Source organism: Paenibacillus jamilae (assembly GCF_050482105.1).
GTDB classification, from domain to species: domain Bacteria; phylum Bacillota; class Bacilli; order Paenibacillales; family Paenibacillaceae; genus Paenibacillus; species Paenibacillus jamilae_B.
In genome coordinates this window covers 1-57,295 of record NZ_JBCNHI010000015.1, presented here as the reverse complement: position 1 = coordinate 57,295, position 57,295 = coordinate 1, and the positions used below count along the sequence as shown (strand labels likewise).

At 43.5% G+C, this 57,295-nt stretch carries 56 protein-coding genes, 9 tRNA genes and 1 pseudogene (1 of these 66 cut by a window edge); 21 read left to right on the top strand and 45 right to left on the bottom strand.

The annotated features are described in order from the left end of the window. From ABEW32_RS12525 to ABEW32_RS12505, 5 genes are all read right to left on the bottom strand, one after another. Positions 1 to 574: the beginning of an HD-GYP domain-containing protein gene (locus ABEW32_RS12525; RefSeq protein ID WP_430188486.1), read on the bottom strand. It extends 929 nt beyond the left edge of the window; 574 of the gene's 1,503 nt are visible here — the first part of the coding sequence; the start codon lies at positions 572 to 574; the stop codon falls past the left edge of the window. A gap of 121 nt (positions 575 to 695) precedes the next feature. Continuing rightward, positions 696 to 833: a hypothetical protein gene (locus tag ABEW32_RS12520; RefSeq protein WP_430188125.1), complete on the bottom strand. Its 138-nt coding sequence runs from the start codon at positions 831 to 833 to the stop codon at positions 696 to 698. A 590-nt stretch (positions 834 to 1,423) separates the two neighbouring features. Continuing rightward, complete coding sequence (locus ABEW32_RS12515; protein ID WP_430188123.1) at positions 1,424 to 1,729, bottom strand: LexA family transcriptional regulator; 306 nt, start codon at positions 1,727 to 1,729, stop codon at positions 1,424 to 1,426. A 99-nt stretch (positions 1,730 to 1,828) separates the two neighbouring features. Beyond that, positions 1,829 to 1,951, bottom strand: coding sequence for a hypothetical protein (locus ABEW32_RS12510; protein WP_430188121.1), 123 nt, complete (start codon positions 1,949 to 1,951; stop codon positions 1,829 to 1,831). 339 nt (positions 1,952 to 2,290) lie between these two features. Continuing rightward, positions 2,291 to 2,620, bottom strand: coding sequence for a hypothetical protein (locus ABEW32_RS12505; protein WP_430188119.1), 330 nt, complete (start codon positions 2,618 to 2,620; stop codon positions 2,291 to 2,293). Positions 2,621 to 2,763: 143 nt separating this feature from the next. Between ABEW32_RS12505 and ABEW32_RS12500 the strand changes: the two genes are divergently transcribed. Further along, the gene (locus ABEW32_RS12500; protein ID WP_430188117.1) at positions 2,764 to 3,132 is read left to right on the top strand and encodes a VOC family protein; all 369 of its coding nucleotides are present in this window, start codon (positions 2,764 to 2,766) and stop codon (positions 3,130 to 3,132) included. On the opposite strand, the gene ABEW32_RS12495 is transcribed toward ABEW32_RS12500, so the two are convergent. From ABEW32_RS12495 to ABEW32_RS12485, 3 genes are all read right to left on the bottom strand, one after another. Continuing rightward, positions 3,117 to 4,781: a CoA-disulfide reductase gene (locus ABEW32_RS12495; RefSeq protein WP_430188115.1), complete on the bottom strand. Its 1,665-nt coding sequence runs from the start codon at positions 4,779 to 4,781 to the stop codon at positions 3,117 to 3,119. The genes ABEW32_RS12500 and ABEW32_RS12495 overlap by 16 nt on opposite strands. 190 nt (positions 4,782 to 4,971) lie before the next feature. Continuing rightward, a complete protein-coding gene (locus ABEW32_RS12490) occupies positions 4,972 to 6,264 on the bottom strand; it encodes a homocysteine synthase (RefSeq protein ID WP_430188114.1) in 1,293 nt (430 codons plus the stop codon). A gap of 152 nt (positions 6,265 to 6,416) precedes the next feature. Beyond that, complete coding sequence (locus ABEW32_RS12485; protein WP_430188113.1) at positions 6,417 to 7,055, bottom strand: flavin reductase family protein; 639 nt, start codon at positions 7,053 to 7,055, stop codon at positions 6,417 to 6,419. A 98-nt stretch (positions 7,056 to 7,153) separates the two neighbouring features. Here ABEW32_RS12485 and ABEW32_RS12480 point away from each other — a divergent pair, with 98 nt between their 5' ends. From ABEW32_RS12480 to ABEW32_RS12470, 3 genes are all read left to right on the top strand, one after another. Further along, complete coding sequence (locus ABEW32_RS12480; protein ID WP_430188111.1) at positions 7,154 to 7,843, top strand: ArsR/SmtB family transcription factor; 690 nt, start codon at positions 7,154 to 7,156, stop codon at positions 7,841 to 7,843. Between the two features lie 153 nt (positions 7,844 to 7,996). Next, on the top strand, positions 7,997 to 8,539 hold the full coding sequence (locus tag ABEW32_RS12475; protein ID WP_430188110.1) for a GNAT family N-acetyltransferase: 543 nt from the start codon (positions 7,997 to 7,999) through the stop codon (positions 8,537 to 8,539). A 384-nt stretch (positions 8,540 to 8,923) separates the two neighbouring features. Then, complete coding sequence (locus ABEW32_RS12470; RefSeq protein WP_430188109.1) at positions 8,924 to 9,829, top strand: SPRY domain-containing protein; 906 nt, start codon at positions 8,924 to 8,926, stop codon at positions 9,827 to 9,829. A 216-nt stretch (positions 9,830 to 10,045) separates the two neighbouring features. On the opposite strand, the gene ABEW32_RS12465 is transcribed toward ABEW32_RS12470, so the two are convergent. The 3 genes from ABEW32_RS12465 to ABEW32_RS12455 form a co-directional block, all read right to left on the bottom strand. Next, a complete protein-coding gene (locus ABEW32_RS12465) occupies positions 10,046 to 11,101 on the bottom strand; it encodes an acyltransferase family protein (RefSeq protein WP_430188108.1) in 1,056 nt (351 codons plus the stop codon). Between the two features lie 352 nt (positions 11,102 to 11,453). Further along, the gene (locus ABEW32_RS12460) at positions 11,454 to 12,104 is read right to left on the bottom strand and encodes a glycosyltransferase (protein ID WP_430188106.1); all 651 of its coding nucleotides are present in this window, start codon (positions 12,102 to 12,104) and stop codon (positions 11,454 to 11,456) included. Positions 12,105 to 12,331: 227 nt separating this feature from the next. Continuing rightward, positions 12,332 to 13,279 carry an aldo/keto reductase gene (locus ABEW32_RS12455; RefSeq protein ID WP_430188104.1) on the bottom strand — a complete coding sequence of 316 codons (948 nt, stop codon included), beginning with the start codon at positions 13,277 to 13,279 and terminating at the stop codon, positions 12,332 to 12,334. A 159-nt stretch (positions 13,280 to 13,438) separates the two neighbouring features. Between ABEW32_RS12455 and ABEW32_RS12450 the strand changes: the two genes are divergently transcribed. Continuing rightward, on the top strand, positions 13,439 to 14,110 hold the full coding sequence (locus ABEW32_RS12450) for a TetR/AcrR family transcriptional regulator (protein WP_430188102.1): 672 nt from the start codon (positions 13,439 to 13,441) through the stop codon (positions 14,108 to 14,110). A 161-nt stretch (positions 14,111 to 14,271) separates the two neighbouring features. On the opposite strand, the gene ABEW32_RS12445 is transcribed toward ABEW32_RS12450, so the two are convergent. The 7 genes from ABEW32_RS12445 to ABEW32_RS12415 all read right to left on the bottom strand — a co-directional run bounded on the left by ABEW32_RS12445 (position 14,272) and on the right by ABEW32_RS12415 (position 18,590). Further along, a complete protein-coding gene (locus tag ABEW32_RS12445) occupies positions 14,272 to 14,373 on the bottom strand; it encodes a phage terminase small subunit-related protein (RefSeq protein WP_430188100.1) in 102 nt (33 codons plus the stop codon). Positions 14,374 to 14,516: 143 nt separating this feature from the next. Then, positions 14,517 to 15,020 carry a hypothetical protein gene (locus ABEW32_RS12440; RefSeq protein ID WP_430188098.1) on the bottom strand — a complete coding sequence of 168 codons (504 nt, stop codon included), beginning with the start codon at positions 15,018 to 15,020 and terminating at the stop codon, positions 14,517 to 14,519. 129 nt (positions 15,021 to 15,149) lie between these two features. Next, positions 15,150 to 15,332 carry a hypothetical protein gene (locus tag ABEW32_RS12435; protein ID WP_430188096.1) on the bottom strand — a complete coding sequence of 61 codons (183 nt, stop codon included), beginning with the start codon at positions 15,330 to 15,332 and terminating at the stop codon, positions 15,150 to 15,152. A 138-nt stretch (positions 15,333 to 15,470) separates the two neighbouring features. Continuing rightward, positions 15,471 to 15,869, bottom strand: coding sequence for a YmaF family protein (locus tag ABEW32_RS12430; RefSeq protein ID WP_430188094.1), 399 nt, complete (start codon positions 15,867 to 15,869; stop codon positions 15,471 to 15,473). Positions 15,870 to 16,037: 168 nt separating this feature from the next. Further along, complete coding sequence (locus tag ABEW32_RS12425) at positions 16,038 to 16,667, bottom strand: DUF4367 domain-containing protein (RefSeq protein WP_430188092.1); 630 nt, start codon at positions 16,665 to 16,667, stop codon at positions 16,038 to 16,040. A gap of 511 nt (positions 16,668 to 17,178) precedes the next feature. Next, the gene (locus tag ABEW32_RS12420) at positions 17,179 to 18,015 is read right to left on the bottom strand and encodes a BclA C-terminal domain-containing protein (RefSeq protein ID WP_430188090.1); all 837 of its coding nucleotides are present in this window, start codon (positions 18,013 to 18,015) and stop codon (positions 17,179 to 17,181) included. Positions 18,016 to 18,482: 467 nt separating this feature from the next. Further along, the gene (locus ABEW32_RS12415) at positions 18,483 to 18,590 is read right to left on the bottom strand and encodes a hypothetical protein (RefSeq protein ID WP_017428056.1); all 108 of its coding nucleotides are present in this window, start codon (positions 18,588 to 18,590) and stop codon (positions 18,483 to 18,485) included. A 305-nt stretch (positions 18,591 to 18,895) separates the two neighbouring features. Between ABEW32_RS12415 and ABEW32_RS12410 the strand changes: the two genes are divergently transcribed. Further along, positions 18,896 to 19,714 carry a MerR family transcriptional regulator gene (locus ABEW32_RS12410; RefSeq protein WP_430188088.1) on the top strand — a complete coding sequence of 273 codons (819 nt, stop codon included), beginning with the start codon at positions 18,896 to 18,898 and terminating at the stop codon, positions 19,712 to 19,714. 25 nt (positions 19,715 to 19,739) lie between these two features. Continuing rightward, complete coding sequence (locus tag ABEW32_RS12405) at positions 19,740 to 20,912, top strand: MFS transporter (RefSeq protein ID WP_430188087.1); 1,173 nt, start codon at positions 19,740 to 19,742, stop codon at positions 20,910 to 20,912. A 216-nt stretch (positions 20,913 to 21,128) separates the two neighbouring features. Here the strand turns inward: ABEW32_RS12405 and ABEW32_RS12400 are convergent, their stop codons facing one another. From ABEW32_RS12400 to ABEW32_RS12390, 3 genes are all read right to left on the bottom strand, one after another. Then, positions 21,129 to 22,541, bottom strand: coding sequence for a transcriptional regulator (locus tag ABEW32_RS12400; RefSeq protein ID WP_430188085.1), 1,413 nt, complete (start codon positions 22,539 to 22,541; stop codon positions 21,129 to 21,131). Between the two features lie 581 nt (positions 22,542 to 23,122). Beyond that, positions 23,123 to 24,034, bottom strand: coding sequence for an arginase family protein (locus ABEW32_RS12395; protein WP_430188083.1), 912 nt, complete (start codon positions 24,032 to 24,034; stop codon positions 23,123 to 23,125). Further along, entirely contained in the window at positions 24,028 to 25,026 is a 999-nt protein-coding gene (locus tag ABEW32_RS12390; protein WP_430188081.1) for an NAD(P)H-dependent flavin oxidoreductase, read from the bottom strand. The genes ABEW32_RS12395 and ABEW32_RS12390 overlap by 7 nt, the downstream gene beginning before the upstream one ends. Before the next feature lie 260 nt (positions 25,027 to 25,286). On the opposite strand from ABEW32_RS12390, the gene ABEW32_RS12385 reads away from it, so the two are divergent. Continuing rightward, positions 25,287 to 26,129, top strand: coding sequence for a MerR family transcriptional regulator (locus ABEW32_RS12385; protein WP_430188079.1), 843 nt, complete (start codon positions 25,287 to 25,289; stop codon positions 26,127 to 26,129). Positions 26,130 to 26,346: 217 nt separating this feature from the next. Beyond that, positions 26,347 to 26,808, top strand: coding sequence for an ester cyclase (locus tag ABEW32_RS12380; RefSeq protein WP_025363866.1), 462 nt, complete (start codon positions 26,347 to 26,349; stop codon positions 26,806 to 26,808). Positions 26,809 to 26,988: 180 nt separating this feature from the next. On the opposite strand, the gene ABEW32_RS12375 is transcribed toward ABEW32_RS12380, so the two are convergent. The 4 genes and pseudogenes from ABEW32_RS12375 to ABEW32_RS12360 all read right to left on the bottom strand — a co-directional run bounded on the left by ABEW32_RS12375 (position 26,989) and on the right by ABEW32_RS12360 (position 29,128). After that, positions 26,989 to 27,111: a hypothetical protein gene (locus tag ABEW32_RS12375; RefSeq protein WP_260846422.1), complete on the bottom strand. Its 123-nt coding sequence runs from the start codon at positions 27,109 to 27,111 to the stop codon at positions 26,989 to 26,991. Further along, positions 27,074 to 27,328: pseudogene (locus ABEW32_RS12370) on the bottom strand (transcriptional regulator); the annotation flags it as partial. The pseudogene ABEW32_RS12370 and the gene ABEW32_RS12375, both read right to left, overlap by 38 nt. 320 nt (positions 27,329 to 27,648) lie before the next feature. Beyond that, positions 27,649 to 27,780, bottom strand: a complete 132-nt coding sequence (locus ABEW32_RS12365; protein ID WP_430188485.1) for an RNA chaperone Hfq — start codon at positions 27,778 to 27,780, stop codon at positions 27,649 to 27,651. A gap of 469 nt (positions 27,781 to 28,249) precedes the next feature. After that, positions 28,250 to 29,128 (bottom strand): helix-turn-helix transcriptional regulator, encoded by an 879-nt coding sequence (locus ABEW32_RS12360; protein ID WP_430188077.1) that lies wholly within the window; start codon positions 29,126 to 29,128, stop codon positions 28,250 to 28,252. 277 nt (positions 29,129 to 29,405) lie between these two features. On the opposite strand from ABEW32_RS12360, the gene ABEW32_RS12355 reads away from it, so the two are divergent. Further along, the gene (locus tag ABEW32_RS12355) at positions 29,406 to 30,020 is read left to right on the top strand and encodes a sugar O-acetyltransferase (RefSeq protein WP_430188075.1); all 615 of its coding nucleotides are present in this window, start codon (positions 29,406 to 29,408) and stop codon (positions 30,018 to 30,020) included. Positions 30,021 to 30,292: 272 nt separating this feature from the next. Beyond that, a complete protein-coding gene (locus tag ABEW32_RS12350; RefSeq protein WP_430188073.1) occupies positions 30,293 to 30,676 on the top strand; it encodes a DUF2750 domain-containing protein in 384 nt (127 codons plus the stop codon). Positions 30,677 to 30,935: 259 nt separating this feature from the next. On the opposite strand, the gene ABEW32_RS12345 is transcribed toward ABEW32_RS12350, so the two are convergent. Beyond that, positions 30,936 to 32,351, bottom strand: coding sequence for a transcriptional regulator (locus ABEW32_RS12345; protein WP_430188071.1), 1,416 nt, complete (start codon positions 32,349 to 32,351; stop codon positions 30,936 to 30,938). 353 nt (positions 32,352 to 32,704) lie between these two features. Between ABEW32_RS12345 and ABEW32_RS12340 the strand changes: the two genes are divergently transcribed. After that, the gene (locus ABEW32_RS12340; RefSeq protein ID WP_430188069.1) at positions 32,705 to 33,265 is read left to right on the top strand and encodes a GNAT family N-acetyltransferase; all 561 of its coding nucleotides are present in this window, start codon (positions 32,705 to 32,707) and stop codon (positions 33,263 to 33,265) included. Positions 33,266 to 33,604: 339 nt separating this feature from the next. Here ABEW32_RS12340 and ABEW32_RS12335 read toward each other — a convergent pair. Both ABEW32_RS12335 and ABEW32_RS12330 read right to left on the bottom strand, forming a co-directional pair. Beyond that, positions 33,605 to 33,676: transfer RNA gene (locus tag ABEW32_RS12335), tRNA-Thr, on the bottom strand. A gap of 73 nt (positions 33,677 to 33,749) precedes the next feature. Further along, entirely contained in the window at positions 33,750 to 34,097 is a 348-nt protein-coding gene (locus tag ABEW32_RS12330; protein ID WP_430188067.1) for an MTH1187 family thiamine-binding protein, read from the bottom strand. A 522-nt stretch (positions 34,098 to 34,619) separates the two neighbouring features. Between ABEW32_RS12330 and ABEW32_RS12325 the strand changes: the two genes are divergently transcribed. From ABEW32_RS12325 to ABEW32_RS12315, 3 genes are all read left to right on the top strand, one after another. Beyond that, the gene (locus ABEW32_RS12325) at positions 34,620 to 36,953 is read left to right on the top strand and encodes a ribonucleoside-diphosphate reductase subunit alpha (protein ID WP_430188065.1); all 2,334 of its coding nucleotides are present in this window, start codon (positions 34,620 to 34,622) and stop codon (positions 36,951 to 36,953) included. 20 nt (positions 36,954 to 36,973) lie between these two features. Next, positions 36,974 to 38,005 carry a ribonucleotide-diphosphate reductase subunit beta gene (locus ABEW32_RS12320; protein WP_025676245.1) on the top strand — a complete coding sequence of 344 codons (1,032 nt, stop codon included), beginning with the start codon at positions 36,974 to 36,976 and terminating at the stop codon, positions 38,003 to 38,005. Positions 38,006 to 38,177: 172 nt separating this feature from the next. Beyond that, the gene (locus ABEW32_RS12315; protein WP_430188063.1) at positions 38,178 to 39,932 is read left to right on the top strand and encodes a methyl-accepting chemotaxis protein; all 1,755 of its coding nucleotides are present in this window, start codon (positions 38,178 to 38,180) and stop codon (positions 39,930 to 39,932) included. A gap of 227 nt (positions 39,933 to 40,159) precedes the next feature. On the opposite strand, the gene ABEW32_RS12310 is transcribed toward ABEW32_RS12315, so the two are convergent. Beyond that, positions 40,160 to 40,996, bottom strand: a complete 837-nt coding sequence (locus tag ABEW32_RS12310) for an HAD hydrolase-like protein (protein ID WP_430188061.1) — start codon at positions 40,994 to 40,996, stop codon at positions 40,160 to 40,162. Positions 40,997 to 41,165: 169 nt separating this feature from the next. On the opposite strand from ABEW32_RS12310, the gene ABEW32_RS12305 reads away from it, so the two are divergent. Next, the gene (locus ABEW32_RS12305) at positions 41,166 to 41,660 is read left to right on the top strand and encodes a hypothetical protein (protein ID WP_430188059.1); all 495 of its coding nucleotides are present in this window, start codon (positions 41,166 to 41,168) and stop codon (positions 41,658 to 41,660) included. Here the strand turns inward: ABEW32_RS12305 and ABEW32_RS12300 are convergent. The 3 genes from ABEW32_RS12300 to ABEW32_RS12290 form a co-directional block, all read right to left on the bottom strand. Beyond that, a complete protein-coding gene (locus ABEW32_RS12300) occupies positions 41,644 to 43,290 on the bottom strand; it encodes an NAD(P)H-hydrate dehydratase (RefSeq protein WP_430188057.1) in 1,647 nt (548 codons plus the stop codon). The two genes, ABEW32_RS12305 and ABEW32_RS12300, sit on opposite strands and share 17 nt — an antisense overlap. 34 nt (positions 43,291 to 43,324) lie before the next feature. Continuing rightward, a complete protein-coding gene (locus tag ABEW32_RS12295) occupies positions 43,325 to 43,957 on the bottom strand; it encodes an NAD(P)-dependent oxidoreductase (RefSeq protein WP_430188055.1) in 633 nt (210 codons plus the stop codon). A gap of 95 nt (positions 43,958 to 44,052) precedes the next feature. Next, positions 44,053 to 44,526, bottom strand: coding sequence for a GNAT family N-acetyltransferase (locus ABEW32_RS12290; protein ID WP_430188053.1), 474 nt, complete (start codon positions 44,524 to 44,526; stop codon positions 44,053 to 44,055). A gap of 142 nt (positions 44,527 to 44,668) precedes the next feature. Here ABEW32_RS12290 and ABEW32_RS12285 point away from each other — a divergent pair, with 142 nt between their 5' ends. Further along, positions 44,669 to 45,634 (top strand): flagellar export protein FliJ, encoded by a 966-nt coding sequence (locus tag ABEW32_RS12285; RefSeq protein WP_430188051.1) that lies wholly within the window; start codon positions 44,669 to 44,671, stop codon positions 45,632 to 45,634. A 272-nt stretch (positions 45,635 to 45,906) separates the two neighbouring features. Further along, positions 45,907 to 46,863 carry an ArsR/SmtB family transcription factor gene (locus tag ABEW32_RS12280; RefSeq protein ID WP_430188049.1) on the top strand — a complete coding sequence of 319 codons (957 nt, stop codon included), beginning with the start codon at positions 45,907 to 45,909 and terminating at the stop codon, positions 46,861 to 46,863. A gap of 120 nt (positions 46,864 to 46,983) precedes the next feature. Here the strand turns inward: ABEW32_RS12280 and ABEW32_RS12275 are convergent, their stop codons facing one another. From ABEW32_RS12275 to ABEW32_RS12260, 4 genes are all read right to left on the bottom strand, one after another. Next, positions 46,984 to 48,036, bottom strand: a complete 1,053-nt coding sequence (locus ABEW32_RS12275; protein WP_430188047.1) for a lactonase family protein — start codon at positions 48,034 to 48,036, stop codon at positions 46,984 to 46,986. A gap of 222 nt (positions 48,037 to 48,258) precedes the next feature. Then, on the bottom strand, positions 48,259 to 49,461 hold the full coding sequence (locus tag ABEW32_RS12270; protein ID WP_430188045.1) for an MFS transporter: 1,203 nt from the start codon (positions 49,459 to 49,461) through the stop codon (positions 48,259 to 48,261). 203 nt (positions 49,462 to 49,664) lie between these two features. Then, entirely contained in the window at positions 49,665 to 50,195 is a 531-nt protein-coding gene (locus tag ABEW32_RS12265; protein WP_430188043.1) for a GyrI-like domain-containing protein, read from the bottom strand. 17 nt (positions 50,196 to 50,212) lie between these two features. Continuing rightward, positions 50,213 to 50,974 (bottom strand): AAA family ATPase, encoded by a 762-nt coding sequence (locus ABEW32_RS12260; protein WP_430188041.1) that lies wholly within the window; start codon positions 50,972 to 50,974, stop codon positions 50,213 to 50,215. Between the two features lie 211 nt (positions 50,975 to 51,185). Between ABEW32_RS12260 and mprF the strand changes: the two genes are divergently transcribed. Next, complete coding sequence (gene mprF, locus ABEW32_RS12255; RefSeq protein ID WP_430188039.1) at positions 51,186 to 53,828, top strand: bifunctional lysylphosphatidylglycerol flippase/synthetase MprF; 2,643 nt, start codon at positions 51,186 to 51,188, stop codon at positions 53,826 to 53,828. Positions 53,829 to 53,947: 119 nt separating this feature from the next. Here mprF and ABEW32_RS12250 read toward each other — a convergent pair whose 3' ends face one another. Further along, positions 53,948 to 54,574, bottom strand: coding sequence for a nitroreductase family protein (locus ABEW32_RS12250; RefSeq protein WP_430188037.1), 627 nt, complete (start codon positions 54,572 to 54,574; stop codon positions 53,948 to 53,950). A 229-nt stretch (positions 54,575 to 54,803) separates the two neighbouring features. Here ABEW32_RS12250 and ABEW32_RS12245 point away from each other — a divergent pair, with 229 nt between their 5' ends. Together ABEW32_RS12245 and ABEW32_RS12240 are read left to right on the top strand one after the other, a co-directional pair. Next, a complete protein-coding gene (locus tag ABEW32_RS12245) occupies positions 54,804 to 55,280 on the top strand; it encodes a disulfide oxidoreductase (RefSeq protein WP_430188035.1) in 477 nt (158 codons plus the stop codon). A 163-nt stretch (positions 55,281 to 55,443) separates the two neighbouring features. Further along, a complete protein-coding gene (locus ABEW32_RS12240; RefSeq protein WP_430188034.1) occupies positions 55,444 to 55,941 on the top strand; it encodes a CcdC family protein in 498 nt (165 codons plus the stop codon). Positions 55,942 to 56,508: 567 nt separating this feature from the next. Here ABEW32_RS12240 and ABEW32_RS12235 read toward each other — a convergent pair. From ABEW32_RS12235 to ABEW32_RS12200, 8 genes are all read right to left on the bottom strand, one after another. Further along, positions 56,509 to 56,579, bottom strand: a tRNA-Gly gene (locus ABEW32_RS12235). 9 nt (positions 56,580 to 56,588) lie between these two features. Next, positions 56,589 to 56,662: transfer RNA gene (locus tag ABEW32_RS12230), tRNA-Pro, on the bottom strand. A 7-nt stretch (positions 56,663 to 56,669) separates the two neighbouring features. Continuing rightward, a tRNA-Leu gene (locus ABEW32_RS12225) sits at positions 56,670 to 56,749 on the bottom strand. 12 nt (positions 56,750 to 56,761) lie between these two features. Then, a tRNA-Arg gene (locus ABEW32_RS12220) sits at positions 56,762 to 56,838 on the bottom strand. A gap of 5 nt (positions 56,839 to 56,843) precedes the next feature. Then, positions 56,844 to 56,918: transfer RNA gene (locus ABEW32_RS12215), tRNA-Gly, on the bottom strand. Positions 56,919 to 56,928: 10 nt separating this feature from the next. Further along, a tRNA-Leu gene (locus tag ABEW32_RS12210) sits at positions 56,929 to 57,009 on the bottom strand. An 11-nt stretch (positions 57,010 to 57,020) separates the two neighbouring features. Then, positions 57,021 to 57,096: transfer RNA gene (locus ABEW32_RS12205), tRNA-Lys, on the bottom strand. 4 nt (positions 57,097 to 57,100) lie between these two features. Next, positions 57,101 to 57,175: transfer RNA gene (locus ABEW32_RS12200), tRNA-Gln, on the bottom strand. Positions 57,176 to 57,295 lie beyond the last annotated feature (120 nt).

Genomic DNA, 57,295 nt, shown 5'->3' with positions numbered 1-57,295 from the left:
GCCGCAGTGATAGCAGAACTCGTCCTCGTAGGGACAGGCTTAATCCATACTGCTGGTAGGTCCGATCACGGATTTCTTCCAGCAGCGGTTTGATTGCTCTCATGGTCAGGAAAAATTCAATCAGTGCATGCATGGAAGCGACCAGACAAGCTCCTATACAGGCGATTCCTACATAATATAAGGGAAAGGGAAGTTGTCCAGTATGTATCATCCATAATGCAATGACGGCTGCAGGGATAGAGAAGCCTAACAAATGCGGTCCAACAATACGCAAAACTGACAAATTGGGCAGATGGTGAACCCGTATATACACCGCTTCTACATCCTTGAGCGTCTCCTGGTTGCCTTGAAAAAAACGATGAACGGGTCTCAAATGTATTCGAAACACTACAGTTTCACAAACAATCATAATGACGCTGGAAAATGCAACAATTTTGACAAGACCCAGAAGCTCATAGTGAGCTACATTTAACGTGGAAAATACAAAAATCGTACATACCAGTAGTACAGCAATAAATGAACCTATAATATAGTTCAGGATAACATGCTGAATAAAGCGCTTATAGATTGGCAAAATGCTACCCCTCTTTTCATCCGTACGCTCATAAAATATCTTTGTATTCAATATCGGAGTCCAGCCGTCAAAAGTTAACCTTCTTGCTTGAGCAATTTGCATAAGTCCCAGGAGAATAACACTAGCGAGCAGGCCATATCGGGTGCAGCTCTCGCAGGGACCTGGGTCTGACAAAGTCCGCAGCAGGACTCACTCTCTGAGGCCCTGCTTTTTGCATCCGATCAGCCTTGCGAATCGTCACGCTGATCGGATTGTCCATAGCATTTTCCAGTCTGCAATCAAAAAAACCAAAAATGCCTTGTGTTTTAGAATCATTCTTGCTATACTATGTTAGTATGTTTTAACCCCATAGGATTCCACGCAAGAAGCTATACTCCTAATCACCGCATGGAGCTTCTCCAAATTTTATGTATAACCCTAATGTAGAATTTTGAGCTTTTGCCGAAGATTTTCACATTCACACTGGCGCGGTCATCGGAGCCGCAAGGACGAAAGAGAGGTAGGGCTTTTGTCGTTTGGAAAATGAACAGAGGAATCAGACTGCCCCTTATGACATGCTGACCATATAATACAAGGTAGCAGGGGTTAAATATATATTATGCTGTCAAACGAAGAAGTTTGAGCAGGCTGTGCAGTATACGCAAACTGCACCCATCCTCCGGATGATATCCGGGGGATTTTTCATATACGGAAAACATATCTATGAACAAAAAAGTGGCCCTGCCGATACATCGACAGGGCCTATAGCTTGATCAAAAAGGGGTTAATAGGGTCATTATAGTCTTACTTTCTTAAAACTAAATGATATGCACCTTAAAAACTCATTAATTTTCCAGCCTTATATGGCTGCTAATAATTTGTCCAATATTCCGTACTACCAGACTGCGTTTGGGTAGTAGGGCGTCCAGCTTCCACTTGGGCAGGCTTGTAGGCAGAAGGACGCTCCCAACCTTCCAGTAAAACAATATGCTGGGTGCCTGTGTTATTTTCCCAGGTGATATAGCGCTCATGTTCCATATGTCGCAATGCAGCTGTAATTTCAGGATCTCGTCTACCCGTTTTTGCTGACAATTCAGCCATTGTAGGCATGTGGCGATGCTGGGCAAAATAATTATACAAAATGCGCAGTAGCTTCCGTTCCAAATCTGGCAACATCGTTATTCCCCCTACAAAGAACATATGTTCCTATTATAACACATAAAAATGCACCCTCCTACTGGAAGATGCATGCGGGCTTGTATGCCCATGCTGAATTTAGTTTTTTTCCTTCTCCTGGCGACCGACAGAGCGCAACCACCAAGAGATTCCTCCAACGCTTCCAAGTGCCAGAACCGTCAAGAAAATAATATAAAACAAATGAAATGCACGATCACTCATGGCAATCGCCTCCTTACTTTATGTATACACTTTCCAGCTAAGACTGTAAACCTCTTTTTGATCCGACCCTCACATTTTCACCAAACATTTGGCAATACATACTTGCTTGGGATACATCGGTGCACACTTGCCTAAAATGGTTAATACCAAGTAGGAGACTGACCAAGGAGGTAATCGACTATGAAGTTTCTATTGATCGTGATCATCATTGTGCTGATCGTTGTTTTGCTCATGAGAAGACGCAGATAAGCCGAGACATCCCTATATCGTTAACTAAGAATACAAAAAGGGCTTTCGGTAATCACCGAAGGCCCTTTTTCATCTGAGGTTAAGGCTGAACTACGCCTTGTTCTTTTTGCTATATTTAATAAAAGCAATCACAAGCGCTACAGCAAACAATATTCCGCTGACTACCCATGTGGTCAGAAAAGCCATACCCAAACCAACATTAGCCCCCATGGTCGGGTGCTTCATGGCAGTAAACACCGAGCCCTGCATCATAAATATGGTACAGAACAAAACAACGGGCGCCAAAATAATCGTGCTTGCGGTTCTCCGACTACCAGATACTGCAATTACGCATAGAGCGGAAATCACCAAGATCACCCAATAGATAACTGCTTCCCAAATTGCTGAAGTGCCCACCTGTTCGACCTCTTTTCTATCCATCGTATATACCTCTTCTATTGTAACAGACGTCACACAGTGAACCAAGCCATAATTTGATTGGAAAAGGGGTAAACCCTGCCGACAATGTAAATAATGTATAGTAGCAGACGCCCTACATAAAAGAAATGAAAGGAATGGATCTTATGAGAAGTGCAAGTCCTTTTGTCATTGTAAACGATGTACAGCAGTCGGTTGACTACTACCAGTCTGTTTTAGGCGGGAAAATCAAAGTACTGAACAAGCAGGAAGGCAGGCTTCTACATGCCGAGCTGCACCTGGGTACCAGCCATATCCATTTCTCCGATTCCTACGGTAAACCGCAGAAAGCGCAGCATGTCCAAATCATTCTCGACTGTGAGAGTGAAGATGAGCTTAAACAGGCTTACCATGCATTATCTGAGAAAGGTACCATTACCGTCGAATTGCAGGATACTTTCTTTGGTGCACTGCACGGCGAAGTAACGGATCATCTTAATCAAATTGGATGGGTGATGAACTATTTTAAAAGATGATCATGTTTAGCCATAACCGAATATGTTTTGTAGCCACCATCAACGTTCCTCACCCGATAGCCCGATTGAGCCAGAATTCTGGCTGCAAGATAGCCGCGCAACCCGACCTGGCAGGATACCGCAATCTCCAAGTCCCGAGGAATTTCCGACATCCGCTCTCTAATCTCGGCCAGAGGGATATGGATAGAGCCTGGAATGGCTCCTCCCTGTAGCTCCACCGCATCCCGGACATCAATAACAAGACCACCATTGCGGTGAAAATCGTCAACTTCATGCCACTGTATCGTCTGGACCAGCCCATCCATGACATTTGAAGCTACGTAACCTGCCATATTCACAGGGTCTTTAGCTGAAGAGTAAGGAGGTGCGTAAGCAAGTTCGATATCTGCCAATTCACGGACATTTAAGTGGCCACGAATCGCCGTGGCAATAACATCAATCCTTTTATCTGCGCCATCTGCACCGACAGCCTGTGCCCCGTAGATCATCCCGGTCTTCGGATGAAAGAGCAGCTTCATTGAAATAGGTGACGCGCCAGGATAATAACCGGCATGTGAACCGGGATGAATATGAATAGCCTGATAAGGTACAGCCAGCCGCTGCAATGTTTTTTCGTTGTTGCCTGTAGAAGCTGCGGTTAATGCAAACGTCTTAATTACGGATGTTCCGAGCGCACCATCATAAGAAATCGCCTGACCATTAATATGATCCGCTGCCAAACGTCCCTGCCGATTGGCTCCCCAGGCCAGTGATACCATTGTTGCAAATCCATGATTGCGGTCTTTGACCTGGATGGCATCCCCTACCGCATAAATGGACGGATCACTGGTTTGCAACTGAGCATTCACCTGAATGGCACCACGAAAACCAAGCTCCAACCCGCTTTGCTTGGCCAGCTCATTTTCAGGCACAATACCAATCGCCAGGATAATCATGTCCGTCTGAAGCATCTCCCCTGAGGTCAAACGGAGCTGTGCACCCTGCTCTTCAAAAGCTGCGACTCCTTCTTCTAAACGCACCTCTACCCCGTTCAGCTGCATATGCTGTTCCACCAGTTTGGCCATTTCAGGATCAAGCGGGTTCAGCAATTGTTGTCCCTTATCCATGATGGTTACTGCAAGTCCACGCTCTCGCAAATTTTCAGCCATCTCTAGACCAACAAATCCGGCCCCGATTATCGTGGCATGCTTGGGATGCCTTTCATCGACATATGCCTTAATAAGGTCGGTATCATGAATGTTTCTTAAAGTAAATACATTTGTAGCTTCATGTAGTCCGGGAATGTCCGGTATCATCGGTTTGGCTCCCGGCGATAATACCACAATATCGTACGGCTGCTCATCCGTCTCTCCTGTGGTCATATCGCGGTAACGGACAAGCTTATGCTCGCGGTCTATTTGAATTACTTCTTTCAGCACCTGCACATCTATATTAAAACGGTCTCTAATACCTTGAGGGGTCTGAAGAAACAGCTTCTCCCGTGCCTGGATTGTCCCCCCAATATAGTAAGGAAGACCACAGTTAGCAAAAGAAACATGCTCACCGCGTTCAAACAGAATAATCTCGTCTTCCTCACTCCATCTACGCAATCTCGCCGCAGCAGAAGCTCCACCTGCTACCCCGCCAATAATAATTATTTTTTTACCCAACTTCTTCCCCTCCTTATATACCCTATGGGGTATAATATATACCTATGGGGGTATATTGTCAACAAACAAAAAAGGCGGAGGTTGCCCCCGCCTCATCAAACCCTGAACGAAACTCGATCTGAATCAAGAATCACTTCGACTGCTACAAAATCCTATCTCACTGGGCTTAACAAGCCGCCAGCTATGGTTATTACTGTTGACTGGCCGCGATTGCCTGCTCCAGATCATACAATATATCGTCTATCGCTTCGGTCCCAACAGATAAACGCAACAGCTCCGGTTTGACTCCGGCAGCCACCTGTTCCTCTGCGCTCAGCTGCTGGTGGGTTGTGCTTGCCGGATGAATAATCAAAGACTTGGAATCACCCACATTCGCCAAATGAGAAAATAGCTTCACATTCGCAATCAGCTTGCTTCCCGCCTGACTGCCGCCTTTAATGCCAAAGGTCAGGATGGCCCCTTGTCCTTTTGGCAAATATTTTTGGGCTAACTCGTAGGATGGATGGCTCGGCAATCCAGAATAGCTGACCCACTCCACATCCTTGTGACTTTCGAGATATTGCGCTACCTTCAAGGCATTCTGACTATGTCTTTCCAGTCGCAGATGCAATGTCTCCAAGCCTTGAAGCAGCAGCCATGAATTAAATGGAGAAATCGCTGCTCCCAAGTCACGCAGCAACTGCACCCGTGCCTTGATAATATACGCGATAGGTCCCACCGCCTCGGTGTATACAACCCCATGGTAGCTTGGGTCCGGCTCAGTCAGTCCAGGGAAACGACCACTGGCTTTCCAGTCAAACTTGCCACTGTCCACGATTACCCCGCCAAGAGACGTACCGTGTCCGCCAATAAACTTGGTTGCCGAATGCACAACAATGTCCGCTCCATATTCGATAGGGCGTAATAAATAGGGGCTTGGGAACGTGTTATCTACAATCAGCGGAATCCCATATTCGTGTGCAATCGCCGCTACAGCTTCTACATCCAGCACATTTCCCTGTGGATTGCCAATCGTTTCGGCAAATATAGCCTTCGTTTTATCCGTGATGGCTTGGCGGAAATTCTCCGGATCATCCGAATCGACAAAATGCACCTTAATGCCCAATTTGGGCAGTGTGGTAGAAAATAGATTATATGTACCGCCATACAGACTGGAGGCCGATACAATTTCATCTCCAGCTCCAGCAATATTCAGAATGGAGAAGGAAATCGCTGCCGCTCCCGAAGCTGTCGCCAATGCGCCAGCCCCGCCTTCCAGTGCGGCGATCCGTTGCTCGAACACATCCGTGGTCGGATTCATCAGACGCGTATAAATGTTGCCAAATTCCTTCAGCGAGAACAAATCAGCCGCATGCTCGGCATCCCGAAATCCATATGAAGTGGTTTGGTACAACGGAACGGCGCGGGAAAAGGTAGTAGGATCAATCTCTTGTCCGGCATGGACAGCGAGAGTTTCGAATGACAGCTTGCGTTCTTCTGACATGATTATTTCCTCCCTTGTTATACGTGCTGTATGAATCGTCTCTTCCTGTATGCGTAGTCATGGATGATTTTTCAATTATTCTCGCACAAAAAGAACGATTTGGGAAGATAATTCTCATTATTCTGGTCGGATATTATTTTTTTATGGAAACATCAAATTTCGGATCGGAAGGTTTTGCCCAAATGCTCGCCCAGACCAAAATAATGGCGGAAATTATAGATGAGCGGGCTCCACTTTGCCGGATCAATATGATTCTCTCCGCGGATTATATCCTGATGAACATGCACCTGTATGGCTTGGGTTTCGACGATCGCAAAATAAGGAGAATGGTCAGGGATTCGCACCTCCTGCACCTTTGCTTCGATTTGAATAGGGCACTCCTGGATTCGGGCGGGCTTGACCCTATTTGAGTCAATCGCAGTCAGTCTGCTAATCTCATACTTATCTTTTTGATAAGTAAATCCATTTTTCTCTTTTTCCGCCGGCACGGGATTCTTGCCTGTATAAGGAGCCAAACGCTCTACATTTTCCCACATCGAAGGCCCAGGAACATTGATTACACATTCGAGATGCCGCTCCATATTTTCTAATGCTTTTCCGCCTGTTCCAATGCCCAGTACCACACAATCTCCTAGTGCCCATGAGGAGGAAATAGGGCTAATATTGGTCGTTCCACCCTCATTCAGCGTGTTGAGTAAAATGACAGGGGTTCCGTAATATAAAATGCTAGGGTTTATCGTTTTTATACTTGGGCTAGGGTTCGATTGGTTTATTGGATTCATAGGGTTCATATTCTCTTCTCCTTCTGTTCAGATCTGCCTCCTTATTGTAAAATGTAAACATTTCAACCTTCATCGAAGTATGGATTACAAAGGGGGATAACCGTGCCATGAGTACCAAATCAAATGTAGCCATGATTGCTTCTCTCGTTAGCGAGCCTTCCCGTGCAGCCATTCTCACCGCTCTATTAGACGGCAGATTCCACACGGCAAGTGAGTTGGCCCATATGGCAGGCATCAAACCGCAAACCGCCAGTTTCCATCTGGCTAAAATGACCGAGGCACAAGTCGTTACTGTAGAAAAACAAGGGCGGCACCGTTACTATGGCATTCAAGACCCCGAAGTTGCCCAGGTGATGGAGTCACTTTTATCCATAGCTCCACCTGTTCCAATCAAGTCATTCAAGCAAGCCTCCGAAAACGAGGCCATACGGCTGGCAAGAACTTGCTACGATCATGTTGCGGGTCATTTAGGTGTACAGATTATGGATTTTTTCATGCAAAAGGGGATTCTTTCCGAGAATCAGGACGGACTTCATATCACCCAACAAGGAGTGATTTTCTTCGCTGACTTTCAGATCAACCTCAAGAATACAAGACAAAAGCGTCGCTCCTTCTCACATAAATGTCTGGATTGGAGTGAGCGACGCCATCACCTGGCCGGTGCTTTAGGAAGTGCTCTTCTGGATAGATTGTTCGAATTACATTGGATCGAGCATCTGCCCACAAGCCGAGCGATACGCATTACAGACGGTGGCAAAAGAGGTTTTAAGGAGATATTTTCGATAGAGGTCGGCTAGATCATCATAGTTCTAATCCTTTTTCTTATTCCGCATTAGATGTTACTTACTGATCAATCTCCCTTCTTTAGAGAACACTATGCCCAATTTTCGCATCTTCATCCTATGATATAATTCCTTCAATATCATCGTATGAATGGAAGGATGGTTCAGATGTCGGAGCAGCGAGTATACGTCCGCTTCCCGGAAGAGGTGGACGTCGCAGAATTGACAGCAATGTGCAGACGCAATCGAGAGTTCTTTGAAAAGTTTTCGCCAAACCACCAGGAAGAGCACTATACAGAGGAGCACCAGCTCCAAACGATTATTAAGAGTAAGGCTGACATGGTGGAGGATCGCAAATATTCTTTCGTGGTGTGCCACAAGGAGGACGACCGGATTATAGGCAGCATAGGTCTATCTTTTGTGGTGAGAGGACCACTCCAGAGCTGTATGATCGGATACAGCCTAGACCAGGCTTATAACGGCAAGGGTTATATGACGGAGGCAGTGAAGCAGGTGGTTCGCTATGCTTTCGATGAACTAAAGTTTCATCGCATCGTCGGAGAAGCCTCTCCTCGGAATCCAGGGTCTATCCGTGTGCTTGAGAAGGCTGGCTTTCACAAAGAAGGCATTTCTCGAAGCAACGTAAAAATTAATGGAAAGTGGGAGGACCATCAGGTGCTGGCAATTATAAATCCAGCAGAGGATATTTAAATTTTTAGAGTCAACACCAAATTACAACAGCGGCAGTCTACAACATAACTTTTAAGTCTTGGTCCGCCGCTATTTGATTTGTTTTCTTATACGAATCTAATTCCGAAGTTGAGCCGGAGTGAATAGATCATTCAGAATTTAAATCATTCAGGTTTTTCTCTTGCTACAGGATTTACTCGAAACTCCAGCTGATCTCTCATAAAAACTTTACCTGATATCTTGACCGATTCTGGCTTAATCTCTCTACTGTTCCCCCATAATTCTCACGAAAAATTAAATTCCAAAATATTACTTACATTTGAATATATATCATTTAATGTTTGGACAATTATCCCAATATAGTTCTATAATTCTCTTGTTATTACATAATTTTAGGAGGAAGCCATGAGAAATATTTATAAAAAACTAGGAACAATAGCGTTAGCTCTTCTTATTGGAGCTTCAGTGTTCTCATTGTTCCCCACAGTTACAAAAGCTGAGACAACAAATGTGACTTGGACAAATGGCTCTTTAGTAACATCTCTTGATGGGTCAGGAACAAGAGACAGAGCAACAGTTGGGAAAACAAATGGAAAATGGTACTGGGAAATAAAAGTAACTAATGTTGCATCATTCGTAGGAATAACAGGTGAATCAGATCAACAGACTCAAACTATTTATGGAAACAATGGTTCGATTTACAACAGCGTCAAATCACCTGTAATTATAGGTTACAGTTCTGGCTTTGGAACAGGTGACGTTATCGGCATTGCATTGGATTTAGATAACGATAAAATTGTCTGGTACAAAAATGGAGTCTCCCTTGGAGCTAATTCCATAAAACCATCTGAATTAGAAGGTACCCACATTTTCCCTGTGATTGCAAGTGGAACTGGTACAAAAATAAATTTTGAAGCTAATTTCGGAGCAAGTAATTTTAAATATCCAGTTCCTGATGGATTTTTACCTTACCAAGAGTCGGGTACATCAACAACACCTGATCCAACAACAAAACCCGATCCGTCTACAACACCTGATCCGTCGGATACAGATGGTTCCTCACAACCAACTGGTGACCGTGCTATTCTGACTGTAACGATGGACAATGGATTTGATAAAGAATTCGATTTGAGCAAAAAAGAATTAAATGCCTTCATCGCTTGGTATGACGCAAAAGATGCTGGCAGAGGTGCTTCATTCTTTGCCATCGATAAGCATAATAATAACAAAGGTCCGTTCAGCAATCGCAAAGACTACGTAATCTTCAACAAAATTCTCACATTTGAAGTAAGTGAGTATTCAAGCAAATAAACATTATGAAGGACTTCATATCGGCCAATATGCCAATGAAGTCCTTTTTTCATTTACTCATATCTAAGTCACGCTTAAGTTGCTTTACTGGACAATATACTTTTTAGGCAAAAGATTTGTAAACCGCCTATTTCAATAAAAAAGCGCAGCTTCCAAAAAGCATGGAGGCTACGCGTAATATTTTAATAAACTGCTCTTGAATGAATGTCAATAAACCTACACTTGGCTTCCAACTTGGTTTGGATTAAGGTCTATATTTTTAGTGTACACCTTGTTATTAATGCGACTGATGATGCGGTTAACAATAATTGAAGTGAGTACCGTTAACAATACTAACCACAACAAGATCAAGATAGATACCTTGGGGAAGAAAACAATACTCTGAAAATAATAATAACAAAAAAAGGTGTGGGTTAACCAAATATTCATTGAATTTTTCCCTAAATAAGCGAAAGGTCTAGTTAGTTTTAATTTATTCATTAAATGAATACTAACGAGGATAAATACAGGGGCTATTATCATGTCAATTGTTGTCTTTTCAAACAGTTGACTCGTAGTACGAAAACGGAATAACAACACAAGAACAATAACATCAAATAATATATTATTGAAAATAATGGAGCTGTAAATCTTATTCATCCATGAGTACAGCTTATATTTTGCAAAGAACAACCCTATCATAAACGGTAATTGCCAATACATAATGCTGTAATAGTTTCCTTGTGAATATGAATTATAAAAAACAAGGCCAGCAATCAGAAGAGTTACCCATGCGTTACGTTGAAAGGCTTGGAAGGTGACCGGAAAAATTAATAGTAGCAGGATATAATCATATAAAAACCACCACTCACCATTATATGAGCTGGATAGCGCTATAAAATTACGCAAAAAATCCATTGTTGAACTATGCTGAAATCTATCGGAATTTCCAAAAAAGTACAGACCTACCGGAATAAAAAGCAAAAAAACAACCCAGTAGTTTATCATGATTTTGCTTAATCTTGTAAAGCTTTTCTGCATTAAATGCTGTGGATTTTGCACATTGCTCTTATATAAACCATAACCACTTAAAAATAAAAAAATACAAATTGCGATCTGACCAAAATGCCCTAAATAGAACTCTCCTCTTTCATGAAATAAACTAAATAATGAAACATAGTCATACTTTAATCTGTCAGGAAAAGCAAAAAGATGATGAACCAAAAGTAGTATGACAGCAATCCCTTTCGCAATATTTGTTTCTACAAGCTTTAGTTCCTTGTCATGGTGCACACAATATCCTCATTTCTAAGTTGTAATTGACTAGAGATATATTAGCACAAACAAGTAATATAGAATATTTATTTTTTTGGGCACCATATTACACCCCATTTTATAAAAAAAACGACCTTCTTAAAGGCTTGGGAGCAGCGTTGTCCTTGAGGTTGTGAGAATAAAGTTCTTGTACAATCACCCCCTCTTGGTAAGCAATATCCGTGACATTAGATTTTAATTGTTAGTGTTTTCCCAAATAGGCGCTAGCTGTGAGGTAATGTCTGTCTCATAACATGAAAAAAGCTTTTCATAGCCACCTTTGGGGTGAATATAAAAAGCTAATCTTCTTTGCAGCGTCTATAACGCTCGCTTAAAATTTTTCAGGAAACTGTTGGACAATACCTTCTGTCAGGATGTCCGCTAAATGGATCATATGGATCTCATTTTTATCGGTTGCAGCAATATCTGCTTTCCAATCTCCTTTGATACAATTAAGGACTATTTCCGTAATCAACTGAAGGTGCGTATACAGCATATCTTGTAGCGTTTTGAACTGCCAATTCGGATTCGCTTCACTTAAAAATTTGGCGATATCGTCGGCGTTTGTATGCCAATCCGCCTCTAGCTTTTTCACGTCCGCCTGATTGCCCGCTTTGGCAGCCGCTACAATTTTCCCTGCGATCAGAATATGCTCTCTCAGAAGATCAGCCAGCTTATTACCGGCCGCTTCCCCATAATAAGGCTTGATCACATTACCTATATCCTGTTGGTTCCGTAAAAGCCGATCTAATACATCCTTCTGGTCTGGACGATTAGATATGGCGCTGACAATATAGCTTCTCGTCCATATCGTATGGTCGATCCATACCTTCTGCATATCGACTTTCAATTGCACCATTTTGGGGCTTAGGCAAATGGACCCCTTTTCCTCACCTGCCTTCGCTTGCATAACCACTGCAGGGCTCATGCTAAGAACGAGTACCAAGGTTAACGACAACGCCAGCATCCATTTATTTTTCACATTCATCTGCTCCTCTTACATTTGGAATCAAATAGACTGTCTTATTATGGTTGGAATACATAATTTTATACCACCCTTGTAATCATGTTACAAAAACTTGATTTCGTATTTTAAAACGCAAAAAAGGCCTGCCGGTGCTTAGCCAGCAGAGCCCATGACTCCATGATTTAAGTAAAAGAAGCAATCCTGATGAACAAAATTTGACCTAAGCTAACAGATTTGAACGTTTACACTCGATTAGGATAACGCCCACCGTAAGCCTCTGGACTAACAGCGTCAATACGGGCTAAATCATCAGCAGTAAGTTGAATATCAACAGCCTCCGCATTTTCTTCTAGATATTTTCTGCGTTTTGTACCTGGGATCAGCAGTGTGCCTCTAGCTATTGTCCACGCTATTGCCAGTTGTGCTACCGTGCAATTCTTCTCTTTGGCAATTTCCCCGAGCTTGTCCACGATATCAATATTTTTTCGGAAGTTTTCACCTTGGAAACGTGGCAAAATTCTGCGCATATCATCAGCTTTGAAATCCTCATAGTTATGAATTTCTCCGGTGATGAAGCCCCTGCTTAGAGGGCTATAAGCCACAAAAGTGATTCCCAGTTCTCTTACGGTAGGAAGGATTTCTGCTTCAACATCCCGACTCCAGAGGGAGTATTCCGATTGCAATGCGGAAATGGGGTGTATCGCATGTGCTCGGCGGATGGTAGGTGCATCTGCTTCAGAAAGACCAAGATAACGTACCTTACCTGCTTTTACCAGATCAGCCATCGCACCTACCGTCTCCTCAATTGGGACTTTAGGATCGACTCGATGTTGATAATAAAGATCAATATAATCCAGATTAAGACGTCGTAGGCTTTCGTCGACTGCTTGCTTTACGTAATCAGGATGCCCCCCGATAAACTCCCAATTAGGACCAAATGTAAATTTGGTAGCGACAATTGCCTGTTCCCTCCGTCCCTTCAATGCTTTTCCTAAAAGCTCCTCATTATGTCCGTTGCCATACGCATCAGCGGTATCAAGCAACGTTACTCCAAGATCTAGGGCACGATGAACGGTCTGAATGGACTCTTCATCATTTATGGCCCCATAAATACCCGGAGACATTCCCATCATACCCAATCCAATAGAAGAAACGACAAGTTCACTGTTGCCAAGTTTTTGTGTTTTCATTTAGATATCCTCTCTTTTATGAGTTAGAGTTGCTTCGAAATTCATCTTATCACACACAAAATACATAGTAAACACTTTTTATCTATTTTGTCTATTATGTATCTTTTTTATATATTACATCTATATTCAGGGTATAATAGACACAAGGGGGTCATGATTTTGAACAACCATATGAATAAATCAGATAAAAAGAACGAGACTCGAGTCAAACTTATTATTAAGCTACTACCTTACTTGCGAAAACATGGACTTCAAACCGTTCGGATGGATGAAATTGCAAAAGTAATGGAGATTAGCAGAGCGACCTTATATAAGTATTTCTCTACAAAAGAAGAAATCATCGGATTCATTGTAGATGGCTTTATTGAATATATGAATGAACTGACTTTCTCCCCGTTGGATTCGGATCAAAGTTTTGGTACTCGATTCCAGCAAATATTCGAGCAATCGGTCTCACTTATGGAGTATTTCACGAATATATTTTTAAAGGAACTCGAAACCAGTTACCCGGATTGGTATGATCGATTAAACGAGGCCATGAAGCAGCGAGAACAGCAGGTATTGGCTTTCTTCGAAGAAGGAATCCAAAGAGGGATTTTTAATGATATCAATGGGAAGCTGCTAATCATGCAGGATGAGATTCTGAGGGGAATGTTCAATGCTAAATATCTAATGACGAATCAATTAACTGTTCAACAAATTTTATTTGATTATTATCATTTAAAGAAAATTCAGTTGTTTAAATCCGAAAAACTTTCAGTAATTGATGATACAATCATGTTACCGAGAATCGAGCATTTGACTCACAAGATTACCAAAAATCTATTTTGACATAAATACGCAGTGGGTCCAAGTGGGCTGAGAACGCAGTCGAAGGGAAAGCTTTATAAGCTATCCTTCTAGACATAGAAAGGACTTCATTCTAGGCTATATACCGTTGGAGTCCTTCTACATCTACTCTAAAATGATTAACGATAAAAGGTCTCCTGCCCTCAGAAATAGAAAGAATCGATGTCTTTTAGCTTCATCGCTCCGCCGCTCTCCAACCATATCTGTTTTGCCTTGTCCCGCTCAGGACTCCGTTCGCTTGCCATGCTATACATCACCACCCCCAACGAATGTAAATACAATTATTTTGATTTATTTGATAATATGATGTGACCTTTGGGCAAAACAAAGAAGGCCCCGAACCGGAAAAGATTGGAGCTTTCTCTGTTTGTTTGATAGCTTGGTTTAATTAAAGTTCATCTGGATTAGTGGCCGATATAGCCCATGCTGAGGCGTCTACATAAGCTCCGCCAGCACGCCACTGTATTTCATATTTTCCTGAGCGCAATCCGCTTGAAAATCCATCCGTGCTGTACCAATTAAATGTATCACCAGCACCCACATACTTAGTAAAATAATCTTTCCCACTGTCGACATGCTTCAAGGTAAAAGTAAGCGTCGCCTTGGTGTTGTTTTTCACACGGATCTTAACATGACCATATCCAGGATCTATGGAGAACTCCGTTAATGGCGACTTGCCGTCAAGGTTCACATTAAAAAGATCTTTTGTCCTAAAAAGACTCACGTCATGATTACCAGGTGTTTTTACCTCATCACGGGTCGTGTAAGTTGATGTATTTGTGGCATCATTTACAGCAGCATCTGAATCTGCAAAAATCGCATTGGGTACGGCAATAGCTCCCCCTATTAGACCCAGAGCCAAGGCCGGTACAATAAAATGCTTTTTCTTCAAAGATTATTCCTCCCTATATTTGTATATTAACCCCCCCATTCTACCAAAAGATTCCATGTTTCTAATTTCCTTTTCAATAAAATCATATTGTTGTTTAATAAATCCATTTTTATGCATTAACTAGCAATTTCATGATACGGATTTACTGCCTTCCTTTTGAAGCTTAATATCCAACTCGATCAGTTCATTCCTATTGTCGTACTCCTCAGACTTTCTTACCTTGTTCGAGACGATATTCAATAACCGCTCTTGCTGATCTTCGAGATTAACGACGGAAACGATTTGTTCGATTGGTATGACTCCAATTTCCACTTGTACAATCTCTATCTAAACGTCAACACCTTGGAACAAGAAAAGACGAGCCTGTTGAAGCTCGCCATTATTACTATTCATACCGCCATAACTAACTCCAAGTCCCATTATTTATAGGAGTTAAGTTTCTCTCATTGACTAATTTCGGTATTCTTTCTCATCTCCAGTATTTCCACTGTACCTATGGGCGTGAGGAATTCTACCGTTTACTGTTGTATACCCTTCAAAATGATGATAATGCCCACCACCTGTCAAGGGAATGGCTGGTCCTGTAGTTCCTCTAATTAAATGCGTATGCTGATCGTTAAATGATGTTTCAGCATAATAATTGTGAACATGCGGAACACCACTTGGAGCCGGTTCTGTTACCCCAGCGTAATGGTGGTAGTGCCCCACATCAATTGATGTATTCCCTTTAAAAGGATGTACGTGAACATTAACTGGTCTACCGTCCCACGAACTAATAAAAAGCTCATGCGAATGATTAGAGTCGGAATTACCGGAATGAACAACAAAACCCGTTATTGGTATTTCCATCAGCAGCCACCTCTCTTTATCAACTGCCATATACTATGAAAGAGGTAGTGAAAATGTTCAGAGGGCTATGGAGTTGGTTTCCACTCCTTCTTCAAGCCATTCAAACCTTTCAAGGCAATAAAAAAACACAAGCATTTGCGCTTGTGTTCTAATCCAGCCTTTATCAGATCACTCTTGAATCTTCTTTGCAATTTCCATCAATTCGTCAATAGTAGAGTTGAAAGAAGAAACAGTATAAAAATGATCCTTTGTAATTAGATGAACAACTTTTCTCTCTTTTCCATCCACATAAACAGCTGTGTGGTCGTTGATTTTAGTCGACTCGACCTTTTCTTCTTTATACGATTCTTTCAAACTATTAATAGTGGCCTGTTCGCCCATTTGGGATTCGGTTTGAATGACCATAATTTCAGTACAATCAGTTCCACGATATGACTGTCTAATGATCAGTCCATTCTCGCCTTTTAAGGCTGTTGTGTTTAATGGCTTCAAACTGTGTTTGTCTGCCGCTGTCGTTCTAAGCGAGGCTCCCTGCGCTAGATTAGGAATATGGATGTCTTCTGCTGGTACATCAGGTATGTTTATGAGTCCTTCAATATCACCGGAGCTTTCACCTACTGTCTCTGCTGTTGTTTCAGTCGGCTCTTGTACTGCTGAAGCATTAATCGCTTCTGCTTTCGTCTCAGCTGGAATCTGTGCTGGTGATTCTGATTCGGCAACATATGAATTATATACAAATGCACCACTACCTATTACGAGTGCGCCACCTAATGCTACAGCAACTAATTGTTTATTCAAATTAACCCTCTCCTATTAATAATGTAAGACAACATTTATGTACTTGTGGCTAATAAAGCATATTCAAAAACAGCTACTATAAATTAAATATATTTTTCCATTTACTTGTCTTTTATTACATTATAAGTTTTTTCATTGTAATATATCAACAGAACCATGGGTATTGCTACCAATATATAGAGGGCACACTGCGGATTAAACCGCGCATGGGTTCTGACTAGACTGGCCGCTCCAACGAAAAAGAACGACCTCCAAAAAGCTTGGAAGCCGTGCTGTGCTTGAGTTTCATAAAATGCTGGTGAAGGGAAGTACCTCCCGACCTGCGCATTACCAATGTGTTTCCGGTACAGTTCCCGTTAGTACCCACATACCCCCAAAGTCTGCAATAATTGTGGCAACAAGACGAGATTGATTTCTAATGCTCTCTAAATTCATCTCCTGCGAGCATGATGATCTTTTGATGTGATCCCAGCCCGGCTCGTATATCCTCTGTGCAGCTCATGTCTGGTTATTAAGTATTAGCGACTGCTGCGGTAAGAGCTCCTGTATTAATAGTGATTGTCTGTCCGCCAGAAAGGGCGTTTCCAGTAGCCTGTAATGTATACGTGTGTGTTCCAGTAAGCGGGGCTTCATCGCAGGTAGTTAAGGCAGTCGTAATAGGGCTGTTTGCTGAAACAGGAGTATCACTTGCAGTTGCAATCACGGTAGCGTCATCACGGATGATTCTAAATGTGATCGTCGGATTAGCAGAACTTGGAGTCCATGTCGCGTAAGCGGTAAGCCAAACAGTACTCGTAATAGCTGGTACCGTTACAGTCACAGATGCAAGATTCGCCGTTGGGACTTCTGCAGTTAAAGTTGGGCCCGAGAATGTAGTGCAGTCAAACGCGGTAAATATACCAGGAGCGCCTGTTGCACCAGTAGCTCCGGCGGGTCCTGTTGCGCCTATCGCACCAGTAGCTCCAGCAGGCCCTGTTGCGCCTATCGCACCAGTAGCTCCGGCAGGTCCTGTTGCACCTATCACACCAGTAGCTCCGGCAGGTCCTGTTGCACCTATCGCACCGGTAGCTCCGGCAGGTCCTGTTGCACCTATCACACCAGTAGCTCCGGCAGGCCCTGTTGCGCCGACTGAGCCTGGTGTTCCTGGTATCCCTTGCGGTCCCTGAGCTCCCAATGGTCCGGCAGGTCCCGGTATCCCTTGAAGTCCTGTTAGTCCAGGAGGACCTAGAACTCCCTGTGATCCTTGAATCCCTTGCGGCCCGGCAGGTCCCGACGGTCCTGGAGGACCCTGTATTCCTTGAGGACCTTGCGGAGCATTAACCACAACTTCAGGCTTAACCTTAATCACTTTAACCTTCTTAACAAGGTGTCGTCTGACTTTCCTGGCAACGTAACGTCTGACTTTCTTAGCAAGGGAGCGTCTAACTTTCTTGTCATGCTTGAACCTTTGCTTTCTCACATGATACGGTTCACACTTCACAACTTTCACCTCCACAAAAGATACCACATCTTATGTTTGGTGTTCGCGGAAGATTGGACACTTGCCTGGGGGATATCTAACATGGGGAACATGCCCAAACCAGTGGGTCTTGAATGGGAACCAAATTAACCAGTTTTTAAGCAGTATTGGCAATCGTATGGCTTGAATAATTTCAGTATAAGAACATTAAAAAAGCTCTGCCGACCACATAAGGGAAGGGAGCACCTCATAAGGTTAGCAGAGCTTTTTACCTAATCTAATTTCGGACAGACTATGAAAGGAATAGGGTTGTTAAGCTTGAATGATGGGGTTTTACATATAGTTCCTTTCACACTTTAAACCCAACATGATTTAAGGATGATAACCAAGAGGATATAGAGCACCAAGATTGCTGTTGTAGAAGTCCATGCACCGCAAACAGCTGGACCTGCGCATCCACTCATAGCTGTAGCCCTCCTTTATTTGTCGTCACCTTAATATATGTGTGAATACACTCTGTGACTGGGCATGCAGGTAAATAGAAAAAATACCCCCGCCCACCAGTTTCCAAATCGTTTAAGTCTATCATGTAAATCCAGCTTATAACGGTTAGCAGTTGCTTTTGTTCACTAAAGGACAGCTAGGCCGTAGCTAGTGCTACAATCGGCATGAGAGAAATTTTTCAGATAAGTAAAAGCCTCACATCCTTGACTTTCCCCTGCACGGGAAACTGTATACTCACATTATGTTATGGATTGGAGATGATATTTTGTTCAAAATCAGTGCATTTTCCAGGCTAAGCAAGGTCTCCCTAAAAACACTGCGTTATTACGACCAGATTGGCTTACTTAAGCCGAGAAAAGTAGATCACGATACGGGCTACCGGTACTATTCCGCAGATCAGTTGCTTGAGCTCAACCGAATTTTAATTTATAAGGAATTGGGCTTTACATTGTCCCAAATTACACAGCTGCTGCAGGAAAATGTTACGTTGGAAAATATTCAAGGCATGTTTAGGCTGAAAAGAAGCGAAATCCAGCAAATTATCGATACGGAACAAGCCAAACTTGTCAGGATTGAGGAGCGTATGCAGCTTATAGAAAGAGAGGGGCAATTCGAAACGGGCCATGAGATCAGAATCAAAGCAGAAGAAGCTCATACATTTCTTTTTCAAAAAGCATACGGAAGAGAAGAAGACATTCCAGAGTTATTTCTTCAATTGGATCTGTTATTAACAACAGAAATTCGCCAGCAGATCCAAGGTCCTCAGGTTGTTTTGTGGAAAGACATCGATGGAAAAGAGGATGAGTTTGAGTTTGAAGTCGGTTATTTTTTAACCTGTGAATTGCAATCATCTCCAGAGCCATTCCAGCTACGGATTCTTCCTCCTGAACCGATGATGGCCACAATAGCTTTTCACTCAAATTCAACCTTTGATGGTGCGGCCTGTGTTCATTTAGCGAAATGGATTGAGAAAAATAACTATCAGATCAAAGAAAACGAATCGGGTAGGGAACTGTATTTACCGTTATTTCCGGAACGAGATGCACAATTCATCGAAATACAAATTCCAATACTAAATAAATAACTGAAGAAAGGCAGAGTGGAGTAAATTGAAAAGTAAAGGGATTATCTATGTCTTGGCATTGGCAGTTTTTTTGATCGGAACCATTGAATATATTATTACAGGAGTCATTGAAATGATCGCTTTGGACTTGGGGGTATCCACTTCCGAAGCCGGGTTACTAGTGACCGTGTTTGCTCTAGCTGCGGCCATAGTCTCTCCGATTTTGATTACACTTACAATCAATGCAGATCGCAAGAAACTGCTAATGACTACCCTTGGTGTGTTTATTGTCAGTAACGGTCTAATGTTTGCAGATCTGGCTTATGAAACGTTACTTTGGGTACGAGTAATCCAGGGAGCTAGTGGAGGAATGGCGACCGTTGTAGCTATGGCCGTAGCGACACGACTGGTTGAGAAAGAAAAAAGGGGCAATGCCATCGGTATCATTTTGATGGGGCTTAGCAGTTCGCTAGTGCTTGGTGTTCCCATAGGTACATTTTTTAGTGAGATGTTTGGCTGGAGAGTTTTATTTATTTTAATCGGTATATTAAGCGTTCTACCATTACTTGTCATCTATAAAAAGGTTCCATCAATCAAAGAAGAAGAGAAGGTTACCCTCAGCATGCAACTTTCTATTCTGAAAAATCCAACTATCCTGATAGCCTTGGTAATTACGTTATTTTATGTCGGCGGCTATGCCACACTGTTTACTTATATTACGCCTTTCTTGCAAGAGACTTCCTCTCTTTCCATGACCGAAATTAGCGGTGTTCTGTTTTTGGCAGGTGTGTGCAGCTTTGTGGGATCAAGAGTGGGCGGACAATTGGCAGATGCAAAAGGTTCGAAATTTACCATCCTTCTCGGGCTTCTGCTACAAGGGGTGACGCTTCTTTTATTCGCATTAGCCGGTGTCCATCTCTTGGTTTTAATTTTGATTTTAATGATTTTTATGTTAGCAACGTGGAGTATCTCCCCGGCTCAGCAACTATATCTGGTTACTCTGGCGCCTCGAAATCCGGATATTGCTCTTAGCGTAAATACGTCTTTCATTCAATTTGGCTTTGCAATGGGATCTGGATTAGGCGGGCTTGTCATCCGTCGTACATCTGTCCTGTATTTGAATTGGCTAGGTTTTGCCGCTGTAAGTTTAGCTTTACTTCTTGCTATTTTACTATTTAACAAAATGAGTAGTAGGACTAAAGCTAAATATTCAGTATGATTAAGCTAACAGGAACATTAGTTCAATGAAACAGCGACAGGGAAGGACTTTATTTTCAACGAATATTTAAAAAGTGATCTCATAAATATCCCTTTATAGTAATCCCTCAACTAAAAATCCCCGCCGACCCATTAAGGTTAGCGGGGATTTTTTTAGAATCCACCAATTTGTACAAGAACCTGAATACCAGGTACGGCTATAAAAAACAAAAAGCTACTAGCAATGATTGACAGTGTTATTTTTTTTAACATTACTCAACCACACCTTTTCAATTAGATTGGAGAACTCTGTTTGGATTGTAGAAGCCGCATGGACCTGGAATCGCATAAAAAGACCTATACAATTTATAAAGTAAGTTTCGTTATTTATTATATGTGACTTTACCGTTGCATTCATCAAAAATTTAAAGCCATCAATATATTTTCCTCGATGCAAATAATAATAAGCTATCTCGAAGCCAAACCATGCAAAATAGTCCGGTATTACTTGTTGAGTGTACATATCAGCAACTGACGGTAATTTAGCAAAGATTTGAATGTCCATTTCAAAACGTGAAAGGACGTCATCTACATCTATATCATATCGATTAGCCGCTATCATAATGTTCAGCAGCTTGGATAGTTTCTCGTTTTCGTTAGCGTTTGATGTTGCTGCTATATATTCAACATAGTCTGGCAGCACGCTAACATCTCCAGACAGAAGCTTATTTACAAATATATTGCCTTCTGCCCACTGACTGAACAAGTTCATCCAGTACTGAGTATCCTCGTCGTCCTCTTTAACCCAGTCTAAATCCGCATAGGCGTATGTATATTGTAGAGCTTGCTCATAATCGCTCCGGGCTTCACAAACACTGGCACACAACAGGTCAGCATAAGCAATATATCCAAATAACGGTCCTCTTGTTTTCTTTTCTGGCGTTCCGTCTTTGTGTTTCTCGTTATGGACAAACGAATAGTGGACTTCAGCTTTAGCTCTCATTGTTCTAGCTACTTCCTCTACCTTGTCCCATTTACGTAAAGACCTGTATACGTTAGCTAAATCCTTCAGCGCGTCAAGCTGTTCTATTTCATCCAAACGTTCCACAAAGGGTTCAAATAATGTTGCTGCCTTGAGATTCTGACTTTGGTCGTCCCCAATCTGAATCGTGAATATACGATATTGGCAGACTGCCAAACGTTCAGAATGTTGATATCTCTCTGCTTCAGCTACCCCCTCATACAGCAGCAATGCAGCCGCCTGTCTTCCCTGCGACAACAATTCCTCTGCAATTTCAAAAAGTTTGGGTGAATACAACAGATTGTCCATGATAGCTCCCACTACTCGGCGGATCGCCTCCAACTTGTCCAACTCCGCACAACGAAACAAAAGCGGTTCGATTCGCCTCATATTAAGTGGATGATCGATGATGTAGTTTTCTATAAATAGATCATAAAAGTGACCTTCTGGTAATCCCATAGCCTCAGTGATTAAGTCAAGCTGGTTCACAGACATGGACTTATTCCCTGACACAATAGCACTTACGATTCCCCTATTCATGCCCGCTATATGCCCAAACTGTGTTAGACTCATGCCCTCTTGTTGTAAGTATCTGTCTAATTCCGCTCGAATCGTAGGTGTATGCTTCATGACATAGCCACCCTTCGCATAAAAATCCCAGTATTTTGTAATCATTCACTATTTTCGTCCAATAATTAACCAGTTGTCAATATCTTTTTTTGCAAATTATGTAGAAATACTGCGTTTGTCATAGGAGTATTTCTATAAACAAAAAAAGCACGACCTCCAAAAAGCTTAGAAGCCGCGCTATGCTTGATTTTCATGAAATGCTGGTGAAGGGAATTGAACCCCCGACCTACGCATTACGAGTGCGTTGAAATAGAGTTTTGATGGGTTTGTCAAGGCAATTGTAATATTCGGTGATAGACCACTTAAAGGCGATGCACATATACGTACCTTCAGTAATCTTTCTCACATCTACTCTAAATTCAAACTCATTCCTCATAAATAGCTTCCGTTTGACTCCGATGTAATCTTCACTACGCCGCCGTATAAAAATAGCCCCGGGGCAATCCGGGGCTTTAATATTCTGGTTAGTGGACTCACGCCGACCGTGTCCGAAACCACTAAAAAATTAACAGGATACAGCTTTTTCGCTAAATGTACTCATAGATTGATGTTTGAACGTAAATAAAAATGATATAAGCATTCTATAGCGTCCAGTTAACAATGGGTTTGTCTTTTTTATTTATATCCCCTATTAATGGTAAGCGTTGCAGCATATTTTGCAATGCCATTGCATCCCAAGGGAAATGTTCAGTGATACCTAACCCTACAATTTGATGAGCTTTTGCTACGTCCTGAAGTACTCGTATAATCGTTTCAATACTAGATCCTTTTGGAGTATGCCCCACCATTTTATCGTAAGTATCAGGATTAGCAACTAAAAGAGAACGGAATTCTCTCAAATCCAGTACATCTAAATCTAAATGAACAATAACTTTAGAAGGTTTTCGTAATTCGAGCCATTGAAGCACTTTGGAACTGTCCTCATTAATATCGCCTGGAGTTACAATGTCCATTTTCATATCTCGTAAAGGCTTAGAATGAAGTGCCTCAATCATATCGTTTAGCCCTACAAATAATACCTGCTCTGGTTTAAATGGTCGTGGCACTTCTGCAACGAATTCTTTATCTCCCACACTTAACAAATTAGCAAGCACATGGGCATGATGGTTGGGCCAATCCTCAGGAATAGAGACGTCGGGGTGTGAATCAACCCATAGTAAAGCAGTATCTCCATCGTATTTTTCGTTTAAGTATGCAAAAGGAGCAAGTTCTACACCACAATCTCCACCAAGAACAATAATACTATCGGGGTTATGCTTATGAATTAACCCTTTAGCTGAACGAGCTTGATTCAGTAATGTACTCTTAGCAACAATTCCCTGCTCTTTTTCAAGGATCGCATCTAGATCGACGGGTACTTCTTCAAATGGACCATCCGTTTTAGGCGCTAGCCAGTTTAACAAGTGGGCTCCAAGAACGTACGGTGGATTGTTTCCACCTTGCCATTGTGGCATCAGTAATCGAAGCGTCTTGCTCTTTTCCCTTTCTAGCATGTAACATCCATCCCTTCAACATTTTTAAAGTCAGCCATTAATTCCTTGATGATGTCTTCACATGTCTTTACTTCCGTAATGAGATCAATAGCCGTATTTACTGAAACAATTCCCTCATCCATCTTTCCTTCCAGCATTCCTGTGCGAAGACCACCATTCTCGCTTATCTTTTTGTCTACTTGGTCAGAAGGCATTCCATTTTTGTACAAACCCTCGTATTCTTGAGCTGCTTTATTAGGTATGGAGCGTTGAGTTGACGATACAGAAAGCAGGTCAGTCCCTTTTGCATAAATGATTTGTTGTTTTGTAACATCTGAAGCAGGACATTCATTCGAAACAATAAAACGAGTTCCTACATAAACTCCTTCAGCACCCAGAGCAAAAGCGGCTCTCACACCACGGATATCATTAATTCCACCTGTAGCAATTACCGGTATATTAACTGCATCTACAATCGTTGGAACAATTGAAAATGTTCCAATTGAGCGCTGAGGAATAACTCCACCCTCATCATAACCGGTAGCAATAATGATATCTGCTCCTGCTTCCTCAGCTATTTTTGCAGCTTTAGTTGTAGGATTTAATTCACGGTGGATTAAAACACCTCCCTGATCTTTAATTTCTTTAAATACCTGTCGATTTACTTTGCCAACAGTTACAAAATGTTTTACCCCTTCCTCAAAAGAAACATTGAGAGTGGTCCGAACGTAAAATCCGTTATCTTCCATTCCTTCTTCTGGTAGGATTATGTTCACAGCAAAGGGCTTATCAGTCAGTGATTTAATTTTACGTAGTTCATTGCGGATTCTTTCTTCCGTGTTAATTCGTTTAGATCCAACTATTTTTGGACCAGCATTGGGACCTAACACTCCCATTCCCCCTGCGTTTGATACAGCAGCAACCATGTTTGCATCTGTAATCCAGTTCATGGCAGCTTGTACAATGGGATATTTTATACCGAGTATTCCACATACCCTATTGTTGTTTTTCATTATAATCACCTTACCTTCTTTATTATTACTATCTAATTATGTATAAGATCATAAACCCTATAGTAAGAATAGGGTCAATTAAGAAATTAGTAAGTAATAAAAACAAGATTGTATGGAAAATCTATTTATTGACTTTCTAAACTGTTATACCTATATTACAAAAAAGAACAATCCTAAAATGAGCTTGAAAAATGGATTTTAGAATGAATTTTAGCAATTGAAATGGTTTGCTTCTAAAGCGATTAGAAAGGAAAATTTAAATGAATGAACATTTTTCAATTGGAGAAACTGCGAAGTTAAACAACATTTCTATTCAAACCTTGCGGTATTACGATAAATTGGGAATTTTTAAACCGGAGTACACTGACCCAAATAATGGATATAGATATTATCATATTAGTCAATTTTTTTATTTAGATATTATTAAATACTTAAAAGGAATACAAACTCCATTAGAAGAAATTAGGCAGATCATTTTAACTACCCCGCAAGAAATGCAGAGATTTTTGGAAGACCAAGAGAACACAATTGAAAATGAATTTAAAAAATTGGAAAATGCAAAGTGCTTATTAGAGAAAAAAAAACGTCAACTAAAAGAACAATTAGAAATATGTGAAAAAGAAAGAGGGGAGGTATATTTCCGTAGTATAAAAGAAGATCGCATTTTGAAGATGGCTACACAGTCACTTAATCCTTTTAAGGGGCGTTCAGGTCTCTATGTTCGAAAATTGGCTAACGTGTTAGAGGAAAAAGGATGTATCATTGAAAACCAGTATGGGTATATATATAGTTTAAAGCCATATGATGATTCTAATATGAATTATGAGTACATTTATACATCAGTATCTGAAGAAAGTTTAAACATAGAAGAACCAATGACCATAGATGCTATTGCCTCGGGTGATTATGTTTGTATTGCATTTGACTGGTCAGAGAATAATAAAGATTACTACCATTATTATCAAAAGCTATATAATTATATTACTTCAAATCATATTCAAACTGATGGAAAAGTATATGAAGTTTCTCTTCCTACAAACTATAGTTCGTTAAAAAAAGAAACATTTCTTACAGAATTGAGAGCAAAGAAAATAGATCAGTAAAAAAAGATCCTATAGCATATATAGGATCTTTTTTCTTTCAGAAGGAATTTTTTTCGTTTGTGGAGGTTTAAAATTGTATAATATCGCACAAAATATGGGCGAATTGAACTTTTAGATTTCAAATAAAAATAGTTGACCCTATTCCTACTATAGGGTTTATGATTTGTTTCGTAGAGCGCTACTACTAAATTTGCAAAAAATATTAGGAGGAACTATTTTGAATACATTAGAAAATAACAAAGAGATTGTTCGAAAATTTATTACGGAGGCTTTACCAACTAACGATGTAGATTACGTTCGTCAAGTAGTCTCGAAAGATGCTGTTACACACAGAGCCGGTTTTGCGGCTCTTTATGAAGCTACTGGCGATGCAATTCCGAAAAAAGGGAATTTTTTAGAGTGGATGAAGGAAGGTTGGGCTGTACTTCACGGTGCATTAAGTGACCAAAAAGTTGAAATGAAATATGTTGTTGCAGAGGGAAATAAGGTAATTGCACAGTTTCATTACTATGTAACACACAAGGGCACATTTGTTGGAATGCCTGCAACCAATAAGCGTGTGGAGTGGGATGAAGTTGGTATATTTGAATTTAATGATGATGGACAAATTACGGATATGTGGTACATGTGTGAAGAAATCAAATTGGCAATGGAAGTAGGATTTAAACTAGACAAATAAAAAGTAATTCTGTTGTGTTATATTTTTGAAAATTCCCTGCTCTTAGTTCATTAATAAAAGGAATCCTTCTCTTGTGTGACAAACGGAATGAGCTTTAATTTGAAGCCAATGTCAATCTTTTATATAACAAATAATCCCCGCCGACCATTTAAGGTTGGTGGGGATTGGTTTTGTTTGTGTTTAAGCTCCTCCAATAGTAACTTGAGGTTGGATACTATGGTGGTTAAAGGCTTGATCCGGCACAGTAACAATAAATAATAAAAAGCTAGCCGCAATGATCAGCAGTACCGTTTTTTTCAACATTAGTCATCCACACCTTTTCAATAAGATTTAAAAAACTAGCTTTGGTTTCATGAGACGCATGTTCCCGAAAATGCGAAAATAGCCCCATACAATTTATAAAGTAAGTCTCATTATTTAGTGTATGATAACTTACCATTGAATACATCAAATGTTTAAAACCATCATTGTAGGAGCCACGATGTAAATAATAATAAGCTAACTCGTAACCAAACCACGTGATATAGTGCGCCTCCACGTCTTTATCTTCATCTCCTTAATAGCTGGCTACATGATAAAATTGTTTTGGAGTTGGAAGGTGTCTAGTATTCAACCGAATTAAGGTTCTTTCACTTCTTATATAACAATGGATTATCATTATTAGTATGAATGAAATTTTTCATCGTCACCTAAGATTACAATGTATTTCTCATTTAGTGGTATGAGTGATTTTGTCAGTTTCTTAATTACGTTCTATATAACTTATTTGTTTGTCCATATGACCACTGATTAAAAAAACCGTTTCCCTTTTAATTCAAGGAAACGGTTGATGATGCACGCCTAAGCTATAGTTATTGTAGAAATTACATGCTTGTAAATTAAACTCTGCATGCCAGTTTTGAGTTTGAATAAAGCAGAGTATTTATCATGTCGTAAAACTATTTCTTGCATCTGAACTCCATTTTTAGTGATAACTGTTCAGTCTAATTCTTTTCCTGTAGATGAGTTAAGTGATTGTAAGCCATGATTGTTTTTTTGTTATTTAGATCCCCTCTCTCTAAATATGAATTTCCTTCTTCGATATAACACACGCATGTCAAGAGGATGCACTCAGTTTGATCTTGTCAAGGTAAATAAATTTTACTACAGGAAAGAAAAAACAATCCCTCTAAACTCATCGAACGTATTTGCTTTCCTAGACATTTCTATAAAGTTTTTGTTATCAAATAGGCTGATGATAGCATTATATAAAATGTGAGTGATAAGTAGTTATAAATCTTCTTTTCTAGTCCTAGATAGGTTGGACACAGAAGAATCCATTTTAATTTGTCTGTGTTGGCCTTCTGACGATCCGTAGTTTAGAATTATCCTGCCCCCATAAAGTTAGGTATCTTGCTCTAAAACAAGCAACGCCTTCATTTAAATTGCTTGCCCTCTCTTGTTAGAACCTATCTTTATAGGATCGTTTCAATTCATCTCTATATTGAGTTGGTGATATTCCAGTCCACTTTTTGAATTGTTTTGAAAAATACAAGGGATCAGAAAAGCCACAAGAGTTTCCGACCTGTTCAATGCTTATATTTGTGTTCAATAACTCCTTGGCTCTTTCCATGCGAACCTGATTAATGTACTGCTTGGGAGATAAACTGGTAAGTTGTTTGAACACCTTAGTAAAATGCGTGCGGTGATAGCCAAGCGAAGTCGCTAATTTCTCAATTGAAATTGGCAGCATATACTGCGTTTGGAACCATCTAATCGCTTGTTCTACTACGCGTTCGGAGTCGGTAAGAACTTCAGCTGAAGAATAATGTAATTTGTTTGCATTCAAGCGAGCAAATTCCGCCAAGAGTACGCGAAACCAACCATCAGTAGCTAAGGTAGTGATCGTCTCGCCCGATTTATGTTCTAATTCATGTTCTATTCTCTCAAATATGCTTGCCAGCTTTACAGAATTTGCACCTCTTACGATGGGATCAATTGGTGTAACACCGATATTTTCAAGCATTTCTGTAACGCGTCGGCCCTGAAGAGCTATCCAACGATAGGACCATGGTTCCGCATTGTCGGCTTCGTAGCTAAATAATACGCCTGGAAAAATAATAAAAATATCCCCTTGACCCAAACGATGCTTCTTCCTCTGCCATTCAAAAGTACCGTATCCATGATCTACGCTATGAATCAATATGTAATTATAAACAGCCGGACCTACTTTATGACGAGGAAGAGGTCTTGCTGCACCAGCAAATGTGACATTCAGCTCAGCGTTTAATAAGTACCGATTAATCCGTACTCTATACTCATAATGCTCCGGATTTTCCATCATAAATTCTCCTTTTGTATAGAGTAGATATGAAAAAAATTATACTACAAATCTCCATGTATGAATGTCAATGTTCCATCCTCAAAGTGTTGTTGTGATTTTATAGTAAGAGGTATAAACCTTATGATCAACATAGGGGCACATTCGTGCAACGTCTGGAAGCAAATGCAACATAATGGCATATATACGGATCGTAAAGAAGCATTGTGTGGGGCCAAGTAGGCCAAATACGATCAAGTATATAGAAAAACAATTAATTAGGTAGGAGATAAAAAATATGAACATTAAAGAAAACCTTCATAATGGTAGTTTATATTTGCCTGGAGATGAGGAACTCTTAAATGAGCAAAGCAAAACTCTTGAAGACCTCTACGATTACAACATGACTCGGCCGAGAGAATATGAAAAGAGGGATACTCTCCTTAAAAAGATGTTTGCTGAAATTGGTGAGGGATGCTATATTGAACCCCCATTTCATGCAAATTGGGGAGGAAAGCATGTACACTTTGGGAAAAAGGTTTATGCTAATTTCAATTTGACTCTGGTTGATGATACTCATATTTACGTAGGCGATTACACGATGTTTGGACCCAATGTGACTGTAGCAACATCTGGGCATCCCATCTTGCCTGAACTTCGCTTAAAAGGTTATCAATTTAACACACCCATAACGATCGGAAAAAATTGCTGGATAGGGTCTGGAGCCATTATACTTCCGGGTGTAACTATTGGCGACAATACGGTAATAGGAGCTGGAAGTATCGTGACCAAGGATATTCCTGCAAATGTTGTGGCTGTCGGTAATCCCTGTAAAGTACTTCGCGAAATTAACGAGCACGACAAAATGTTCTATTTTAAAGACAAAAAAATTGTCAGAGAAGATTTGGTATAGGACTCCGAGCTATTTCTTTCTTTAGTCTTATTAATCTCACAGGTAACGTTAGATTAATAATGTGCCTTTCTTAAACAGAGGTTGAATCTTAAAGTGGATCATACAAGAACATTCTCCTCCGGTGTTGTGCTACTAATCTATCGTTTGATCAGGAAACAATTTTGCTCACCTAATGACAATAAATTTCGCAGCTGCTCCATTTTTGTTAATTTAAAGGACAGGATAACGTGGTATGGTATATTTAAGTAAAAGGACTAACAAGGAGGGTGCGGATGAAGCCGATAAACTCGAAAGAGTTCGAGGCAGTTATTAAACTCCCTGCGAATATTCGATATGAGTACTTCATAAAAAAGGTTGCTGATTCAGAAGAAGTTTGGGGATTGTATGATGACGGTTGGGTAATGACCTCAGATAATAACGGGGACTTATTAGTTCCATTCTGGCCAAAAAGGGAATTTGCAGAATACTGCGCATATGAAGAATGGTCAAGTTGTACAGCAGAAATCATCCCTTTAAACACATTTATAAGCAAGCTCTTACCCAAAATAAAGGAAGACCAGTATAAGCCCTCGATATTCTGGAATAGAGAGAATGCAGCGGTTCTAGAAATTAATGCTTTATTAAAAGATTTGGAACAGGAACTTGAACAGTATTGAAAATTGTTAAACTAATGGGAAGCATTAGTTCAATGAAACAGCGACAGGGAAGGACTTTATTTTAAATGAACATTTAAAAATTGAACTCCTACCATCTTCACTCATAAGTATCCATTTATAAGCAATTCCTCAACTAAAAATCCCCTCTAACCAATTAAGGTTAGCGGGGATTTACTTTGCTTACGTTTAAGCCCCTCCATGCTGTACTTGAGGCTGTATATCATGCGAGTGAACAGGTACAGTAACAATTAACAGAAAGCTAGCCGCGACGATCAACAGTGCCATTTTTTTTAACATTGTTCATCCACACCTTTTCAATAAGATTTAAAAAATTTGCTTTGGTCTCAGGAGTCGCATGTTCTCGAAAATGTAAAAATAGCCCCATACAATTTATGAAATAAGTCTCATTATTTAGTATATGATAACTTACCATCGAATACATCAAATGTTTAAAACCATCATCGTAAGAATTTCGATGTAAATGATAATGAGCTAACTCGTAACCACACCATGCAAAATAATCTGGTACCACTTGTTGAGTATACATATCACTGGATGAGTGTTGCGATAATGATACAATTTCCGCTTCAAAACGTTTAACTATGTTACTAACATCAATATTATATCGGTTAGCCGCTATCATAATATTCAGCAGTTGGATGACCTTATCATCTTGAGTTGTATCCTCCGCTGCATCGATGTATTCAATATAATCTTGTAGCACCTTTATATCTCCGGATAAAAGCTTATTGACAATAATATTAGCCTTTGCCCAGTGCTTAAACAAGCCAATCCAGTGTAGGGTAACTTCGTCAGTCTCCATTACCCAATCTAAATTATCGTAGGTGTATGTATAGTCTAGAGCTTGTTGGTAATCGCCTTGGGCTTCACAGACACTTGCACACAACAGGCCAGCATAGGAAATGTATACAAACAATGGACGGCTTAGCTTATCAGTAAATTCAGTGTGTTCTCGACTGTTCTGCTGATGTTTCAGTGTATATTGGATTTCGGCTTTAGCTCTCATTTTCTTAGCCATTTCGTCAACCTTGTCCCATTTACGCAAAGACCTGTACACGTTAGCTAAATCCTTCAGCGCGTCAAGCTGTTCTATTTCATCCAGACGTTCCACAAAGGGTTCAAATAGCGTTGCTGCCTTGAGATTCTGACTTTGGTCATCTCCAACTTGAATCGTGAATATACGATATTGGCAGATGGCCAAACGTTCAGAATGTTGATATCTCTCCGCTTCAGCTACCCCCTCATACAGCAACAATGCAGCCGCATGTCTTCCCTGCGACAACAATTCCTCTGCAATTTCAAATAGCTTGGGTGAATACAGTAGATTATCCATGATAGCTCCTACGACTCGGCGGATCGCATCCAGCTTGTCCAACTCCGCACAGCGATACAAAAACCGCTCGATTCGTCTCATATTGGGTGGGTGATCGATGATGTAGTTTTCTATAAACAGATCATAAAAGTGACCTTCTGGTAACCCCATAGCCTGAGTGATTAAATCAAGCTGGTTAACAGACATGGACTTATTCCCTGTCACAATGGCGCTTACGATTCCCCTATTCATGCCTGCTATATGCCCAAACTGCGTTAGACTCATGCCCTCTTGTTGTAAATATCTATCTAATTCCGCTCGAATCGTAGGTGTATGCTTCATGACATAGCCACCCTTCGCATAAAAATCCCAGTATTTTGTAATCATTTACTATTTTCGTCCAATAATTAACCAGTTGTCAATATCTTTTTTTGCGAATTATGTAGAAATACTACGTTTGTCATAAGGAGACTCCTATAAACAAACAGAGCACCCTGCTGGCTTTAAGCCAGCAGGGTGCTCTGTTCCGACAATAAAGTTGTGGACCATAATACTTCCCTATTTTTAAATCAAAGCAGCCGTACACAACCTTATTGTCCGTTGACAGTTATTACGATTGAAGAGCGGTTTCTGATAGAATAAAAGGATCATACAAAAGGAAGCCATCTATTTAAATAACTACTGGAGGTATATTCATGCAAACACTTGAAACCAACCGATTGATCCTGCGGAATTTTGCCGCAACCGACACTGCCGGATTGCTGGAGTATACAGCTAATCCAAGAGTTAACTGCTTTATGGATCACCAGATTTCGACGTTGGAGGAAGCTACAGCCGAGGTCGAAAAAAGAAGCAGTGACGACTCCCATATCGCGGTCTGCCTGAAAGACAGCAACGAACTGATTGGAGAGCTGTTTGGTATGAAAGAAGAACGAGATTCGGATTCGGATACGTATGGTATTGGATGGAATTTTAATGCCAGATTTGAAGGGAAAGGGTACGCAAGTGAGAGCGCCAACGCCTTCATAGAATATCTCTTTACGCAACAGGAAGTAAGAAGACTGTACGCCTATGTCGAGGACGATAACTTCCGTTCCCAAAAGCTGTGTGAAAAACTGGGCTTTCGCCAGGAAGGCTGCTTCATGGAATTCGTTTCATTTGTTAAATATGAAGACGGCACGCCGAAATACGAGAATACGTATCAATATGCATTACTGAAAAAAGAGTGGCTCTCACAACGTGCTAATCAGAAATAATGAACAATAGATTAATCTCATTTGTAAAACTAAGAAACTCGGTTAAACAGGTACTTGGAAGTCTTATGAGTGGCTTGTAAACACGCACATTATTCTCATGAATTACTTCTACTCAAGTTATCTATAAGCTCTATCAAGATAGGACAACATGTTCTTCCGAATTTCCAAGAGGCGGTGTTAAAAAACATTGGCGATTCAATCACAGGAGAGAGCATTAGCACTGAAGAACCCACTTTACTAGACTAAAGGTTAGAAGAATGTTAGAAGAATGCTCGCTCCAACAAAAAAACGCAGCCTCCAAAAAGCTTGGAAGCCGCGCTGTGCTTGAGTTTCATGAGATGCTGGTGAAGGGAATTGAACCCCCGACCTACGCATTACGAGTGCGTTGCTCTACCCCTGAGCTACACCAGCAGGTCAGTGTGACTGACAACAAAAACTATTATACTCTTAGTTACATAAAAATCAATCACTTACATCAACTTTATCAACTAGGATTTGGATTTAATTCGGTAACATTTCCTGTCGTGGCTCCGGATAGTTTATCTGCGACGGAACGAAGCTTTTGGCGACTGGAGGAAGGCTTATCACGGCGATCATCAATTTTGACCGAAGTGGAAACACGTTTGGCTCCTGCCAGGAATGGCGCTTCGTGCAGCGCAGCAATCGCGGTGAACACATCATCCAACGAGCCTTCAATAATCGTACTCATGGAGGTAAGCTCATAGGTAATTCCTTTTTGCGTCTTCAACACTTTTTGCATTTGAGCAACATAGTCGCTCAGGCTCGTACTCCCCGTTCCAATCGGGATCACAGTCACTTCTGCAATAGCCATCACCAAGTTCCTCCTCTAATTTAAAAGAATCTTTTTTTTCAAAATTTTAAACCCGAGTCCATAAAGCATCTTTGTTTTACAAGAAAAGTTCCATATGTATACTGCTTGTTTCTGTAGGAAACATCAATATTATTTATTGTACCGTTCACTCCGTCTCAATTCAAATACAGCCCGTGGCTTCTCTGCATATTTTGATTTTCCATTCCTTTTCCTTTACGTATGGCTTCGAATGTTGCTATAATACTCCTTGCACTTATTTGAAATTTTAAGTTTATATACACAATATGTTGGGTTAAATATTCATGACACCTCTAAATATAGTGATGTAGCCGATGATTCCTACGGAAACCATCTTTTTCCCCTTCATTGGCAGGCGCATCGCTATTTCTATGTTATTGGATTACATACAGCCTCAAAATGCTGTCTGATCATCGCTTTTTTCACCATTTTCTTTTCTCAAATCATTTTCATGCCTTTTCCCTAAGTATGAATTCCAAATCAAGAAAGCGAGGAGTTAATCCTATGCCACAACTCGTAACCAAACCAAACAATCGCCAGTTGGCTTTTGATGAAATACGTATATCCGTATATGCTGACCGTGTACTTAGCGGGCTGGACAAGCTGGATAAAGATCGGCTCATTCGCGGTGTAACCAGTAAGCTGCGCCGGGACGAAGTCACGGGGGATGAAATCAGCAACGCGTTTGCAATGGCTGCCCTAGAGCTGGTTAGCAAGGAAGAACCCGACTGGAAATTCGCCGCTGCGCGTGCTTTGCTCACCTCCTTATACAAAAAGGCAGCTACTCACCGCCGTTACAAATCCTATGCAGACGAGCCTTACGGTGCTTTTTATCCACTGATCACTGATTTAGTGCAAAAAGGAATCTACCGTCAAGAGCTGCTTGACTGCTATACCAAGGAGCAGATTGATGAGCTCGGCGATTCCATTATGCCGCAAAATGACCTGCTGTTCGACTATATCGGACTGTTGACGTTGTCTGAGCGCTATTTGGCCAATGATTTTGACGGACGCGTAATGGAACTTCCGCAAGAACGCTACATGATTATTGCAATGTACCTGATGCATCAAGAGCCTGCCGACAAGCGTATGGAACTGGTCAAGGAAGCCTACTGGGCGATGAGCAACATGTACATGACCGCAGCTACACCAACTATGTCCAATGCCGGAAAAAAGGTAGCCGGACAGCTCTCCAGTTGCTTTATCGACACCGTAGATGACTCGCTGGAAGGTATTTTTGATTCCAATACGGATGTAGCCCGTCTTAGCAAAATGGGCGGCGGCATCGGCGTATACCTCGGTAAAGTGCGGGCGCGCGGCTCCGATATCCGTGGACATAAAAATACAAGCTCTGGCGTTATCCCTTGGATTCGCCAATTGAACAATACAGCTGTTAGCGTAGACCAGTTGGGTACACGCAAAGGTGCAATTGCCGTTTATCTGGACGTGTTCCACAAAGACATTTTGGCGTTCCTGGATCTGAAGCTGAACAACGGTGATGAGCGGATGCGTGCACATGACGTGTTCCACGGTGTATGTCTGCCCGATCTGTTCATGGAGCGGGTCGAAGCACGGGGCGAATGGAATCTGTTCTGTCCGCATGAAGTGAAAAAGGTAATGGGCTGGAAAGATGACAAGGGTCGTCCACTGGGACTGGAGGATTTCTATGATGAAGCCTTCGGTTCAGGCTCCTTCCGCGAGAAGTATGAGGAAGCATCACAGCATCCGATTCTCTCTCGTATTACAGTGCCTGCCATTGACATCATGAAGCGTTTGATGAAATCACAGCTGGAAACGGGTACGCCGTACATGTTCTACCGCGACACAGTAAACCGTGCTAATCCAAACCGCGCTCATGGGATGGTGTATTCCTCCAACCTGTGCACGGAAATTATGCAAAATCAATCTGCAACGGTAGTAGAAAAAGAAGAATTGGTCACCAAGGACGGACAAACACGTATCGTTATTTCCAAAATTCCTGGCGACTTTGTTGTGTGCAACCTGAACTCCATTCATCTGGCTCGTGCCGTTCCGGCAGATGTGCTGGATCGTCTCGTACCGATTCAGGTACGTATGCTGGATAATGTTATTGATATCAACAACATTGAGGTGCTGCAAGCACAATACACGAACAGCCAATATCGTGCTGTCGGCTTGGGTACATTTGGACTTCATCATCTGCTTGCACTTGAAGGCATCCGTTGGGAGTCTGACGAAGCGGTAACCTATAACGATCATTTATATGAAAAAATCAACTACCTGGCTGTAAAATCCAGCATGGAGCTAGCAAAAGAAAAAGGCCGTTATGCCAAATTCGAGGGTTCCGACTGGGCGACTGGACATTATTTTACTTCCCGTGGCTATACAGACGGTACACGCGAAGGCAAATTCGTCACTACGTCCGAATGGAGCGAGCTTGCGGAAGAAGTCAAACAAAACGGTGTCCGCAACGCCTGGCTATTCGCCATCGCGCCTAACGGTTCCACGTCCATTATCGCAGGTTCTACCGCCAGTATCGATCCACTGTATGAGTTGCTTTCCTATGAAGAGAAAACAACCTACAAGATTGCTAACCCTGCACCAGACTTGAATGAAAAAACCATCTGGTACTACAAAACGGCTTTCTTGCTGGATCAACATGCTTCGATCAACATGGCTTCTGCACGTCAGCGTCATATTGACCAGGGTCAAAGCTTTAACCTGTATGTGCGCCCAGATATCAAAGCTACCGAATTTTTAGCGCTGCACATCCATGCCTGGAAATCGGGTATGAAGTCGACTTATTATGTACGCAGCCGCGCACTGACGATTGAAGAATGCGAAAGCTGTGCATCCTAAACTAAAGGAGAGAGGCTCTCATGCAGTTACAAAAGATTTTTAACACGGAAGCGCCTAACCGCTCTACCCGTATTATTGAAGGCGAAAACTCCGGCATTCTGAACTGGAATGATATTCGGATGCCGCATATGTACAAACTATATAAAGTGCTGCTGCTAAACCACTGGATTCCGGATGAAATTCCGATGTCCAAGGATGCGTCCCAGTTCCCTATGCTGGATGCCGAAGAACAGCGCACCTTCAAAATTAACATCGGCCTGCTGGCTGTGCTGGATTCCATGCAAACCATGTTTGTCGGAGATGTAAAACGCTACTTTACCGATTCCTCGCTGGAAGCTATTTCGGCCATTATCGGACAACAGGAAGTCGTGCATAACCAGTCCTACTCCTACGTGCTGTCTTCCCTCGTATCGGAGCAGGAGCAGAAAGAAATTTTTGAATACTGGAAAAACGATCCTGTCCTGCTGGAGCGCAACACATTCATTTCGGCCATCTACCAGGAGTTCCGCGATGAGCAGAACCCGCAAACCTTTTTCCAAGCAATGGTAGCGGATTTGATTCTGGAAGGTATTTTCTTTTACAGTACCTTTGCTTTCTTTTACAATTTGGCCCGTGACCAAAAGATGATGGCGACCAGCCAGATGATCTCGTATATTCAGCGCGATGAAAATCAGCATTGCTACTTCTTTGCCGAAGTGTTCAAGCAGCTTTTGGCTGATTTCCCTGAGCTGAACACGAAAGAGAACATGGACTATGTCTATCGTATGATTAATCGCGCTGTGGAACTGGAAACGAATTGGGCGCATTATACGCTCAAGGAGGTTCGCGGCATTGACCTGAACGAGCTGAGCGATTATATCAAATACATGGCGAATATGCGCCTGAGACTTCTAGGTATGGACAAAGCCTATGAAGGTGTAGATGTAAATAGTATGCCTTGGATCAAGCCATTTTCCGATGAAGCACTAAATGCAACAAAAACGGACTTTTTTGAAGCAAAATCACGCAATTATGGCAAGGTTGGAGACGACAACGGATTTGACGATTTGTAAGCCATAAGCTACAAGCCTTAACTCGGTTATTACTGAGCTAAGGCTTTTTTTCTATGGGGATGAAAGTTGCGTAAATATGCAAAAATTTTATGAAACCTATGAACTACTATTCATATTTTCCTATATAAACACGATATATATGAAGGTAGAAAAATATAGTAAGGAGCATATTATGAAAAGCAAAGCCAAAAAAAGAATGGGATTACAATCCAAACTCTACTTAATCTTGCTCATTCCTTTAGTTGTGATTGGCGTCATGATTCTGTGGACGACCAAACTATCTATTCAGAATGCTTCTCTATCAACCATGCAGCTAAACAATGAAGCGTTGGCGGTGAATACGGCCAAGCTACTGGACAAATCAGCCGTCAAAAGCTTAAACACAAATCCATCCGAGCAGAGCAGCGAGTATAAAGAGCTTCGGAACGAGCTAAATACGCTTAGGCTGCAAAGCGGAGTCCTGTATATGTATATGTACAACCGTGTTGGCGATGAGTGGAAGCTTACGGTGGATGGAGCTGCTTGGGACGACAAAGACTACAGCCCTTTCGGAAGCCCTGTAAGTTTCACACGTAAAGAAACGGCAGATAGATTAAAACAAGGGGAGACAGTAACTACAGATATCACAACGGACCCTGACTGGGGAACGATGTTCTCCTCCTTTACACCTATTAAGGATACGGATGGTACCATCATTGGGTATTTGGGAATCGACAGATCCCTGGCCTCTGTAACTGAGGTATACGAGAAAACATTGCCTGAGGCCTATCGGCTAGTTATCCCTGTGATCTCCATCATTCTGATCCTCTCCATTACAGCAATGGTGCTGGTAACCCGTCGAATACTCCGTCAGGTGCGTTTCATTAAAGATACTCTGGAGCAAGTAGCCTACGGTAATCTTACGGCTACATCGCAGCAAGTTACGTATGATCAGCTAGGTGAAATCAGCGGTTTGACGAACCGAATGGTAGAAGCCATGTCCAATATGATTGTGGATATTCAAAGCAGTTCAAGTACGCTTCAGCAAGCATCCGAGAATATCGTCGTGACATCAGAAGGAACACTTCATCAAACCGAGGAACTATCCCGCACACTCCAGCAAATTGCCGATGTATCTACTAATCAAGCGGCTCAAACGGTAGAATCGGTTCAGCAATCCGAACGCTTGGGACAAACACTGGATGAAGTCGGAAGCCATGTGCACCAATTTACGAATACAGCGCGTCATCTTAATGAGGTCCGTAATCAGGTAGCCAGTGAACATGAACTGCTATTGGAGAAGGGACGAGAAAGCGCCCTACGTATTAAGCAGATACAGCGTATGTCACACGCGCTAACCGAAAAATCCCGCGAAGCGGCTAACATCGGGCAGCAGGTACAGGGCATCGTAAAGCAGACGCAGATTTTATCCTTTAATGCCTCGATTGAGGCCTCGCGTGCAGGTGAAGCCGGTAAAGGTTTTTCCGTCGTGGCTCATGAAATGGGACAGCTTGCCCAACAATCTGCTGTATCTATTCGTGAAATCGACGAAATTCTAAGTAGTTTTGTCGAGCAAATTGAGCAAATGGGCGATCAATTTGATGAAAATATAAACACCGTCAATGAACAAGAGAAACAAATCGCATTATGTCTACAGTCTGTCGATAAAGTCACCCAGGTTTCAGAGGAAGTTCAGGAATTGGCTGCACATCTGGCCCAATTAACGACAGAAATGCAGGAGGTACGTCACAGCGTAGATCAACATCTGGATCACACAGCCAGTGCGGCGCAGCAGACTGCTGGAATGACGGAAGATGTATCCGCCAGCGCACAGAAGCAGGCTATAGCGGTAAAAGAACTATCCGAAGTAGCCCGTAATCTGACCACGCTATCAAACAATCTACAGCGTCATGCCGATCAGTTCCGGGTGAGAAGTTCAGACCAGTAATGATTTCGATGAACTGTGACCCGTAAGATGGACACTTGATCTAAAGTGTCCATCTTACGGGTCATTTTACAGATGAAAAGGAGTCATTCAAAAGGAGCACTCGCTAACGTAGCGAATGCTCCTTTTGAATGTTAGAAAGCCGTGGTTGGGTACACCTTTATCTAGGTCGATGCATACATATATAACCAAGAAGGTCTGTTAAAGTGCTTAAGAGTTATCCGTTATTCTCATGATGGGGGAATTGCAGCTTTTTTCATCGGTTTCATATAAGAGGGATAGCCCCCCGTATGCTGGAGCATTTCAATTTCACGCAAAATACGCGGCAAGTCAGCGACCGAATTCATTACAATATGGGCTCCTGCCCTTTTTAAGCCATATATATTCTGCCTGCGTCGTTCCTCAGCCACTCTGTCGTCCGCTTCGCAGCTTGTAGCGTGATCTGTATTTAGAGCGCTCCCGTTATGGTTCAACACACCAATCGTCCAAACGCCAGCATTCCGTCCTTCTTGCATATCGGCTGCTGTATCGCCTACCTTCACAATATCGCTAAGCGGAAATACCTGCAAGCGATGGGCAATTTCATAGATCATCCACGGATAAGGCCTCCCCTGCGAAACTTCACATGGGGCTACCATACAATCCAGCGTATAGGGTGACTGTGCAGGCGTGAATACATGACTCAGCATTTCCATCGGGCAGGATCCAGTAGCGCCTGACTGAATGCTGCGATCTTGCAGCTCTTGCAACGCCCTATCTATACCGGCAGCAGTCTCAGCCCCTTGGATTAAAGAACGAAGAACAGGGACAAGCTCAAGATAAATATGCTCGATATCCACTCTGCCAGGATGCGTACCAAAGCACTCCAACCATTTTCTACGAACCTCGGAAAGTCCCAGCACATTCGCAATATGATCCCGGATGGGCAGTCCCCGTCCATGAGATACCTGCTCTTCAGTTACCTGTATGCCCTTCCATCTGAAGATGTCGCGCATTCCCTGGATTAAGCCCCGTCCTCCGGGGTCTAACAATGTACTTTCGAGATTAAAAATAACCGCCTGTATCATGCAATCCCCGCCTTTCCGTACCGCGGCTATCCGCAATCTTTATTTTGCTTAGGAACATGATACACAGCTAACGTAAACTCAAATGTCGTAAACGGTAAGCGGATTGTAATTGAAATAAATTCCTTGAATGGTTTTGATTTACCTAGTGAAATGAGGAGGGAGTCGCAATATGAGACAGCCTTGGAATGAATTTAATTCCAAAATGCCTTGGCGGATGGAGCTTGGTTGTTATGCGCTGAATAAGCTGGCCTGTGGAGGTTTGATTTTTGGTCTCTTATGGCTCTACTGCTATCTGACAGAAGAAATAACGGGGTTGCCTGTGACTCTAGCAGACAATAGCGGTGAATTAACCGCGCAATTGTGGGCTTATGGCTATGCTCTTCCAGCAGCACTTGCCGCTGATGCGCTACGTGATCTTTCACCCTGGCTTCGTAAGCCTGAACAGTTCACGCTATACCTTGCCGTAGGGTTCGGCGTCTTTCTTCTGCTAGGATCTTTGATGTCGCCTGCTGGAACAGGTATATTATGGAGCAATGGCTTAGCAGGTGCAGGGATTACACTGCTCTATTATGGGGGAAGGCACTGGTTGAACCGTGATTATGAGATACAGATCATGCTGGCCTTCCTCCTGCCCCTGCTGCTATGGATTATAGGGCTTCAATAATATCGCCAGCTACCACCGAAGCAGGATGCTGGCGATGGTGCGCGGCCGTTTCCCCAGCCGCTCCATGTAAATACACGCCAAAGGCTGCTGCCTGCGAAGCGTTCAAGCCTTGGGCCAGCAAACCTGCGATGATGCCTGTCAGCACATCGCCCGCACCGCCTGTCGCCATCCCAGCGTGGCCTGTGGTATTGACGTAGGCCTTTCCGTCAGGGCATGCGATGACCGTGCGTGCTCCTTTGAGCACCAGCGTGACTCCGCGTGTCCGGGCATATTCCCGGGCATGGGTGATACGGTCACGCTGCACCTCTGCTGTCGATATGCCCAGCAGACGAGCCATTTCACCGGGATGCGGCGTTAACACGATCGCCGCATCTCTCGACTTCCAAGCATCCACCTCAGGCCCCGCCGCGGCGAGGATGTTCAAAACGTCCGCATCAAGTACGAGCGGACCCCTGTATTCCTCCCACAGGCGGCGCAGCCAGCCAGTGTCTCCTGCGAAGCGGCCGAGGCCGGGCCCAACGGCCAGCACATCGCGCGCCTGCGCGAGCTGTAGTAGCTCGTCTGCGGAGTCGGCGTTCCATTCGCCGTCTCCGCCTGTTGCTGCAGCAGCGAGCATCAGCTCCGGCGCGGCGCCAATGACGCGTGGCAACAGCGCTTCTGGCACCGCCCACGTCACAAGCCCGCTGCCGATGCGCAGGGCAGCACGTGCGGCCAGCAGGCCCGCTCCACTCATGCGCAGGCTTCCGGCTGCGACCAGAACGTGGCCGTAGGTACCCTTGTGCCCGTCCGGCACACGGCTGCGGCTGACATCCACGTCCAGCGCGTCGCGCAGCGAATCGCCAGTCAGGAGCTGCACCTGCACGCCGTACTCACGGGCAAGGCCGGGCGGGATTCCGATGTAGCGCACCACCACATCGCCAGCGGTTCCCGCGCCCGGATATTGGACGAGTCCGTGCTTCAGGTAGGCGAGGCATACGGTGACACGAGCACAAATGCACGGCTCGTACAGCGTGCCTGTGTCGGCGTCAAGACCGCTAGGTACGTCTACCGACACGAGCGGCGCGCCGCTGGCATTGGCCTCGCGGATCAGCGAGGCGTAAGGTTCGCGCGGTGGACCTTGCGTGCCTGTGCCCAGCAGAGCATCGACGATGCCGGAGGCACCGCGCAGGTCAAGGTTATCCTGACCATAGAGGATAACTGGGATATCCAGCGCTGCGATGATGTCACGCTGTGCAGCCGCTTCACCGCGCAGCGTTGCAGGCGGATCGGCGTACACAACGGTGATACGCAGGCCCGCATCGGTCAGATGACGGGCTGCCACCAGTCCGTCGCCGCCGTTGTTGCCTTTACCTACGAGGATATACCAATGGGCTCGTTCACGTTCGTCATAGCGCCCACGGCTCGATGAATCCGTCCGTATAACACCGCCATGTCCCGTGACATCCCATGGTCCTGTGTGTGTGACCTCATGTACGCCATCGCTTGTTCCACGTCTCTCAGCACAGAGCTTCAGTACCTCGTCAGCTACGGCTCGCCCGGCATTTTCCATCAAGGTCAGGGTTGGAATCCCCAGCTTGTCAATCGTGTACCGATCCAGTTGCCGCATTTGTTCGGCGGTCACCATATACATGCTTTTTCGCCTCCCATATAGCCATCCCTGTTGATTAATATCCGACTGTAAAGCGGGAATTGACAAATTCCCCTTCTACTAACTCATCAATCAGGGCTACCGCATAATCCTCGACAGAAATACGGCTATGACCTAATTCGTCAACCACCAAATGGTCCAAACCAATACGGAACTGCCCTGTACGTTTACCAGGCTCAATAATTCCGGCAGGACTGCAATAGGTCCAGTCTACATCCGCTGTACGGTACAGCTCCAGTGCATCAGCGTGCGCCGCCGCTAGTGGCTTGATTTCCTCCGGAAACTCAGCGGTATCCATGAGACGTTCCCCGTTTTCTGTTTGCAGACTGCCTGCTCCACCTACAACAAGTATGCGCTCCGCGCCAGAACGCCGAGTTCCTTCCAATAATGAACGAGTCGCTTCGAGCAGTTCCTCCTCGGCTCCAAATTTGGGACCATAGGCGCTAATGATAGCATCGTGCCCTTTGGCTACCTCCGTAACAGAATTCGGGTTTAGAATATCCGCCTGAACCACTGTCAAATATTCACTTTGCTCCGTTACTCGTTGCGGATCACGCACTGCCGCCGTCACCTCATACTTACGCTTGATCGCTTCCTTTACTAACGCTTTGCCAATTGTTCCTGTTGCCCCGAAAATAATCACTTTCATATTAACGTGCCTTCTTCCTATCTATAATTTTCTTACTGTTATTTATCCGTTTTATAACCAGCTCAAACTCGTACAGGATTTTAGCTTACCGTCGCTTACAGTCCCCCCAGCTGGCGCCAGAACATCCCTTCCGACCTTGGACTGACCGGTTGGAAACCGAACTGCGCATATAACCGATCGGCTGGCTTATCCGCAATCAGCGTTGCAAAGCTGCCCGCTGGAACCTCCCGTCTCAAATACTCCATAATCTCTTCCATAAGCTTACGCCCATAGCCCTTCCCCTGATGGGAAGGCTTGACTGCAATATCCGTAACCAGAAAAAACACACCGCCATCACCGCTCACCCGGCCCATCCCGATCAATTCCTGTCCAAGCCGTAGCGTTACAGCAAATAGGCTGTTCGGCAAGCCCTTGGCTGCCGCTTCTTCCGTGATTTGCGACAGACCAGCCTCCTTGCGTAAAACCCGATATTCCTCGACGGCTGGAATGGCGTAATCTAGGCGAAGCAGCTCATACGGTTGATTCGATGTCTCATGATGTTCTGTTGCAAATTCTACTTTTTTATTCATGCCGAATCTCCCTTCCTGCTGTAATCTTGTCTATTTTACCAAAAAATACTTCATAGAGCTTGGTTAGAGATACACAAGCCCTTGAAATGCTTGTATGGTCTGTGCAATAGTGTAGAAAGAACAATGGAAGGAGGGATTGCGGGTGTCCCCGACGGACTTCGCGGCATTAGCCGCTTATATCTCACCCGGCCTGATCGCCTTCCTGCTGGCATTGTGCTTGCTGGTATGGCTGTATGTTCATAGTGCAGCCCAGCTTCGAAATTTGCGTCAGCAGCGGCTGGAAGAATTACAGGAATCACTGCGTATCTATGGTCGGTTAGCTGGTTCTCTCCAGACCGCTACCCAGGACGCGTTCAACAACAGCCAGAAGCAGCACCAAAATGCACTAATCCATGCTCTTCAGGAGGCTAAGGCTGCTCCCTATTTGACCCCTCACCTTCAGGAGCAGGTTCAAGCATCCCTTCGGGAATGTGATACGTTCCGCCGGGAATTGCTTCTCAAATCACTAGAGCGTGAAATGAACAAACTGATCGAGGAACGGCGACTTGTTCTGCTGGAATCTCATGCTCCAGGCTGGGGAATGGCATTGTGGAAACTTTTGCGCCCAGCAGCCGGTCCGCTGGCGTTGGCGGGAATTGTCTGGTTGATTTCAAGACTGGTTGCGGAACTGATAACCTACAGCCAGGCTGATGTTAGTCTGCCCGACACTACACAATCTGCCTCATGGCTCATAGGGTATGCATGGACAAGATTCGTCTCTGGCTTAATCGCCTTGCTGTATGTCTATCGTCTGATGACCCTGCGCAGACAAAATGACCTAGACGTGACGGCATCTCATTTTCCAACCAGCTTGTTGTGCATGGTCATCGCCGTTGTCGCCCTGTTTCAGTGGCTCGGACCAGAAGCGTCGCCCTACATACTGGCCGCACAGCTTGTGCTGTTCTTGATTGGCTTCCGACTTACCCGAGGCCGCTCGCGAAGTGATCGTCCTTATGTCGGTCATCCCGGCTTGATGAAGGCCGACGCCTCGCAGCTTCAGGATTTACACGCAATAGACAAAGATACAACCGCTGATTCTTCTTGGGCTGACGATCATACGCGTTCCTAAACATCCGTTGTGTCTGAAATGATCACGTACACATCCCGCAAATCACATACCATCACAGGACATCCCAACACACACAGAAAGAGTTCAGGGGTGTCCTGTTTTTTGAACAAATTAAGGCTTTTTGCGGGCTTAGGCTTGTGCCAATGATCAAGGAAAGGGTATATTGTTTATATAAATGTAAATCATATCGTTTTATATGTATGAATATTGAAAAAAATCCATATATGTTAAACTACCATCAATTTATGATGTGCGTTAGAATTGGAGGAACTATGCAACTGGACATTTCTGAAAAATCACTTCCCGTCTATGAAGCGCTGGCCAGTGAGGTTCGGCTGAACATGATTGTTCTGCTTGCGGAGAAGCCTATGAATATACGTGAGCTGGCGGAAGCGCTGGGACTCAGTAGTGCGATTATGACGATGCATGTCAAGAAACTGGAGAGAGCATCCATTATTTCGACTAAAATGCTGCCCGGACGAGGCGGGGTTCAAAAGGTATGCTCATTGGCTACGGACAAAATTGAAATTGCCATGCCACGCTATCAGCAAGATGTACGGCAATTTCATCAGACGGAAATTTCCGTCGGACACTTTACGGATTTTGAGATCCAGTCAACCTGCGGCCTGGCCACCGTCGAAAAGATTATCGGAGAATTCGATGAGCCTCGTTCGTTCTTGGACCCTGAGCGCTTCAATTCCAAAATTCTTTGGTTTAGCCAAGGGTATATGGATTATAAGGTACCGAATTTCCTATTGTCCAGCCAAAAAGCTGAGGAACTGGAAATTTCAATGGAATTATCATCGGAGGCTCCTTTCACCAATGATAATTGGCCTTCAGACATCACATTTTTCCTAAATGATGTGAACTTGGGCACTTGGACCAGCCCAGGGGATTTCGGTGATAATCGTGGTAAATATACACCTTCATGGTGGCCTGATTTTATCAATCAATACGGTCTGCTAAAGAGACTTCGCGTTACATCCGAAGGTACGTTTATGGATGGCAAGCAGATATCTGATGTAACTCTAAGCGATGTGCTGATAGATCAGAAGCAATGGAAATTCCGTATCGCCATTTTGGATGATGCCCAGCATATTGGAGGGGTAACCCTGTTTGGTACCGGATTCGGTAACTACAACCAGGATATCCTGTTCCGTTTGTACTACAAGCCTGCCGAAAACCATACCAAAACAGCAACGGTGGAAGCTGGCGATAGCAGCAAGTAATCATTAGATCACTCAAAATCTGAACACGGCGTTTTGACCATGCCTTTTGCGGGAGGCCAAACGCCTTGTTTTACTTTTTCTTCCTCTTTTATCGGTCCCTTATTACCATGTGTTGTGGAATTAGCGTACAGGTTCAATACATACCGGTGAAGGAACCTCCAATACATAGCCCGTACGGGTCAGCCGTCCATCATCCCCATGAATAGCAAAGGATACGATGTTGTTACCCTCCTGATTCGCCACTAGCAAATAACCAGACAACATGTTGAAGTTACGCGGCGTGCTACCGAAAGTCTCGACCCATTCAATCGTCTTCAGCTGGCCACTGTCTAGGTCGACATGGTAGAGCACGATGCTGTCGTGTCCTCGATTAGATACATATAGAAAACGTCCACAAGGCGTAATCCGAATATCTGCAGCTGTATTTTCTACATCTATAATGCCTTCTGGCAGTGTGGACAGACTTTGTAGCAAGGTAAGCTTACCATTATGTTCGTTATAACCAAACACAGTGACGGTATTGTTCAACTCATTAGCGACAAAAGCATATCGACCCGACGGATGAAAAACCAGATGGCGCGGGCCGGAGCCAGGTGGCAAATCTGTCTCGCTGTGGGTGACCAGTTTCCCATCCTCTGTTAAACGATATACTATAATTTGATCCAGCCCCAGATCGCATACCATGGCATACTGCCCTGAAGGATCGGGAATAATCGAATGTGGATGTGGCGCATCCTGACGGTCCTGGCGAATCCCTGACCCCGTATGCTGAACCTGCCCCGACATGTCTCCCAACCCTCCTGCTTCTGTCGCAGGAAATACAACGGCATTTCCCCCAGAATAGTTAGAAGCCAGCACATAGCGTCCATCTGTTGTTACGGAAACATAGCAAGTATGTGCTCCCTCCGTTCCTTTTCGATCCAAAGGATGTAATTCACCCGTTTGGGTGTTCACCTGATATGCGTACAGTTCGCCCGATTCTGTTTCACTTGCCGCATACAACTTCGTCCCATTCGGATGCAGCGTCAGGAAAGAAGGTCTATCGATTCCTTCCACGCCTCCAATCATACGCAATTCACCCTTGTCCATATGCAAAGCGCCTACATAAATCCCTCTTTCCTCATGTGACGCATAAGTCCCTATATAAAATAACTGCTCATTTCGCTCCTTCATCCATTCTCAGCTCCTTCTAAAGTATTACTCACAAGTTATTTGGCTTTGAAGTTTTACTTTTTGTCTGGCTGTAAACTCATCATGCATTATTACCCAAGATTTTGTCGTTTCATTAACGATTCGCTATGTATGCAAAAAAATAGCCTCTTCTGCTGCAATCTGTGGTTCATAAGAACGTCACAGTTCACATCAAAAGAGACTATGTTTACAGAATAAATAACCTTAAACCACTGTGGATTGCGTATCTCTGCTTTTCCATTTTACAGCCAGCCCCAAACTAAGCATGAGAATGACCGCTCCAAAAATGTACGGCAAATTAATATGAATCTCAAACAATGTACCGGCAAGCGCAGGTCCCAAAATATTACCAATACTCATATAAGCATTGTTCATCCCGGCTGCAACTCCCTGCTCATCCCCTGCCATTTTGGATAAAGCAGTATTAATGGCTGGTCGCAGCAACGACGTTGCGGTAAAGAAGATGAGCGATACTCCGAGTACATAATAAAAGTTCCCTGAGAGCAACATAAGCACGAGGGAAATTGCGGAAAAGAGGAAAGAACCGATAATCACACCTTTTTCACCAAAACGGTTCAACATCGGACTAATGACCACAGCTTGAATCACAGTTCCGACCAGAGCGCCTACCGTAATGATAGTGGCAATATCACCCTCATTATAGTGAAACTTGCCCGTCACAAAGAAAGGAAACATCGTTTCAAAATGTGTCAGACCAAAGGTTAACGTGAATATCATAATCAGCAGCATAAAGTAAGGCTTGCGGAAAGAAAGGGCAAACTGTTTAATCACATTGTCCCGTTTCACCTTAACATTCCGAAATTTCAACTGCTTCTCTAACGACAGGGTTTCGGGCAGCAAAATCAAAGAGATTAGCGCAGCCACGGCTGATACGCCAGCCGAAACATATAAGGGCGTCCGCATTGAGGTATGTGCTAAAAAGCCGCCCAGACCAGGACCAATTACAAAGCCAAGCGACATAGCGGCCCCCAACAGCCCCATTCCTCTACCTCGGTTATGGACGGTTGTAATATCGGCGATATAAGCCATCATTGGAGGGATCATAAATGCCGCTCCTGCGCCTCCGAGCAAACGGGAAATATATAGCATCGTCAACGAGTTGCCAATCGCAAACAATACAGAAGACACCGTCATGATAATCAAACCGATAATAATCATTTTTTTACGTCCGTATTTATCGGACCATTCCCCAGCTAACGGTGAAAACAGAAACTGGGTCAAGCCAAACACGGCAACCAGATAGCCTCCCGTTTCACCACTGCCTCCCAAGGAACCCATGAACTTGGGGAGGATCGGAATAATGAGCCCGATTCCCAGCATGGCAATAAACATATTAATCATCAAAATGACGAGCGGCCCCATTTTCAACTGTTGTGAATCCGACATGTTGCGTTTTGTCCTCCTCAGGTTCTTTATTTCGTATACGAAATACTTATTTTGCAACCATTTCAGCAAAACTCTTCATTATATTAATAGAGTGTGAGACAAATAACAATCATAAAATACTTCCGGTAACCCTCAATGTTTCCTCCGGCAAAGTAGTAAGAAGAACAACCATAAAAAAATAAGTTGGTTCTTCTTGTTACGATTCACCATTCTTTATCTTTTTGTACAATAGCGATCGCTATATCATAATCAAACTTCTGAATTTCTACAGACGGAATATCAAAAGGGTTCACTGGCTTCAGTCGATTAGACTCGATCCAATACACTCCCTTTTTCGTATTACGCTCATAGCCATTACGATCCAGCCAAGAAAATAGATCATCATAAATCGTATTTAATCGTTTCCGATCTCCCTGAAAACGGGTCACCGCATAGTCTCCTTCAGGCACCTCGATGTGTTCAAGACGATCCGGTACTTCATTCCACGAGGACACTTTAACGCCCACCTTGACCGCCGTGTTACCGTTCTCCTCAACACCTGTCCATTGGGGAGTTAATACATAACCCGTATCTATGTCCAGACGACCTGAGTGGTTCTCTGGTACGTTCTGTTGCACTCGTTGCCACTGTCTACGTACCTCGTCACCCAATTCGGCAAAAGGGGCTTGCGCAGTCAGCGCTGCTACCTTGAAAGCCGATATCCGCTGAATAACTACATCGAGATTTGTGCTCATACGTTTTCCTCCTCATGTTATGGTGAATCTTCGAATAGCTCCTGCAACAACTTTTCCTTGTTATTCAGAAATTGTCTGGTGATGATATAATGATCGGTTTCCTCCAGCGTCCGCATGTCGATCCCTTCATGTGTCAGATAATACAGAATCGAATCTGGATAAGACATCAAGATAGGGGAATGTGTAGAAATGATAAACTGTGATCCCTGCTGCACAAGCTCGTGAATCCGGGCAAGCATGGCCATCTGGCGCAAAGGCGACAACGCTGCCTCCGGTTCATCCAAAATGTATAATCCTTGCCCTCCAAACCGATGCACAAATGCAGCAAAAAAAGACTCACCATGCGACTGTTCATGCAGTGATTTGCCCCCGTAGGAATCTCGAATGGGTCGACCTCCCCCTTCGCGATCCAGCTCGTCGATATGAGTCGCCACATTATAGTAGCTCTCTGCCCGAAAAAAGAAACCGTCTCTCGGTTTTTCGACCCCTCTCACCAACCGGATATGCTCATACAGCGAGGAATGCGTAGCTTGTGTAGAAAAATTAAAATTTTTAGTGCCACCCTCTGGATTAAACCCCCACGCGACCGCGATTGCCTCCATAAGCGTCGATTTACCTACACCGTTCTCTCCAACAATATAAGTAACGGAAGGATGAAATTTGAGTTCATCCCACTGCTGAAGAGCCTTTAGGTTAAAAGGGTATTGGCTTCTGTCAGCATCTGGAGGCCACAATAATTCCAATCGACGTATAAAAGGATGGCGATCCCATATAGTCATGTACAGTCAGCTCCATTGCCAAGTAGTTTACTAGGTATTTCATCATTATATTGGAATTATTTACAGCAATCAATCTGAACTCCCATTTCGTAACCCTTCTGTTGTTATTCAAGCGATTATTATAGGTATAATATATAGTAATGTTCATCGGTCATGAAATCTAAGCTTTTCATTCCATGTATATCTCATTCTTTTTCAAGTAGGTGAATCTATGAAGTCAAATCACAAACCGATCCAATCCTTTAAAATCGTACAGTACTTGATGACCATCTACAGGCAGCGATTGACACGTATTTTGCTGCCGCTGGCTGTACTGGCTTTTATTATATGGGAAGCTGGACGAGAGCTAAAAGACTTTAATCTGGCACGGATGCTTCATGAGCTACGGCAAATGGAAACCACGTTTCTCATCGAAATTGGGTTGTTCTCACTGGCAGCCGTGGCAGCTATGAGTGCATACGATTATGTAATCAGGTATCATTTCAAGCTTCAAGTCAAGCCTGGAGCGACATTCCGGTATGCATGGATCTCCAATACCTTCAATAATGTCTTCGGCTTCGCAGGCTTCACAGGAGCCGGACTGCGTACAGTGCTGTATAAAAAAAGCGGTGTGCCATTGGGTATCATCACCTCGGCGGTCGTATTTCTTTCGCCTGTCGTTATTACTGGACTATCTTTGCTGGCTTGGGGCGCTATTGTCCATCTGTATTCGGTGCAGCCTGTGCTGGATGCACATCCATGGCTGCACTGGGCGCTGTGGGGAATGGCACTGTACCTGCCTCTATTTTTGATCATGCAGCGCTCCAAAAGGTATGCCACATGGTTCAACAAGGGAGAAGGACAACTCTCCTGGTTCACCATCTCTGCCTCTATTGGCGCCTCTCTACTGGAATGGCTGCTAGCCGGTCTCACCTTTGCTTGGATCGGCTCGCACTTGCTCCATGAACTGCCAATGCATGCTGTGTTCGGTATTTATGTGATAGCTGCAATTGCAGGGTTAATCAGTCTTGCACCCGGAGGAGTCGGCGCGTTCGATATTATTGCCCTGCTTGGGCTGCAAATGGCAGGAGCCAATTCGGACCGGGCGCTGGCTGTGCTGCTAGTCTTTCGCGTCTTTTATTTCATCATTCCATGGCTCATCGGCTTGGTACTAGCCGCGCTGGAAATGATTCCGCGTAATGAGCGCCTGAGCCAACTCGCTGAGACAGGCTGGGATTACTCCCTTAATGCCTGGCAAAAGGTATGGGGGTGGCCTGGTCAATTTCGATTTTTGGCCGACCTGGGGGTATGGGCGCTCGGAAAACTGGTACTCATCTCCGGCGTAGTGCTTCTGTTGTCGGCGGCTACGCCAGGCCTGCTGTATCGGCTTCGTTTTGCTGAACATTTGCTCAGCTTGCCTGTTATGCGCTTATCGCACGAAATTTCGGTTATCATTGGAATTATGCTTGTCGTCCTGTCCCACGGAATCTCTCTGCGTATTCGCAGAGCATTGCGGTTGACATTGATACTGCTGCTGACAGGAGCTATTTTCACATTTACTAAAGGTCTGGATTTTGAAGAAGCCTTATTCCTGCTGTTCGTGGCGTTAATGCTGTGGATTTCGCGTTCACGGTTTTATCGGGTCAGTGCGCCGCTGAATCGGCACAACATTTTAATATGGGGCGGACTATCTCTACTCGTAACCGGGGCTTATTTTATGATTGGTGCAGGCTCCAACACTCCATTTATGCGTCATTTGCATGCCAAGGTTCATCTGGACTTTTTTATGAACCGCAGCGATTACGGAGTTACAGCCGTATTTAGTTTGATTTTGGCATGGGTATTCCTGACTGTATATTTCTTTCTTCGTCCTCAACGTAGCATCAGCAATCTACCCGACGCCCAGGAGCTCGTGAAGCTAAAAGAATTTTTGGAGCGACAAGGTGGTAATCTCGTTTCTCATATGCTTTTTCTGGGCGATAAATATCTATATTGGACGAAGGACGATCAGGTCGTTCTCCCCTATGCTCGCAGCCGGGACAAACTGATTGTACTAGGTGATCCCCTCGGCCCAAAAGAACGTGTGAGTGAGGCCATTCAGGAATTCCAACGGTTCGCGGATCGATATGCGTTGACGGCCGTATTTTATCAGGCATCACCGGATTACTTGTCCATCTACCACGAGAACGGCTATCGTTTTTTTAAACTGGGCGAGGAAGCGCTTGTGCCGCTGGAGTCCTTTACGCTAACAGGTAAAAGCAATCAGGCGCTACGAAGCGCCAAAAATCGCTTTGACCGCGAAGGCTATTCATTCGAAATGATACAGCCGCCTTTAGAGGCATCGTTGATTGAGGAGATGCGTCATATCTCGAATATTTGGCTGGATGGGCGCAAGGAGAAGGGATATTCACTTGGCTGGTTCAAAGAATCTTACCTTCAGTTGGCCCCAATTGCATTGCTTAAGGACTCTGAAGGGAAGGTTATTGCTTTCGCTACGATGGCACCTGCCTATGATCATGGACAGACGGTCTCTATCGACCTGATGCGTCATTTGCCCGACACGCCAAATGGAACGATGGATTATTTATTCACACGGGTCATTGAGTGGGCCAAGGAAAGTGGATATACGACTTTTAATCTGGGCATGGCACCGCTGTCCCAGGTAGGACAAAGCGAAAAGGCACTGCGTGAGGAGAAGCTGGCTCGACTCGTTTTTCAATATGGAGGGCATTTTTACGGGTTTCAGGGGCTTCGACGCTTTAAGGATAAGTTCAAGCCGCAGTGGGAGCCGCGCTATCTGGCCTATCCGGCTTCTGTCTTTCTACCGATCCTGACGCTGGAGCTGGTATATCTCGTGTCCAAACGCTCAGACTAAACGAGAGTCCTACAAAAGAATTTGGACAGATTAAAAAACGTAAAAAAGGGTGTTCCTTACCACAAATAGTGGCAGGAACACCCTTTTACATTCACAATTTTCTACGTTCACAAATCTTCTTAGAAGCTGCCTTTTACAACAACATCTGATAATGGGAAACGTCCTGATGGACGTGCTGGCACTTGTGCCTTACCTACACTAATAAGCATGGTTGGCAGGTAACGTGCCGGAATATTGAATTGCTCGATCAATTGTGCTGGAATAAAGCCGCCCATTGCACAAGTATCGTAGCCTAAAGATTTAGCAGCCAGCATAATGTTTTGTGCTGCAAGAGCTGAGTTCAGGATCGCTGCATCGCGAGCTACCTGCGGGTTTTGGTACGCGCCGTTGATTTGACCTACCAATGCATCACGGATCTCCGCTGGCAATGCGCCTGCTTCTACCGCTTGATCATAAATGACAGCATTACGGTTGGCTTCCAAATCACCCAGTACGGCAATCGTAACGGAGCTCTCAGCCACTTGGCCTTGGTTGTAGGCGATAGGCAGCAATTTTTGCTTGTCCGCTTCGCTTTCGATAACGAGAAATTTCCAATGTTGAAGATTCCAAGCGGAAGGAGCTTCTACCGCAGCAGTCAAAATAGCCTCCAGATCTTCCTCTGGCATTTTAAAGTCTTTTACATAGCTTTTTACTGCGTGTCTTTCACTGATTATAGATAGGGTTTCATTTTTCCGATTGCTCGACATTCTGGGCACACTCCTAATTTCTTAATATATATCTTGGATCCTTATTAACTTCCCAAACTAATGCAATTATAAAAACGATAGTGAATGATGTCAATATGTTTAAGTATGACCCTGCACTCAAAATACAGTACAATACGGATAAAGGCCTACATATCGGCAATTGTCTGCCGATGGGACAAGACACGATGAGTTCATACTGTTCTCATTTGAATTAAAAAGGAGCGTTACTATGATCGGATCGTTTAAAAAAACGGATATTGCTTTGTTTGCCGCCTGGGTTGTTGCTTGTGTGGCCACATTGGGCAGTCTGTATCTCAGCGAAATTCTGGGGTATGAGCCTTGTAAACTGTGCTGGTTTCAGCGTATTCTGATGTATCCTTTGACTCTTCTGCTTGGAATCGCATACTTTCGAGGCGATACAAAGATACGCATTTACGTTATGCCATTAGCTATTATCGGAGGCGCGATTTCGACCTATCATTTTATCATTCAGCGTATCCATGCGGCCGCCAAAGCAGCCACGCAAGCTTCAACGGCCTGCGGCAGAGTATCCTGTGAGCAGGATTACCTAAATTGGTTGGATTTTATCACCATTCCATTGCTCGCACTCATTGCTTTTGTCCTTATTATTGCAGCGATGGGTTATATCATGCGTCAGGAGAAAAAATCAACTGCAGGAGAGGTACAAGCACAAGAACTCGCATAAGATAAAAGAGACCCGATGATCGGGCCGGTTACCACCAAAGGTGTATAATCCGCTTGCCGGAGGAAAGACTGTAACTAAATATATCCATTGCATATGTGCTATAATGTAAAAGGTTTGCAGTCTGTCCAATAACACTTATATTCCTTATAGAGGGGGCCAGTCCATGTTTCATATCAGCACCCCATTGCTGCAATATGGCGCAACTTTTGGTATGATCTTAATCGCTATATCGGCTATTTTTATCCGTATGAAGACAGGTCATCGCCCGATTAATGCTAAAAAAATCATCATCCCTCCGCTCGGCATGAGCACCGGCTTTATGATGTTTGTGGTGCCCGAAGTACGGGTTCCCTGGCTTTGGGCGCTAGGCGCTTTTCTGATCGGCTGGTTTATTTTTTCCTATCCGTTGATCCGCAGCACCAAATTTGAGTTGCAAGAAGGGCTGGTTTTCGTTCAACGTTCGCGTACTTTCTTTTTTATCCTGATCAGCCTGCTGATCGTCCGATTGCTGCTGCATGAATTTATTCAGCATTACATTACCATTCCGCAAACAGCTGGGCTATTTTTCATACTAGCCTTCGGGACGTTGTTACACTGGCGGCTTCGTATGTATTTTCAATATCGTCAGTTCGCTCCGGACGAGACGGAAGTCCGCATCTGACCAACGGATATTTAAAGAGCGTACTTGCATATTGCTGTGTAAACCCCAAAGACACGATCCCCCCGATAGGAGGTCGCGTCTTTGGGGTCTTTTTAGTCTATCGTAGGCTACCGATTCTTACATTATTATATTTGATCGTTTTTATCGTTTCCCCTAAATGATTAATATAAAGGATAAATGAGCCTGACCAGCTGCATATCGGGCACTCCCTGTAGGATGTGTGTGCGTCGATGAATATCCGGGCATAGTACCATAAGAAGGCCAATGAGTACCAGTTGGCGCAGTTCTTAGACCTCTCGATTGTAGCTGCTCCTAGCGAACCTTATGTGCTCAAAATTACGGTTTTAAAGTGACCACTGATCAGCAGCATGCCATGTAATTGTGAATGCTATTTGATTTCGACAAACTTATTGAGAAAGGGAAGCTTACATTGCTTATGGAATATAGACATGATTAATACAAAACTGGATTCCCTAATATTTGTTGTACAGGAATTCTAACGAGATAGCTTAAATGAATACAAAAAAGAAGAGATGGCATAAGCCATCTCTTCTTTCATCTATATAAAGCGGGTGATGGGAATCGAACCCACGCTACCAGCTTGGAAGGCTGGAGTTCTACCATTGAACTACACCCGCAAATTAGTATCGGGATGACACGATTTGAACATGCGACCCCCTGGTCCCAAACCAGGTGCTCTACCAAGCTGAGCTACATCCCGAAATAAATGCCGGTGAGAGGACTCGAACCTCCACGGTTTCCCTCACGATTTTGAGTCGCGCGCGTCTGCCAATTCCGCCACACCGGCTTATGAAATTAATGGCGCGCCCTGAGAGATTCGAACTCCCGGCCTTTTGATTCGTAGTCAAACGCTCTATCCAGCTGAGCTAAGGGCGCAAATATGGAGCGGACGACGGGAATCGAACCCGCGACCCTCGCCTTGGCAAGGCGATGCTCTACCGCTGAGCCACGTCCGCAAAAACAAGATGCGCGTGGAGGGACTTGAACCCCCACGTCAAAGACGCTAGATCCTAAGTCTAGTGCGTCTGCCAATTCCGCCACACGCGCATACAATATAATGGTGAGCCATGAAGGACTCGAACCTTCGACACCCTGATTAAAAGTCAGGTGCTCTACCAACTGAGCTAATGGCTCTTAATGGCTGGGGATATAGGATTTGAACCTATGCATGACGGAGTCAAAGTCCGTTGCCTTACCGCTTGGCTAATCCCCATTATGTATTTAACAGGGCGATCGCTGGGCCTTAATCCCACGAATACCGTAGCCACAATTCGTTACGTTATTCCATTCGTCACGACCACCATAATAATAAAACTGGTGGAGGATGATGGAT

Excerpts from the sequence above, each read along its gene's own strand:
- ABEW32_RS12520 (WP_430188125.1), bottom strand. The coding sequence starts at position 833 with ATGGACAATCCGATCAGCGTGACGATTCGCAAGGCTGATCGGATGCAA.
- ABEW32_RS12515 (WP_430188123.1), bottom strand. The coding sequence starts at position 1,729 with ATGTTGCCAGATTTGGAACGGAAGCTACTGCGCATTTTGTATAATTAT.
- ABEW32_RS12510 (WP_430188121.1), bottom strand. The coding sequence starts at position 1,951 with ATGAGTGATCGTGCATTTCATTTGTTTTATATTATTTTCTTGACGGTT.
- ABEW32_RS12505 (WP_430188119.1), bottom strand. The coding sequence starts at position 2,620 with ATGGATAGAAAAGAGGTCGAACAGGTGGGCACTTCAGCAATTTGGGAA.
- ABEW32_RS12500 (WP_430188117.1), top strand. The coding sequence starts at position 2,764 with ATGAGAAGTGCAAGTCCTTTTGTCATTGTAAACGATGTACAGCAGTCG.
- ABEW32_RS12490 (WP_430188114.1), bottom strand. The coding sequence starts at position 6,264 with ATGTCAGAAGAACGCAAGCTGTCATTCGAAACTCTCGCTGTCCATGCC.
- ABEW32_RS12485 (WP_430188113.1), bottom strand. The coding sequence starts at position 7,055 with ATGAACCCTATGAATCCAATAAACCAATCGAACCCTAGCCCAAGTATA.
- ABEW32_RS12480 (WP_430188111.1), top strand. The coding sequence starts at position 7,154 with ATGAGTACCAAATCAAATGTAGCCATGATTGCTTCTCTCGTTAGCGAG.
- ABEW32_RS12475 (WP_430188110.1), top strand. The coding sequence starts at position 7,997 with ATGTCGGAGCAGCGAGTATACGTCCGCTTCCCGGAAGAGGTGGACGTC.
- ABEW32_RS12470 (WP_430188109.1), top strand. The coding sequence starts at position 8,924 with ATGAGAAATATTTATAAAAAACTAGGAACAATAGCGTTAGCTCTTCTT.
- ABEW32_RS12455 (WP_430188104.1), bottom strand. The coding sequence starts at position 13,279 with ATGAAAACACAAAAACTTGGCAACAGTGAACTTGTCGTTTCTTCTATT.
- ABEW32_RS12445 (WP_430188100.1), bottom strand. The coding sequence starts at position 14,373 with ATGGCAAGCGAACGGAGTCCTGAGCGGGACAAGGCAAAACAGATATGG.
- ABEW32_RS12430 (WP_430188094.1), bottom strand. The coding sequence starts at position 15,869 with ATGGAAATACCAATAACGGGTTTTGTTGTTCATTCCGGTAATTCCGAC.
- ABEW32_RS12415 (WP_017428056.1), bottom strand. The coding sequence starts at position 18,590 with ATGAGTGGATGCGCAGGTCCAGCTGTTTGCGGTGCATGGACTTCTACA.
- ABEW32_RS12400 (WP_430188085.1), bottom strand. The coding sequence starts at position 22,541 with ATGAAGCATACACCTACGATTCGAGCGGAATTAGACAGATACTTACAA.
- ABEW32_RS12395 (WP_430188083.1), bottom strand. The coding sequence starts at position 24,034 with ATGCTAGAAAGGGAAAAGAGCAAGACGCTTCGATTACTGATGCCACAA.
- ABEW32_RS12390 (WP_430188081.1), bottom strand. The coding sequence starts at position 25,026 with ATGAAAAACAACAATAGGGTATGTGGAATACTCGGTATAAAATATCCC.
- ABEW32_RS12385 (WP_430188079.1), top strand. The coding sequence starts at position 25,287 with ATGAATGAACATTTTTCAATTGGAGAAACTGCGAAGTTAAACAACATT.
- ABEW32_RS12375 (WP_260846422.1), bottom strand. The coding sequence starts at position 27,111 with ATGTTGAAAAAAACGGTACTGCTGATCATTGCGGCTAGCTTTTTATTA.
- ABEW32_RS12360 (WP_430188077.1), bottom strand. The coding sequence starts at position 29,128 with ATGGAAAATCCGGAGCATTATGAGTATAGAGTACGGATTAATCGGTAC.
- ABEW32_RS12355 (WP_430188075.1), top strand. The coding sequence starts at position 29,406 with ATGAACATTAAAGAAAACCTTCATAATGGTAGTTTATATTTGCCTGGA.
- ABEW32_RS12350 (WP_430188073.1), top strand. The coding sequence starts at position 30,293 with ATGAAGCCGATAAACTCGAAAGAGTTCGAGGCAGTTATTAAACTCCCT.
- ABEW32_RS12345 (WP_430188071.1), bottom strand. The coding sequence starts at position 32,351 with ATGAAGCATACACCTACGATTCGAGCGGAATTAGATAGATATTTACAA.
- ABEW32_RS12340 (WP_430188069.1), top strand. The coding sequence starts at position 32,705 with ATGCAAACACTTGAAACCAACCGATTGATCCTGCGGAATTTTGCCGCA.
- ABEW32_RS12330 (WP_430188067.1), bottom strand. The coding sequence starts at position 34,097 with ATGGCTATTGCAGAAGTGACTGTGATCCCGATTGGAACGGGGAGTACG.
- ABEW32_RS12325 (WP_430188065.1), top strand. The coding sequence starts at position 34,620 with ATGCCACAACTCGTAACCAAACCAAACAATCGCCAGTTGGCTTTTGAT.
- ABEW32_RS12320 (WP_025676245.1), top strand. The coding sequence starts at position 36,974 with ATGCAGTTACAAAAGATTTTTAACACGGAAGCGCCTAACCGCTCTACC.
- ABEW32_RS12315 (WP_430188063.1), top strand. The coding sequence starts at position 38,178 with ATGAAAAGCAAAGCCAAAAAAAGAATGGGATTACAATCCAAACTCTAC.
- ABEW32_RS12310 (WP_430188061.1), bottom strand. The coding sequence starts at position 40,996 with ATGATACAGGCGGTTATTTTTAATCTCGAAAGTACATTGTTAGACCCC.
- ABEW32_RS12305 (WP_430188059.1), top strand. The coding sequence starts at position 41,166 with ATGAGACAGCCTTGGAATGAATTTAATTCCAAAATGCCTTGGCGGATG.
- ABEW32_RS12300 (WP_430188057.1), bottom strand. The coding sequence starts at position 43,290 with ATGTATATGGTGACCGCCGAACAAATGCGGCAACTGGATCGGTACACG.
- ABEW32_RS12295 (WP_430188055.1), bottom strand. The coding sequence starts at position 43,957 with ATGAAAGTGATTATTTTCGGGGCAACAGGAACAATTGGCAAAGCGTTA.
- ABEW32_RS12290 (WP_430188053.1), bottom strand. The coding sequence starts at position 44,526 with ATGAATAAAAAAGTAGAATTTGCAACAGAACATCATGAGACATCGAAT.
- ABEW32_RS12280 (WP_430188049.1), top strand. The coding sequence starts at position 45,907 with ATGCAACTGGACATTTCTGAAAAATCACTTCCCGTCTATGAAGCGCTG.
- ABEW32_RS12275 (WP_430188047.1), bottom strand. The coding sequence starts at position 48,036 with ATGAAGGAGCGAAATGAGCAGTTATTTTATATAGGGACTTATGCGTCA.
- ABEW32_RS12270 (WP_430188045.1), bottom strand. The coding sequence starts at position 49,461 with ATGTCGGATTCACAACAGTTGAAAATGGGGCCGCTCGTCATTTTGATG.
- ABEW32_RS12265 (WP_430188043.1), bottom strand. The coding sequence starts at position 50,195 with ATGAGCACAAATCTCGATGTAGTTATTCAGCGGATATCGGCTTTCAAG.
- ABEW32_RS12260 (WP_430188041.1), bottom strand. The coding sequence starts at position 50,974 with ATGACTATATGGGATCGCCATCCTTTTATACGTCGATTGGAATTATTG.
- mprF (WP_430188039.1), top strand. The coding sequence starts at position 51,186 with ATGAAGTCAAATCACAAACCGATCCAATCCTTTAAAATCGTACAGTAC.
- ABEW32_RS12250 (WP_430188037.1), bottom strand. The coding sequence starts at position 54,574 with ATGTCGAGCAATCGGAAAAATGAAACCCTATCTATAATCAGTGAAAGA.
- ABEW32_RS12245 (WP_430188035.1), top strand. The coding sequence starts at position 54,804 with ATGATCGGATCGTTTAAAAAAACGGATATTGCTTTGTTTGCCGCCTGG.
- ABEW32_RS12240 (WP_430188034.1), top strand. The coding sequence starts at position 55,444 with ATGTTTCATATCAGCACCCCATTGCTGCAATATGGCGCAACTTTTGGT.